Genomic DNA, 48052 nt, shown 5'->3' with positions numbered 1-48052 from the left:
GACATACGAAAACAACGATCCCGTCCGTTCGTCCCCACCGCGCATCCAAATCAATCCTGTGGCCGCAACCCCACGGAATCATCACACCAACCAAAAAGCCAGCGCGTTTTTCAGCAGCCTGTTAGATCATCGGACCGGTCCGATGATCTAACCTTCTGTGTTTGCATCGGCTTTCCCGAAAACCGCAATCCACTTTCGGGCCGATGCTTTAGCCCGGGTCTCCGCTAATTCACCTGGCGCCGGCTCGCCTCATAGAGCGCGAGGCGCCTGCGCCGGCTGGGCGATTCCTCCCTGGCCGCGGCAGCGTGGCTGAAGATCGGCACCGACTCTGCAAAATGGCAGGCTGCGCTGTGTCCCGCGCCGACCGAACGCAGGTTCGGCACCTCCATGCGGCACCGCTCCTGCGCGAGGGGGCAGCGCGTATGGAACCGGCAGCCTGCGGGCGGATTGAGCGGGCTCGGGACATCGCCCCCCAGCACATTCCACCCCTCGCGCCTCGTCGGGTCCGGCTCCGGCGCCGCTGACAGCAGGGCCTGCGTGTAGGGATGGCGCGGATTGCCGTAGAGATCCTGCTTGCTCGCCAGTTCGACGACCTGCCCGAGATACATCACCGCCACGCGATCAGCCACGTGCTTCACGACGGCAAGGCCGTGGGAGATGAACAGATAGGCCAGGCCGAGTTCCTGCTGAAGATCCTTCAGCAGGTTGACGACCTGCGCCTGGATCGACACGTCGAGAGCCGAGACGGGTTCGTCGCAGACGATGAGCTTGGGAGACAGGGCCAGAGCCCGGGCAATGCCGATACGCTGGCGCTGGCCACCCGAGAACTCGTGCGGATAGCGCGCTGCATGATAGGGGGCGAGATCGACTCTGCGGAGCAGTTCCAGCACACGCGCCCGCCGCGAGGCCGCGGTGCCCTCGTTATGGACCAGCATGGGTTCGGCGATCAGCTCCTCCACCGTCATGCGCGGATTCAGGCTGGCATAGGGATCCTGGAAGACGATCTGCATGTTGCGACGCATGCTGCGCAGCGCCGCCCGATCGAGATGGGTGATGTCGCGCCCCTCAAACCGCACGCTTCCCGCCGTGGGTTCGATGAGGCGCATGGCAAGGCGCGCGGTGGTCGACTTGCCGCAACCACTTTCACCGACGATGGCCAGGGTTTCGCCAGGGTTGATCTGCAGGCTCACCCCGTCGACGGCGCGCACCGCACCCACCTGCTTCTTCCGGATCAGGCCCTTGTAGACGGGGTAGTGCTTGGTCACATCCTCGAGTTCGAGCAACGGCGCTGTCATACGAACTCCTCCAGCGGGGCCTTCCGACAGGCGACGAGATGGGTCGGGCCGATTTCCCCGAGCACCGGCATCTCCGCGCGGCAGCCATCATCCGCAAACGGACAGCGTGGATTGAAACGGCACCCTTGCGGCAACCGGAAGGGCGGGGGCACGACCCCGTCAATCGCGATGAGTCGCGCCACGTCCTGGTCCATGCGCGGCATCGAGCCCATCAGGCCGATCGTGTAAGGGTGCTGTGGATCGTGGAACACGTCCTTGACCGAGGCCCGCTCGACCACTTTGCCGGCATACATGACGGCCACGTCGTCGGCGACCTGGGCGACGACACCGAGGTCGTGGGTGATCAGGATCATCGACATGCCCGTCTCCTCCTGCAGCTCGCGCAGGAGCCTGAGAATCTGGGCCTGGATGGTGACGTCCAGCGCCGTGGTCGGCTCGTCCGCGATCAGCAGGGCCGGCTTGCAGGTCAGGGCCATGGCGATCATGACCCGCTGGCGCATGCCGCCCGACAGCTGATGCGGATACTCGTCGAAGCGTCGCTCGGGCGATGGAATGCGCACCCTGCGCAGCGCCTCGATCGCCTCGTCGCGCAGGTCGCGAGCAGAGGCCTTGCGATGCGCGCGCAGGGACTCGACCACCTGATACCCCACCGTGTGCACGGGGTTGAGGCTGGTCATCGGCTCCTGGAAGATCATGGCAATGCGGTTGCCACGAATGTCGCGCATCTCGCTCGGCGACAGCTTCAGGAGGTCGCGCCCTTCGAACAGGATCTCGCCGCCGGCATTGCGCCCCGGTGGCGGCACGAGGCCCATGATCGACAGAGACAGCATGCTCTTGCCGCAGCCGCTCTCACCCACGATACCGAGCGTCTTGCCCCGCTCGAGCGAGAGCGAAATGCCGTCGACCGCCCGCACCGTCCCGTTGAGCGTCTGAAAGGCCGTCGTCAGGTTGCGCAGCTCGATGATCGGCGTGGCCTTGGTCTGGCTCATGAGCGGGCCCCGGAAGCCCGTTGTCCGCCTTCGGGAAAGGTCAGCGGCGAGTAATCCGTCACCGGGCGGCCGGCCCAGTCATTCCTCGGAGCGGCCGCTTCGGTCCGCTTCTGGGCTTCGTGCAGGCGCCTGGCAGCCGCCGGATAGTCGAGCGTGAGACCCTCACCGCCGCTGACGACGAGCCGGCCATCGACATAGACGCGATCGACCGCGCGCTCGGCCGCCGCATAGATCAGGCTGCGAACGGGGTCGCGCCGCGGCTGCATCATGGGATGAGCGAGATCGACGAGCACGAGATCCGCCTTGCAGTCCACCTCGAGCCGTCCGATATCGCTGCGCCCCAGCGCACGAGCACCAGTGACCGTCGCAGCGTCGAACAGGTCTGTCGTGCTGAGCGTGCGCGGGCTCTCCGCCATCAGCCGCGCGACATAGGCCGCGTTGCGCATTTCCTCGAGCATGTTGTGCGGATAGGTGTCCGTCCCCAGGCCGATATTCACGCCCGCACGCCGATAGCGCCCGAAATCACGCAAGGCGATGCCCCGCCGCATGAACACGGTCGGGCAATGGGCCACCGTCGTGCCGGTCTGGGCCAGGAGATCGAGATCGCGCCGGCTGTGCCAGGCATTGCGCGGGTAGTCGTCGAGGAAGATGGCGTGACCGACGATGCTCGTCGAGCCGAGCACGTCGAGTTTCTCGAGCCACTGGATCGGCGAGACGCCGTGCCGCCGCGTGATCTCATGGAACTCGACCGTCGACTGCGCCGCATGGATCTGCCAGCGCAGCCCGCGTCGACCGGCCTCAGCGTAGCTTTCCTTGATCAGCCCCTCGCTGCAGGTGTCGATCTGAGCCGGGCATACCATGCCGAACAGCCGGCCCGAGGAGTGGGCCTCGGCCTTGGCGATGACGTCGAAGGCCTGCGCCATGGCATCGGCGCCGGCCTTCTCGTCCCATTCGTATTCGACGACATAGCCATTGCGCGTATGCCAGCGGGCCGAACGGAACATCGGAGCGAGGCAGACGCGCATGCCGCTCTGCGCCGCGAGGTCGAGCCAGTCGGGATGCGGCACCGACAGATCGGCGACCGTGGTCACGCCGGAGAGCAGCAGCTCGGAATAGGCGACGCGCACGCAATCCGGCACCGCCTCGGCATCCGGGCGCAGGATCGGCATGAACTCGTAAAGCGAGGAATTGTAGAGCGCCGGCGAACCGAGCTCATCCAGGAAGCCCTTGTTGAGGGGCTCGCTCGATGGATGCGAGTGAATATTGACGAGGCCGGGCATGACCATCCGCCCCTGCCCGTCGACAATCTCGTCCGCAGGGCCGTCATAGCGCTCGCCGACGAAAAGGATCTTGCCATCCTCGAAGGCGACGTCTGCGCCGTAGAGATAGACGTGACCGGCAGCCTGGGCATCCCAGGCCACGACGACATCCGCATTCCTGATGACAGTGATCGTCATGGCATCATCCGTAGAGAGAACAGAGAAGCCCCGGAGCGAGAATCCCGCGCAGGGGGCGCGCAATTCGATCGGAGCAGGAGATGCGGCGCGGGGTGTTCCCCGCGCCGCATCGAAGCCCTCAGCGCTTCAGCTTGATGTCGAGGCCCTTGTAGAGACCCGCGCCATAGACGCCGTGGGCGCGCACGCCTTCGACGCGATCGCCCGAGACAACCCAGAGCGGCTGCGAGACGAGTGGCACCCAGACATTGGCTTCGGTCAGCTGGGTCTGCACGGCGCCGATTGCCTGCTTGCGCTTGTCGGCATCGACGGCGGTCGCAGCGGCCTTCAGCATCTCGTCGGTCTTCGGATCCTTCCAGTTCATCCGGTTCGGCGTCGGCGCCTGGCGGCTGTTGAAGTAGAGGCTCAGGGCCTCGGTGGCCGTCACATAGGGATAGGCCATCACGAAGGCATCGAACTCCTGCGTGGCGAGCTTGCCCCAGGCCACCGTCGCATCCCAAAGCTGGATCTTCATGTCGACGCCGACCTTGCGCAAGTCGGCCTGCATGGCCTCGGTGATCCGCGGATTGACGTCGTTGCGGATGCCGTAGACCGTGAAGCTGGCCTTCTTGCCGTCCTTCTCGCGGATGCCGTCGGCACCGGCCTTCCAGCCGGCCGCGTCGAGGAGCTTGGCCGCCGCCGCCGGATCATATTTCGGCATCTTGGCGGCTGCGTCCTTGTCGAAGTCGAGGACGCTGGCATTGAGCAGGGCCGGCAGGGTCTGGCCCTTGCCGAAGAAGATCGCCTTCGCGATGGCGTCCTTGTTGACGGCCATGTTGACCGCCTCGCGGATCACGCCCTCGCTGGAGATGGGCTTGTCGACCTTGAAGCCCATGAAGATGTCGTAAATATAGTTGTTCTGCCGCTGCACCTGCATGCCGGGCATACGCTGCATCGTGTCGAGCGCGATATAGGGCATATAGTACGTGACGTCGGCCTGCTTGGCCTGGATCGCCGCCATCAGCGTATTCGACTCAGGGATGATCTTCCAGACGATCTCGTCGATCTGCGGCTTCGGATCCTTGTAGATCGGCGGCCCCCAGGTGTAGTGGGGGTTCTTCTTCATGACGAGTTCCTGCCGCGGGGTCCATTTCACCCAGCAATAGGGGCCCGTCGCGTTGAAGCCCTGAACACCGAAATTGGCGCCGAGCTTCTCGACCGCATTCTTGTCGACCACCGAAGCGAAGGACAGGCCGATCTGGAAGAGCAGGTCGCTATAGGGCTCCTTCAACTCGTAGACGACGGTCGCATCGCCCTCCGCGCGGATGTCCTTGACCAGACCACCGCGGAACGCGACCGGCGACTTGTTGGTCGGATCGGTCCAGCGCTTCAGGGAGTAGACGACATCCTCGGCCGTCATCGGGCGACCGTCGCAGAATTTCACATCCGTGCGCAGCTTGAACGTGTAGGTCGTGCCGTCCGCAGAGACGGTCCAGGATTCGGCGAGACCGGGCTTGATGGTCTTCATGTCGAAATCGACGCTGACCAGCGTGTCGGCCAGCATGTAGAGCGCCTCGGCCGCGGCAGTCGATGTCGAGCGGATCGGATCGTAATTGTCCGCGTCGATGACGCGCAGGATCGACAAGGGTGCCTTCTGCTGCGCCGAGACCGGCGCGGCGGTGGCCGCAATTGCAGCGGCGCTGCCGAGAAGCAGTGCGGTAAGCCTGTTCATATGAGGGAACCTCCGGAAATTCTGCGTCTATTTGCGCAGCTTGGGATCGAGTGCATCGCGCAGCGCGTCGCCGAGCACGTTGAAGGCCAGCACGACCACGAAGATGACCAGGCTTGGCAGGACGGAGACATGCGGCGCGAAGAACAGGAAGTTGCGGCCGTCCGCCGCCATCGCGCCGAGCTCTGCGGTCGGCGGCTGCGCACCAAGGCCGAGGAACGACAGGGCGGCGCCGAGCAGGATGACCTGGCCGAACCGCAGGGTGACGAAGACGAAGATCGCCGACAGGCAGTTCGGCAGCAGATATTTGAAGATGATGCGTGCGTCGCTCATGCCGAGCGACCGGGCGCTCTCGATATAGTCCTGCTGCAGCACGACGATGGCCGAGCCGCGCACGACACGCGCCATCAGCGGCACGGTCGCGATTGAAAGCGCGATGATCACTGCCGTGAGCCCGGGCCCGAAAATGGCTGCGATGGCCAGTCCGAACAGGATTGCCGGAAAGGACAGGAGCACGTCCATCAGGCGCATCAGCAGGCCCGACACCCGCGTGTAATAGGCCGCAACGAAGCCAACGAGACCACCGACGGCACAGCCGAAGACGACGGATGCGAACCCCATCAGCAATGTGGTGCGCAGGCCGAACAGCAGTCGCGTGATCATGTCACGCCCCTGCCCGTCCGTGCCGAGCAGGCCCACCTCGCCAGGCGCCTTCAGGGTATTGGCGAGGTCGCCGCCATAGGGATCCGACGGCGCAAGCCAGGGCGCGAGGATCGCCCCTGCAATCACCAGCACCACGAGCACCAGCGAGATGCAGGCTCCGACATCGCTGACGAGCATTCTCAGCACCGATGGTCGGCGGACGATGAAGTCCTCATTCGCCGGGCCTGGCAGCGGTTCCGCCTGCCCCTTCGCGAGCGTCTGTGTGATGGCGCTCATCAGACGCTCCTCACTCTCGGGTCGAGCACGGCATAGAGCACGTCCACGGCAAGGTTGATCAGGATGAAGCCGAGCGACAGCACGATGATGGTGCCCTGAGCCATCGGCAGATCGCTCGACAGGATCGCGCCGACGGCCAGCCGGCCGATCCCTGGCCAGCTGAAGACGGTTTCGGTGACGACGGCACCGCCGAGCAGGAACCCGATCTGCAGCCCGATCAGCGTCACCACCGGAACCAGCGCATTGCGCAGGGCATGCCGCATGACCACGGCCCGTTCGGTCAGCCCCTTGGCACGGGCCGTCCTGACATGGTCGGCCCCCAGCACGTCGAGCACCGAGCTGCGGGTCATGCGCGCGACGGGGCCGACGAAGACGCCGCCGAGCGTGACGGCGGGCAGGATGATCGCGAGAAACCCGTCCCAGGTCCAGAAGGGTCCCATCCGCCCGGTGAACGGCAGCAGCGGGTACTTGAAACCGAGCAGCCAGATCAGCGCCAACCCAAGGAAGAACACGGGCAGGGAGACGCCTGCGACCGACACCGCCATGATCGCACGATCGAGGATCGAGCCCCGGAAATAGGCCCCCACCGTGCCCATGGCGATGCCCAGCGGAATGGCCCAGATCAAGGACGCGACCATCAGCTCGAGCGTCGGCCCGATCGTGTTGCCGAGCTCCTGGACGACCGGCACATTGTTGATGATCGACACGCCGAGATCGCCCTGCAGCAACCGCCCGACATAGATCAGGAACTGCTTCCAGAGCGGCTGGTCGAGCCCGAGATCGCGGCGGATGGCCTCGACGATGTCCTGTGTGGCGGTTGGCCCCGCTCGCACCTGCGCCGGATCGGTCGGGACCACCTGCATGAGCAGGAAGCCCAGCAGAAGAACCCCCAACAAGACCGGCAGCGCGAGCAGCAGCCGTTGCAGCGTGTGCCGCAGCATTCCGGCGTCTCCCTACTGCGCTGCGGCCGCGAACTGGCCGAGCCGGTCATAGACCACCTCCCCGCCCAGCAGCGTCAGATCGCAGCGCGCATCCATCTCCACGGTCTCGACCGGAGCCGCGAAGATGTCGTGCGACAGCACTGCGATATCGGCAAGCTGCCCCGGCACGAGACGTCCCATGCGCTCCTCGGCGAACTGGGTATAGGCGCCGATGGCCGTATAGGCGTGGACGGCCTCCTCCATCGTCAGGCGTTCCGCCGCACCGATCACCGTATGGCGCTTGGTCTGGCGCGTGACCATCGTGAACAGGTTCTTGAACGGGTCGGTGGCGCAGACCGGCGCATCCGAGCTCGCAGCGGGATGCACACCGGCATCGAACCATTTGCGCATCGGATAGGAGGCGTCCGCCCGCTCCTGCCCGAGATTATGCACGTAGAGATCGCCGAACTCGTAGATGAACACCGGCTGCGGCACGGGATCGATCCCCGCTGCCGCCATCCGGGCGAGCTGGCCGTCCGTGAGGAAGCCACAATGCTCGATACGGTGACGGCGCCCGAGGATGGGCTGCTCGGCACTGTCCGCCTGCTCGATTCCCGACAGCACCTGCTCGATCGCGGCATCGCCGATCGCATGAATCGCGAGCTGATAGCCGAGCTTGTGATAATGCGCGAGGTAACCGTGCATGTCCTTGTCGGAATAGATGAAGATGCCACGGTTGTCGGGGTCGCCGACGCGATAGGGCTGGCTCATCGCCGCCGTCAGACCGCCGGCGCTGCCGTCACCGAACACTTTCATGGCGCCATAGCGCAGGAGACCGACCTCCCGCCCGAAACGGTATCCGGCGGCGTGCGCGGCATCGCCGATCCCGTCGGCATTGCCATAGATGCAGACCCAGGTCCGCACCGGCAGGCGGTTGCTGCGAGCCATCTCCTCATAGGCATCGATTTCCGCCATGCCGGCGAGCATGCCGACGCCGGCGTCCATCACGCTGGTGAAGCCCTGCGACAGCATGTAATGGCCCGCCTGTTCGATGGCCGTCGTCAATTCCGCGTGGCTGGGTTTTGGCATCGCCTCGACGATCAGGCGCATGGCGCTTTCGGCCAGGAGGCCGGTGAGCTTGTTGTCGCGCCGCTCGATCAGGCCACCGTCGGGGCTCGGCGTATTGTGGCCGATGCCGGCCTTGCGCATGGCCTGGCTGTTGACGACGCCGACATGGCCGCAGGTGCGCTTGATATAGACCGGATTGTCGGGCGCTACCGCGTCGAGTTCATCGGCGGTGGGGTGACGGCCCTCAGCCAGTTCATTGTGATCATAGCCGCGCCCGAGCACCCACTCGCCGGGCCTCTTCGTCCTGGCGACAGTCGCGACGCGGCGCAGGACCTCGTCGATGCTGCGCACGCCCTCTTCCGGCCGCAGATTGATCTCGTTCATGCTGACGCCGAGCGGCAGCAGATGCATATGCGCATCATTGAGGCCGGGGATCGCAACGCGCCCGGCGAGATCGATGACGCGCGTGCCCGCCCCCCTCAGGCTCGAGATCTCCTCAGCCGAACCGGCCGCGAGGACCTTGCCGTCCTTGACCGCCAAAGCCTCGACGAAACCTTCGGCCAGACCGCAGAAGATGCGGCCGTTCAACAAGACGGTGTCCGCTTGAATCATAACCTTACGCTCACAGCTGCATTGTAATGATTGATGCCACTGCGCGCGCAACTTGCCAAACGCAAGAAAACGCGCAGCGTAACGCAGATTTAGCGCACTAAATCCACGACGTTCAGCCCGGTCTGATAATGAATTATGCTCTAGGCAACGGTAGGGGGACGCAGAAACTCTTCCATCCTTGATATTTCCTCGGAGTCATTTTCTTATTGGATTGAGGCCAGCATTGCTCAGAATATTCAACAGCGCAAGGGGCGCTGAGCAGGCAGGCGCTGCATGCTGCGCTGATCAGGTCGCGGGCATTGCGTGATGAAACGAAGACGGGCGGAGACCGGTCATGAGTTTTGACGTGGGTGGAAGATTGAAGGAAATCAGGGCGTCTGCCGGGCTTTCACAGCGCGAACTGGCAGCCCGTTCGGGCGTGACGCACAGCCTGATCTCGCTCATCGAGCAGAATCGGAACAGTCCGTCGGTCGCGTCCTTGCGCAAGATCCTCGACGGCATCCCGATGTCGATGGTGAATTTCTTTGACGAGGAGCGCGTGCCGCGCGGCAAGGTGTTCTTCGATTCGGGCGACCTTCTGGACCTGACATCCCGCCTGCATCAGGTCAGTGGCGGCACTGGCGAGGGCCGCATGTCGTTCCGGCAGGTCGGCGACGCCAAGGCGCATAACCTGCAGATCCTGCACGAATCCTACGAGCCCGGCGCCGATACCGGCGTCACCATGCTGAAGCACGATTCGCATGAGGGCGGCGTGGTCCTGTCGGGAGAGCTCGAGATCACCGTCGGCGACCAGATCAAGATCCTCGCCGCCGGCGATGCCTATCTCTTCGACAGCCGCATCCCCCATCGCTTCCGCAATGTCGGCACCGCGCGCTGCGAGGTCGTGAGCGCCTGCACGCCGCCTTATCTTTGAGGCCTGGGCGCGATCGACCGCGCCTCGCCAGAGCAGGATCCAGGCTCAAGGTCGTGCTCAAACGCCTCTGCATGCCAAATCGGAATATCCCAGTCGCCGGGCAGCCGTAACGCCGATCGACCGAACAAGCGGAAGGCGGCTTGGCAATCTCGCTACTGCTTGAAGCAGGTCTCGCGGTGCCAATTGAGGAAGTGAGGATGCGGACGCTCAGCCAGCCGGGCGGGAGCAAACGCGCGGCCGGTTCTATTCACGAAGGCCCGGATGCCTTCAACATCGTTCGCATGTCGTGAGATCAGAATGTCCAGATTATCGGACAGGCTGATCAACCCGCGATCGAACATCCAATGCGCCGTTCCCGACAGCGCAAGCCCATTACTGACGATATCGGGACCGTTCGCCTCCACTGGGCGAATATGGGCGGCAGCGACCTCGGCACGACCGCCACCATTGATCAGCCTGAGCCCGGTGATGGCGCAGCGCTCACCATAGGCCCGCAGCACGGTTCGGCGAAATGCTCGATCGCGCACGATCCGCGTGAGCGCGATCGTCAACCTCTCGCGGGCTTGATCGAAAACAAACGGAGCCTGCTCTTCCGCAAATTCGGCGGCGGCGTTCGGGGCATCGCTTCGCGGCAGAAGCGGTTCCGTATCGTCGAGGCCCAGGGCGAGAACACGGTTGAAATCGGCTGACGAGATCGGCCGCACCGCGGCTTGTGCCCGCCCCGATAACCGGCCCTCGTCGTTCAGGACACCACGCTCGATCACGCCGCTCTCGTCAGCGAAGGGGACGGGATTGGCGAAGTCGAGATAGCTGCCAGGCTCGATCACCGCGATGAACATGGCTTGTGCAGTCGGATCGGGGATGACCTGCTGAACTTTGGCAATGGCAAAGTACCCGCGCGTATTCACCACCTTGCGCGGCTCGTAGTAGACGATCCAATCGCCAACGCAGGATTGAACACGACCGAGATACTGCCGCGGGAACTGATATCTCTCAGCCGGGCTGTCGTCGTAGATCGAATCGTGACGGTGGATGAAAACGCCGAACCCCATGACGCGTTGATAACGCGGTGTGACGCCCCGACGCCAGCCTCCTATCGGAAGCAGCGCGCGAAGAGCAGTGTTGCCGCCGGGCCTAAGCCCCGCAGCGCGTGTAAGCCACGAGCTTCGAGAGCTGACGCGGCCCCTCCGAAATGGGTGCGAGCACTCGTTTGTAGTCAGCCAAGCCCGTTATTCGCGACAAGACCTCGAACAGCTGTTCCGCCTCGCCCCGAAGCGTTCGTGCGCGGGCGGATCGCAACCGCAATTGCCTGCGACACACTCCCCGTTCACGTTCGCGGCGGCTGTTGCTCACTCCCACACACCGCCTTAGTTCCCCAGGACGCCAACTGGCCGGCTCATGCTCAACGTGCTCGGGAGCGTGGCACAGTCCGAGCGCGAGATCATGCTCGAGCGTCAGCGTGAGGGCATCGCCAAGGCTAAGCCGCAGGGAAAGTATAAGGGTCGAGCCCTGACCGCGCGGGCGAAGGAGACTCGGGTCGCAGAGTTGTCAGCGCAGGGCACCAGCCTGTCGGAGATCGCGAGGCGGCTGAGGATCGGGAAGGCAAGCGTCCATCGCATCCTGAAGGCGAGACGACCTGAAGCTCCCGCCGTGGTTTCCAGCGCAAGAGCGCAGTGACTGCACCAGTCCGGTAAGCGGGTGACCGTTCCCGGAGTGGCGGACTTGGCCCGTCTCCGGCAGAACCATGAACCCATCACCTCGCTTCAAGCCGCACGGCGCAACTGGAAACTCTTCCCGTCGCGAGACGAGGCAAAGCCCATGCGCACCAGAGAAGTGAGGGTCGCCCGGACATGCGGCTCGATGCGCTTGCCCTGCCGGAACCCGGACGCAACGGCGCTCGCATCCACTGTGCCTTGCGTGTTCGCGAGAACCGCCATGATGGTCGCTGTGCGGGCCACTTCGTCGCTCGGGAAGCTGGGCTTCTGCTCTGCTCCAGCCTGCGCCACCAACAGCATCTCGCGCTGCTCCTCCGCAGCCTTCGGCGCGGCTTCCTCGGTGATGCCGGCGCGGACCTTCTGGTAAGCCGGGCGGAGCCAACGGACAACGCCGCGTGGCTCCTCCGTCGCCCGTTCCTTGTTAAGCACGACGAGACGGCCGATCACCTCCTCATCCGGCAAATTCGCAGGCCAGCCATAGGCTTGGAAGACGAGGGCATCGAGTTGGTCGTGCAGCTCTTTCAGGATCAGCACCAGCCCTTCGCCCTTGATCTGCTCCTCATCGGCATTGAGCGCCGTCCCGGCCCGGAGCTTTTCGAGGACGTTGTACATCTGCGTTAGCGTCAGGTGCGGATGCTCTGCCTGCCGGGCCTTGCGATGCGCGTCGAGTTCCTCCGCCACGTGGCGGATTTCTTCTTGGAGCGCGTCGGTGGCATCGGGAAAGGGGAAGGGGTCAAAGACCTTGGACTTCACATATACAGGGTCGTTGCCCATCCCGAGCCAGCCACCAGCCCGCAATGCCCAAGGACAATGCGCTCGCGACGAGAGCACGCCAAGATGGAACGCGTCATCCAGGCCCATGCAGACGATCTTGTTGTCCGGAAGGATCGAAGCATCGAGGAACTGGAAGACCCGATGCTTCGCAGTCTCCACGGTGGCGATATAACGAGGGAGGCCCATCAGAACTGGGCGCAGGTCCGCACGAGGCTCCCCGAATACCCACCAGTTCAAGCGGTAGGTGTCGCGATTGTTGCGGTCTCGTTCGGGTTTCACCCGCGCGAGAAGGTGCTGATAGACCTCAGGGAAGCGAGCCCGGACCTCCTCTGCGGAAAGGCCGAACAGGTCGATGACCATGACGCCGCGAGGCCGGTTCGTCAGATCGCGGCCGTTGCGATAGTGTCGGATGTGCTGCTCCAGCCCCGGACGCTTGTCGAGCCCCAGGGCCTCCGCTTCAGCAGGCGTCACGATGAAACCCGAGCCGTGGAGCTTCACGCCCGGCGAGCAAAGGTAATCGTTGGCCCGTAACGGGGGGGGTGCCTGTCACATCCGCGCCCACTGTCAGGTCAGGATTGATCGTGCCTGCGCGTTCGGCCAACTCGACCACTGGCGTGTCGCTGCCGAGCTCAGCCTCCCGCGTCACCTCGCGCAAAGCGCCCTCATGCGTTCCGGCTGCGGCGACCGTCATGGCGATGCGCACTGCCGCCGCATCCTTTGTCGCCTTGGTCCATGGGTGGTCGGGGATGGCCATGAGGAGCGAGATGGGCTTCTTCGCCTTCAGCCGCGCCGCCATGACGCGGCGGGAAAATTCCTGTGTGATCGAGTTGGTGGTGACGAAGCCGAAGCGCCTGAGCCGTGAGCCCTTGCGGGTCAGCAGCTCCGCCGCCCGGTCCCACCAATACATGACGAAATCGGCGCTCTCGTTGATGTGCGGGTGAGCGTCCCACAAGGCGCGGGCGTAGCCTTCACCCATGCGGCCACGGATGTCCTTGCCGCCGACAAATGGAGGATTGCCAACGATGTAGTCCGCCTCCGGCCAAGCCGGACGGCGTGGGTTCCGGTAGCTGTAGACCTCCACGCGGTTACCGTCCGCGTCGGTGCGCGTTTCCGGCTTGCCGCTCCCATCGAGCACGAGGTCCCTGCCGTCATGGGCCACCACGGCGTCCATCGCCTTGATGGTACGGAAATCCTTTAGGATGGGCTCGGCCGGTGCCCCGCCCTTTGTCCGGAAATGCCATTGCAGGAAGCCGATCCAGACCACGAGTTCGGCGATGGCTGACGCCCTCGGGTTCACCTCCAGACCCAAAAACTGATGCGGGTCGATGGTGTGGCCTTCAAGCGTCAGGGCTTCCTGACCGCCGAGGTCCGCGACCGCCTCCAGCACGTCGCCTTCGAGCCGCTTCATCATCTCCATGGCGACATAGAGGAAGTTGCCGGTGCCGCAGGCCGGGTCCATCACGCGCATCTCACAAAGCCGGGCGTGGAACTTCTGCACCTCGGCAAGCGCCCCCTTGCCGTTCCCGGCCGCGTTCAGGCGCTCGGCCGTCGCGCGGACGTGATCCCATTCCTCGCGCAGCGGTTCCATGATCGTCGCGACCACAAGCCGCTCGACATAGACGCGTGGCGTGTAATGCGCCCCGAGCTTGCGGCGTTCGGCCGGATCGAGCGCCTGTTCCAGCAGGGTGCCGAAGATGGCGGGCTCGACTTCACGCCAGTTCGCCTTCGCCGCTTCCAGCAGCTCGCCGATCTCCTCCTTGGGCAAAGGAAGCACCATCCTGTCCTTGAACAGGTACCCGTTGAAGCGCCTCACGGTGGCTTCGATGGCATAAGCGAAACCGCCCGTGTCCATGGCTTCCCAGAGCTGTCCGACGAGGCGCGGGAAGAGATCAGGGTTGTCCTTGCAGCGTGCCAAGATGGTCTTGAAGCTGTCCCTCGGGATGAGTTCCACGTCCTCCGCGAACATGGTGAACAGGCAGCGCATGAGGAAGAGCGCAATCTGTTCCGGCGCGTGAATGGCACGGCCATCGACGGCGCGGCGCTCTTCGAGAAACTTCGAGACGGCTGCGAGGCGGGCCGCGATGTCGCGTGTGACCTTGGCGGAGCGTTTGGTTGGATCGAGGCTGTGCGGGTCCGTCCAGATCAGCTTCAGGCGGTCGCGGACATTCGGGCTACGCAAGTCCGCGACGGCAACCCGGAAGCCCTGCCGATCCGGGAATTGAGCATAGTTCTTCCCCTGCCCCGAGAAGTCCGCGTAGAACTCCAGAAAGTTGCCAACGTCGCAGACGATCAGGAAGGGCGGCCAACCTTCTGATGGAGGCAGCGCCTTGGCGTAGTCCTCCGCCTGCCGCCGGGCGTTCTGCATCATGATATCCCATGAGCGGCCGGTTCCACCGCGCCCGCGCGGGCTGGCGGCGACAGGGGCATCCGGGAGGAGCACGCCCTGCGCCGGGATGAGTTCCTTGCGGCCGCCTTTCAGCCGGCTCTGCTTGGCCTCCAGAACGAAGCAGCCGCGCTTGTAGAGGTCGATGCGTCCCCGCGCCGTGGAGCCATCCGGCTCGCGAAACGTCACCGCTCGCTCAAAGACATAGGCGTTGAGTTCGGTTTCATGATCGGCGGGTTCAGGAGAGGGGACGCCGATGACGCTGCAAAGCTCAGAAAGGAAGAGCGCATAGTTCGCCCTTTCCTGCCCTCCCGCACCAGCGGTCCAGCGGGCAATGAAATGCTCAATGTCCATGATCGTGGTGCAGCGCCCCTATTCGGCGTGGACGGTAGCGATGGGTTCCGAGGCAGGCAAGTGATGCTGGACATCGCACTCCCCCTAGCGGCGTTGTGGGCGTGGTCTTGGGCGTCCCGATCTCGTTCGCATCTCGTTCACCGATCCATGCGATGCGCGAGCGGGCGTGGAACGCCTTCCGCGATCCGCGTTTCAAGCCCCGCATCAGCATCCGGGCGGCAACCCAGCGCCTCGCCTGACGCCCAGGGCGATTTACGACATGAGGCCCGCTGGCGCAGATCGGCGGGCCTTTTTGTGTGGCGGCATTGTGCTAGTGAATCAGTTCGTCAAAGCGAGCCTGAAGAAGCCGATTGATCGCCGATCTCCGGTTCTGTTCCACAAGGCCAAGCATCTCAACGATATCGCGGTCTTCCAAGACGATAATGTAGCCGCGACCATCGTTCGCGGTGTCGCGGCACCTTTGGATCATTCGAGCCCTGTCATCGATTGAACGGCACAACAAGAAACCCAAAAACCCTCGTTGGTGGCCGAACCTTCCACTCAGTTGATCCAACTCGGGATTGGCGACTTCTTTGGTATAATTTTTGCACTCGACAGCAACACTAATCGCGCGAGCTTGGTTCGATTTGATCATCGAATCAAAGAAGCTGCTCTCTCCTGAATTGGTGAACTTTATGTCGATGCGCTTGCGACCCTGATGGATCTCTTGTTCCTTAACTGGATATATCAGTCCGGGATGAAATAGAAATGTCGTTATTCCGAGTATCACAGAATGATACTCGGACGCTGATGCATTTCCGGGTTGAATAGCGGATAATCGATCGCGCAAAACCTGAGCAAAGGCACGTTCGTCAAAAAATTTCTCGATATCGGTAACGGCCAAGGAGCCTTGAGCTCCCTTTAATGCTTTGTAACTTTCTAGGACTTCAGGGTGCTCTCGAACAAATGTGGCGAGATCATCCTTAATAAAGGGGTGAATCGCCTTCACTGCACTCTTGTATACAGTCCTGCTTCCATCTTTGAATGTATGAACAAGCCCGCTTCCTGATCGCAAATTCTCGGCGCGCAGATACTCAATCATATGGTGATTATAGAATTCTTGACTATCGATCGACATTCCAAATCTGACGCTGAATTTAGGAACCAAAAGTATTGGCCTGTTCCGATATAGCGGAAGCATGAACTGGCGAGCTTCCCATCGGGATGCTTGAATATTCCAAGCAGGTCCGATGCTGTTCACGCGGTGAGTTTCAATGGAATGCAGGTTACATTGGTTAGCTGTGTATTCGGCTAGAAGGCCGCGAAGAACGTTAGTGGTAAGATCTGAAATTGTGTCGGGCCCCACGCCGAATATAAATAGCTCAGCTTCTGAAATGTCGGATAGAATTCCTGTTACAAAAGCACGGCTATTTACTAAGGCGTCTGCAAACTGCCGCGCTTTGTGGTCTCCCACACCCCGACCCTGCGGACGCCCGCTGGACTGCCCAAGGAATGTTTCGTTCGGCTCATGAAGATTTCCGAGCAAATGCATTGCTCGTGGGTGATTGTGCGCCCGCAGCGCTGACATGACTTCATTGAAGAACGATCGGATATGATCTCCACATTTTGACGACCACTCATCGTCGCGAATCTCAATTGCATAAGGATCGAGATAGAGGGGAGTGTCGGTTGTTAGGTCGATATCGACAAAATCCAGCGACGCTTGCTGGTTTGATAGACCGAAAACCGTGCTGAACCGCGCCATAGCTCCCCCAAGCCATATTTCTCTGCGGCAGCAATTGACCTCTGTGCAATCTAATCGTCAAGGATCACGGTTCCTAAACTTTAGATACGCACAAAACCTCTCTTACACTAACCTCACCAAGCTAGAGCCAACATGCCGCAGGTCATAGTGGAACCCGGTCCAGCCGGCGCGCCGCGCGGTCTCTGATAATGGCTTGCGCGGCAGGAACATGCCGGGCTGCTGCAAGTCTGCTGCAAGATAGTAAATCGCGTAGCTAGCCAGATCCTTGGTCGCTAGCACTAGGAATAGAGGAAAATAAATGCCGGCTTGCATCCGTTCGCTCTGCGGGCCCCACGCTGCGCCCATGACGGTTTTTGGAGGGCGCTCGATATTGACTGACGAAGCGGCCTTCACCTGACCTAAGTAGCCGCAGAAATCGCAGATTACGTCCGCGCACTTAAAATTGTTGGGAAGCCGGACAAGCGTCTTCGGTGGACGCTTACACCGGGGGCAGGAGCATTCTCGAACGACTCGCTCTTCTCCGAAACTGCCTAGCAGCTGCCGTGTGGTCGCCAAATCCGCCTCTGCGAGCCAATAGCGAATCTCGCGGCAGTCTGACAATCAATTCGCCGATGAACAAGTCGCGACCTATGTCACGCCAAACTGTTACGGGTGACTGTTACTGCGCTTTTGATTTTCGCTTTTAAATCAACCACTTAGGCAAGTGGCTGGGGGACTAGGATTCGAACCTAGACAACCAGAGTCAGAGTCTGGGGTCCTACCGTTAGACGATCCCCCAACGGCGCTAACGCCCTCGTTGGTGAGGCGCGGTCTAAACAACCTCCGCCCGCATGGCAAGCCCATTGTGAGCAATCTTGTGCATGAAGGCGACAGGGCCGCCTGTCAGCCTGCGCTCAGGGTTCTCTGCACGCTGTCGCGCCAGCCCGCGACCAGCTTTTCGCGCTGGCTTTTCGCCATTCCGGGGGTGAAGCGCCGTTCCAGCCGCCAGAGATCGGCGAAACGATCCGGCTCCGGCAGCAGCCCCGCATCGAGCCCGGCGAGATAGGCGGCTCCCAAGGCCGTCGTTTCCAGCACCTCCGGCCGGTCCACAGGCAAGGCGAGGATGTCGGCCAGCCGCTGCATCGTCCAGTCGGACGCGACCATGCCGCCATCGACGCGCAGCACCGCAGCGCCCTGCCCGGCCTCCGGCCAGTCGGCGCGCATCGCGTCGAGCAGATCGAGCGTCTGGTAACAGACGCTTTCCAGCGTCGCCCGCGCCAGTTCGCGCGGGCCGCTGTTGCGGGTCAGCCCGAAAATGGCGCCGCGCGCCTCGGCGTCCCAATGCGGCGCGCCCAGCCCGACGAAGGCCGGCACCAGATAGACCGCCTGGGCCGGATCGGCGGCTTCGGCGAGCGGCCCGGTCTCGCTTGCGCTTTCGATGATCCCGAGCCCGTCGCGGAGCCATTGCACCGCTGCGCCCGCGACGAAAATCGAGCCTTCCAGCGCATAGGTACGCTCGCCGCCGAGCTGATAGGCGATGGTGCTGAGCAGCCGGTTCCTGGATGCCACCGGCGTCGAACCGGTGTTCAGCAGGGCAAAGCAGCCGGTGCCATAGGTCGACTTCACCATGCCGGGCGTAAAACAGGCCTGGCCGATCGTCGCCGCCTGCTGGTCGCCGGCCATGCCGCGCACCGGGATCGCCGCGCCAAAATGCTCGGGCAGCGTGTCGCCGAACAGGCAAGCGCAATCGCGAACCTCCGGCAGCAATGAGCGGGGAATGTTAAACAGCGCGAGCAGGTCCTCGTCCCAGACGCCGCGCCCGATATCGAACAGCATGGTGCGGGCCGCATTGGTCGCGTCGGTTGCGTGGACGGCTCCCCCCGTGAGCCGCCACAGCAGGAAGCAATCGACCGTGCCGAAGGCGAGTTCGCCGGCTTCGGCCCGCCGGCGCGCTCCGGGTACGTTGTCAAGCAGCCAGGCGATCTTGGTCGCCGAGAAATAGGGATCGATTCGCAGGCCTGTCCGGCTGGAAACCAGCGAATCATGGCCGCCCTCGCTGAGCTCGGCGCAGCGCGCCGCTGTCCGCCGGTCCTGCCAGACGATGGCGCGGTGGATCGCCTGTCCGGTCCGGCGGTCCCAGATCAGCGTCGTCTCGCGCTGGTTGGTGATGCCGATCGCGGCGATATCCGAGGCTGCGAGCCCGCCTTTGCTGACGGCCTCGCGGCAAGTCGTCAGCACGCTCTCCCAAAGATCCTCGGGCTCGTGCTCGACCCAACCCGAGGCCGGAAAATGCTGGGGAAACTCACGCTGCGCCACCGCGACCGCCCGGAGCGCAGCATCAAAAAGGATCGCGCGCGACGAGGTCGTCCCCTGATCGATCGCGAGGATATAGCGTGCTCCGGCCATGGCAGCGACGGTCCTTCCCAGTGGCAGCCCGTCTGATCCGGGCTTTCCCCGAGCTTGGCCGAAGCGTGTCGCCGCAGGCAAGCACTCCACCGACAAATGAACAGCGCACAGGTTCCGCTTGGCATCTTCCTCAGGCTCTTGTTACGCTTCACACGAAGCAAGCGGCCGGAGCGTGCAAACGGCGGCCGACGAGGGGTCAAAACACGGTGACGGTCGAGGACCGCCAGGATCGGGAAATCGCGCTCGCGGTATCCCCAGAGGTGAGTGGCGCCGATCTGCGCCCGATCGGCTCGTCTCCCCTCGGCCCTGCACCCGGCGCGCAAACCTACTACGCGCCCTCGCGCCATCCGGTCACGACCTATGCCGCGCTCGATCTCGGCACCAATAACTGCCGGCTGCTGATCGCCCGTCCGGCGCAGCATGGCTTTCGCGTTGTCGATGCCTTTTCCCGCATCGTGCGCCTGGGCGAAGGCCTGACGGCGAGCGGGCGGCTTGCCGATGCCGCGATGGATCGGGCGGTCGAAGCCCTGAAGATCTGCAAGAGCAAGATGACCCATCGCGGCGTCAGCCGCGCCCGGCTGGTCACGACCGAGGCCTGCCGGGCCGCGGCCAATGGGCTCGACTTCGTCCGCCGGGTCGCGACTGAGGCCGATCTCGAGCTCGAGATCGTCGACCAGCGGACCGAGGCCTCGCTGGCCGTCACGGGTTGCGCGGCGCTGGCCCATCCGACGGCGGAGGGCGTCATCGTCTTCGATATCGGCGGCGGCTCGACCGAGATCGTCTGGATGGGTGGGCGTTCGCAGGCGCGCGACCCGGCCGGGCGCATCCGCGAATGGGCCTCGCTGCCGATGGGCGTCGTCTCGGTCGCCGAGCGCTATGGCGGCGTCGATGTCGGTCGCGAAAAATTCGAGCACATGGTCGCTGATTGCAGCGCTGCCTTGAAGCCATTCGCGACCCGCGCCGCAGCGGCAAAGGATGCCGCCGGCTTCCATCTGCTCGGCACGTCGGGCACCGTCACCACCGTCGCCGGCATCCATCTCGGCCTGCCGCGCTATGACCGGCGCCTGGTCGACGGGCTGTGGATGGACGAGACGGATATCCTCGCCGTCATCGACCGACTGGTCGACATGGACTATGCCGCGCGCTCGGCCAATGCCTGCATCGGCCACGAACGGGCCGATCTCGTGCTTGCCGGCTGTGCGATCTTCGAGGCGATCAGGCGCGCCTTCCCGAGCCGAAAGGTGCGCATCGCCGATCGCGGCCTGCGCGAGGGCATCCTGCTCCGGATGATGCATGAGGATCGTGCCTGGTGGCGCCGCAGGCAGGCATGACGTAAGTCCACGGGAATGATCCCCGTAGCCAAGACCACCACCAAGAGATGAGCACCACCAGGCAATGAGCACCACCAAAGGCGGCACCGGCGCCCGCGATATGCGGGTCAAGGTGAAGAAGGCCGGCAAGCTCAAGCATTCCTCGCAGCTCTGGCTCGAACGCCAGCTCAACGACCCCTATGTCAAGCGGGCGAAGGAGCGCGGCTTTCGGTCGCGCGCGGCGTTCAAGCTCGAGGAGATGGACGACCGCTACAAGTTCCTGAAGACCGGCCAGAAGCTGATCGATCTCGGCTGCGCGCCGGGCGGCTGGTGCCAGGTCGCGGCGCAGCGCATCGGGCTCGAGCGCGGCAAGGGCGCGATCGTCGGCATCGACCTGCTGCATGTCGATCCGATCCCCGGCGTCGATCTCATCGAGATGGATTTCATGGCCGACGAGGCCCCTGCCCTGCTGACCGAGCGGCTCGGCGGCCGGGCCGATGGCGTGATGTCCGACATGGCGGCCAACACCACCGGCCACAAGAAGACCGACCACCTCAAGATCATCGCGCTGGCCGAGGCGGCGCTGGAATTCGCCAACTCGATCCTGGCTCCCGGCGGCTTCTTCCTGGCAAAATTGTTCCAGGGCGGCGAGAGCGCCGAGCTGCTCGCCATGCTCAAGCGCGACTTCACCACCGTGCGCAACGTCAAGCCGGCGGCGAGCCGGGCGGATTCCTCGGAGCTCTACGTGCTGGCCACGGGCTACCGTCGCAAGGAACAGCCGGCAGCGGACGCCGAGGGCTGATCTGTCTCCGCATGCGCCAGGGGGCAAGTCCAGATGACGCCCCCCTGCTCGCCCGGAGTTGCCAGCCGGACGCTCAGTCCAGCGGCTTCTGATCCTCGATCGCCTGGGCCGTCGCCTTGCGCGCGCTGAGCGGCGCGTGACCGGAAACCTCGGCGCCGGCATCGGGGGCAAGCCGCGTCATCCAGAGCGCCGACGAGGCCGAAATCAGCCCGACCAGCACGAAGGCCGGCCAGAAATCATGCGCGCCCAGGGCCTTGCCGCCGTTCAGCATGTTCGCCGCCTCCAGGGCGAAGGCGCCGATCGTGATCCCGAGGCTCAGTGACAATTGCTGCGCCACGCTGGAGAGGCTGGTCGCGCTCGACATGTCCCGGTTCGAGACATCGGCATAGCTCAACGCATTGATGCCGGTGAACTGCAGCGAGCGGAAGCAGCCGCCGATCAGCAGTACGCAGAGCATCAGCCACTGCGGCGTCGTCGGCGTGAACAGCCCGGATGCTGCCAGGAAGGCCGATCCGATCAGCGCATTGAAGATCAGGACGTGGCGGAAGCCGAACCGCGCCAGGATCGTCTTGGCCAGCGTCTTCATGATCATGGCACCGGCGGCCGAAGCGAAGGTGATCAGGCCCGAATGCAGCGCGTCATAGCCAAAGCCGAGCTGAAGCATCAGCGGCAGCAGAAAGGGGATCGCCCCGATGCCGACCCGGAAGATCGAGCCGCCGAGCACGCCGATCCGGTATGTCGGGATCTTGAAGAGCGAGAGGTTCAGGACCGGATGGGCCGTGCGCCGTGCGTGCCAGAGATAGGCCATCAGCGAGGCTATACCCGCCACGACCAAGCCGATCGAAGCCTCGAACGGCACGAGATGGCGCCCGCCGGTCGCAAGCCCGAGCATCAGCGCCGCGAAGCCGAAGGACGACAGCAGGAAGCCACGGACATCGAGGGGGGCCACATCCTCCTCGCGCACATCCTCGAAGAAACGGCTCGCCAGGACGATGCCGATCAGCCCGATCGGGATGTTGATGAAGAAGATCCAGCGCCAGTCGAAATAGGTGGTGATGAAGCCGCCGAGCGGCGGCCCGACCACCGGCCCGACCAGGGCCGGTACCGTGAGATAGGCGAGCGCGCTGACGAGCTGCGATTTCTCGACGCTGCGCAGGATGACCAGCCGACCGACGGGCACCATCATGGCCCCGCCCAGGCCCTGAACGAAGCGTGCGCCGACGAAAGCACCGAGCGAATTCGAGATCGCACACAGGATCGAGCCCAGCATGAAGACACCGAGCGCGGTCCGGAAGATCGTGCGGGCCCCGTAGCGATCGGCCATCCAGCCCGAGATCGGGATGAAAACCGCGAGGCTGACGAGATAGGAGGTCAGCGCCAGCTTGAGCGCGATCGGGTCCTCGCCCAGCGATTGCGCGATCACCGGCAGCGAAGTCGCAATCACCGTGGAATCGGTGTTCTCCATGAACAACGCGCAGGCGACGATCAGGGGCAGGAGCTTGGCGCGTTGCACGGGAAAGAACCTTGCGGCCCGGAGCCGGAATCGGAAAGTTTCGTTCTTTGCCACGCCCGATGTGGCGTGAACACGGCCGTTTCGCCCCGCTTGGGAAGAGACGCCCTGCGCCTGTCGCATGAGTCGCTTTATCGCAGCGCAGCATAAACCGCCTCAATTTCGACGGAGGCCACTAGCGGCAATGCCACACGCATGATATCGGGCCTCGTCAACTCGGTAGCGGGCGCATGTTGTCGCCCACCCTGAAATGCCCCGCATGGGCTTGGAGTTGGCGATGGCAAGCATCAGTGACACCCTCATCCGCGACGGCCTGACCTTCGACGACGTCCTGCTCGAGCCGGGGCCGTCCGACGTGCTGCCGGCCGATGTCAATATCTCGACCAAGCTCACCAAGACGATCTCGCTCAACCTGCCGATCATCGCCTCGGCGATGGACACGGTGACCGAGGCCAAGATGGCGATTGCGATGGCGCAGGCCGGCGGCCTCGGCGTCGTCCACCGCAACCTGGAGGCCGACCAGCAAGCCGCGCAGGTGCGGCTCGTCAAGAAGTTCGAATCGGGCATGGTCGCCAACCCGATCACGATCTTCCCGGACGAGACGCTCGGCGACGCACTCGCCCTGATGCGGCACCATTCGATCTCGGGCATCCCCGTGGTCGAGCGCGGCCCGCAGGGGCACAAGGGCAAGCTCGTCGGCATCCTGACCAATCGCGATGTCCGCTTCGCCGACCGCCCCGAGCAACCCGTTGCCGAGATCATGACCAAGGATCGCCTGATCACGGTGCGCGAAGGCGTCACCCAGGAGGAGGCGCGCCGCCTGCTCCACCAGTTCCGCATCGAGAAGCTGCTGGTCGTCGACGATCATTTTCGCTGCATCGGCCTGATCACCGTCAAGGACATGGAGAAGCAGGTCACCCATCCGCATGCCGCCAAGGACGCGCAGGGTCGTCTCCTGGTTGCTGCCGCGACCACGACAGGAGACCTCGGCTTCGAGCGCTCCGAGCTCCTGATCGACGCCGGTGTCGACATCATCGTGGTCGACACCGCCCATGGCCATTCCGCCAAGGTGCTGGAAGCGGTCACCCGGGTGAAGAAACTCTCCAACACCGTTCAGATCATTGCCGGAAACGTCGCCACTGCGTCCGGTGCGCAGGCCCTCATCGATGCCGGCGCCGACGCGATCAAGGTCGGCATCGGGCCGGGTTCGATCTGCACGACCCGCATCGTCGCCGGCGTCGGCGTGCCGCAGCTCACAGCGGTGATGGATGCAGCTTCGGCGGCAAGCAAGGCGGGCATTCCGGTCATCGCCGATGGCGGCATCAAGTATTCCGGCGATCTCGCCAAGGCGCTCGCTGCCGGAGCCTCCTGCGCCATGGTCGGCTCGCTGCTCGCTGGCACCGACGAAACCCCGGGCGAGACCTTTCTCTATCAGGGGCGTTCCTACAAATCCTATCGCGGCATGGGTTCGGTCGGCGCGATGGCGCGCGGCTCGGCCGACCGCTACTTCCAGCAGGACATCAAGGATGCTCTGAAATTGGTGCCGGAAGGCATCGAGGGCCAGGTCGCCTACAAGGGGCCGGTCTCCGGCGTGCTGCATCAGCTCGCAGGCGGCCTGCGGGCCGCCATGGGCTATGTCGGCGGGCGCGATCTTGCCGACTACCAGTCGAAGGCCCGGTTCATCCGCATCACCAGTGCCGGCCTGCGCGAAAGCCATGTCCACGATGTCACCATCGTGCGCGAGAGCCCGAACTACCCGACGAGGTCTTGAGGCCAAGGCCTCGTCGATGCAATCGTGACGCCTGTCAGCCCTCATCCCGCGAATGTGCCCCAGGCGGCAGCATTCCGGAGTGAGGGCTTTTTTGAATGAACAGCGACAGGCAAGCCGCCCATGACGATCAAACTGGTCTACCCTGCCCTGGCTCAGATCCTCTGGACCTTCGTCGTGCTCGGCATTCTGTTCCAGCGCCGTCGCGTCGCCTTCCGGAACAAGGAGGTCGCGATCGCAGATGTAGCGGTCTCGACCGAGCGCTATCCGGAGAATGCCCGCCTCGCTGCCGCGAACTATGCCAACCAGTTCGAGACGCCGCTCATTTTCTTCGCACTGATCATGCTCGCGATGGAGGTCGGCGCGACCGGTACGGTGATCGTCGCGCTTGCCTGGGGCTTCGTGCTGACGCGCATCGTGCACACCGTGATCCACACTGGCTCCAACCGGGTCCCGCTGCGCGCGGCGGTCTTTGCTCTCGGTGTCGCCTGCCTGTTCTGCATGGCTGTCGGAATTGTCGTCACGCTACTTTGACATGCTCGTGCGGCGTGCAATGTTCGCGGCCGCACGTCCGTAAGATATACTCTGTCACATCCTCGCTACATCGTTAGGCAAACGGCGTTTCGCGCTTGCGCCTGAAACCACCTGTCGGCATGCTAAATGCTTGCGGCTAGGACGGTTTAGGGACGACCGTTCCAAATGGTACAGAGGCTGTCCCCCCTCTGGCGCAAGGTTTCGCATGGCAGTCTTGTCTTTCGGGCGCGTTGTTGTCGTGGCCGCCATTGGCGCGGTCGCGGTTGGCGCAGGTCTGCATTATTCCGGCAGGCCGGTCCCTCCGCCGCTCGATCGCATTCCCTATGGAAAGATCATCCCGCCCTACGCCCAGCCGGCGCAACAGGCCGCAGCCCCGTCATCACGCGCGTCAGGGCAGCAGCGCCCGCCCGTCACCATCGTCACGGCCAAGGCGGAACGCCGCCCGATGCCGGTCAGGCTCGATGCGATCGGCACAGTGCAGACACTCTCGAGCGTCGCGGTGCGCTCGCGCGTCGATACGCAGATCATCGAGGTCGGCTTCCCCGATGGCGGCTATGTGAAGAAGGGCGACGTGCTCTTCCGCCTCGACTCCCGCTTGATGGAAGCGCTGCTGAAGCAGGCCGAAGCCGGCGTCGCCCGCGACAAGGCCTCGCTCGCCTCCGCCGAAGCGGATCTGCGCCGGGCAGAGGAACTCGCCAAGCGGGATTTCGCCACCGACCAGCGCCTCGACACCGCCCGCACCCAGGTCGCGACACTCAGGGCCAGCGTCCGTGGCGGTGAGGCAGCCGTCGATGCCCTCAAGGTCCAGCTGACCTATTACACCATCACCGCCCCGGTTTCGGGCCGGATTGGCGTGGCCGGCCTCAAGGAGGGCAATATCGCCAAGACCGGCGACAACTCGACCACCCTGGTGACAATCAACCAGGTCGATCCGATCTATGTCAGCTTCGCCCTGCCGCAGCGCCACCTGTCCAGCATCCGCGAAGCGATGAATGCCGGCACGGCCGTGGCGGTTGCCACGCAGCACGGCGCGAGCCGCGGCGTCGAAGGCAAGATCGCGGTCATCGACAACCTCGTCGACGCCACGACGGGCACCATCCAGATGCGCGCCATCTTCGACAATCCCGACGAGGCGCTGTGGCCCGGCGCGCTCTGCCAGGTCCGCCTGATCCTGCGGGTCGAGCCCGATGCGCTGACCGTGCCACGCGAGGCCGTCCAGAACGGCCAGAACGGCACCTTCGTCTTCGTGATCGAGGACGGCGTCGCCCGCGCCCGGCCTGTCACCGTCGACCGCACCATCGATGAGCGCGTCGTGCTCGCCTCCGGCCTGAAGGGCGACGAGACGGTCGTCATCGATGGCCAGCTGCTGCTGACCGATGGCGCCCGCGCGGTCGAGCGCAACCGCGGCGGCCAGAAGCCGCCGCCCCACCTGACCTCGCAGCGGGGGAGTGCTGGCTGATGAACCTCCCGGAGGCCTGCATTCGTCGTCCGGTGATGACGACACTCCTGATGGCAACCTTCCTGATCTTCGGGTTGTTCGCCTTCAAACAGCTTCCGGTCGCGGCACTGCCGCGGGTCGACTTCCCGACCATCAATGTCAGTGCCCGCCTGCCGGGCGCGAGCCCCGAATCGATGGCCTCCTCGGTCGCCGCACCGCTGGAGCGCGAATTCGCCTCGATCTCGGGCATCACCTCGATGTCCTCGGTCTCGCAGCTCGGCGCGACCTCGATCACGCTGCAATTCGACCTCAACCGCAATATCGACGGCGCAGCGCTCGACGTGCAGGCAGCGCTGAGCGCCACGGCCCGGCGCCTGCCGCCGGAGCTGCCTTCGCCGCCGAGCTTCAGGAAGGTCAATCCGGCCGACCAGCCGGTGCTGTTCATGGTGCTGACTTCGGCGACGAAGCCGCTCTACGAAGTCCATGAATTCGGCGAGAACATCCTGCAGCAGCAGATCTCGCAATTGCCTGGCGTCGCGCAGGTCAACATCTTCGGTGCGCAGAAATATGCCGTGCGTGTACTGGTCAATCCCGATGCCGTCTCGGCGCGCGGGCTGGCACTCAGCGATGTCCGCAATGCGATCGCCGCCGCCAACTCCAATTCCCCGGTCGGCACGCTCAATGGCGAGAACCAGCGCCTGACGCTCGGCGCCACAGGCCAGATGGAGCGCGCCGCCGAGTACGGCAACCTCATCATCTCGCAGAAGAACGGCGTGCCGATCCGCCTCGAAGACGTGGCGCAGGTTTACGACTCCGTCGAGAACAACCAGACCGGCAGCTGGTTCAACGGGCAACGCTCGATCATGCTGGCGGTCTATCGTCAGTCCGACGCCAACACCGTCGAGGTCGTCGACAGCATCAAGTCCAGGCTCGAGGCCTATCGCGAGCAGCTTCCGGCGGCGATGGAACTCACTGTGCTGAATGACCGCTCGATCCCGATCCGCGAGGCGGTGGAGGATGTCGAGGTCTCGCTGATGATCGCGATCGCGCTCGTGATCATGGTGATCTTCCTGTTCCTGAAGAGCCTTGCCGCGACGCTGATCCCGACGCTCGCCCTGCCGATTTCACTGGTCGGCACCTTCGCGATCATGCACACGCTCGGCTATTCGCTCGACAACATCTCGCTGCTTGCGCTGACGCTCGCGGTCGGCTTCGTCGTCGATGACGCCATCGTCATGCTGGAAAACATCATCCGGCATATCGAGATGGGCAAGAAACCGTTCCAGGCGGCGCTCGACGGCTCGCGGGAAATCGGCTTCACCATTCTCTCGATCACCATCTCGCTCGTCGCCGTCTTCATCCCCGTCTTCTTCATGGGCGGCGTCGTCGGCAAGGTTTTCGTCGAGTTTGCCGGCACGATCTCCGCCGCGATCATCGTCTCGGGCTTCGTCTCCCTGACCCTGACCCCGATGCTCTGCGCCCGCTTCCTCAAGGCACATGACCACCACAAGAAGCCGAACCTGATCGAGCGCGTCTTCGAGGCCGGCTTCCAGGGGATGCTCGGCGCCTATCGCTGGACGCTGGATTACGTGCTGAAGGCACGCATCCTGATGCTGATCTTCACGCTGGCGACGGTCTACATCTCGGCGCAGATGTATATCGACATCCCGAAGGGCTTCTTCCCGACCGAAGACACCGGCCTCCTGCGCGGATCGACCGAGGGCCCGCCCGACACGTCGTTCGAAGCCATGGCGGCGCGCCAGATCCGCATCGCCGAAATCGTCAAGGCCGATCCGGCGGTCGACTATCTGACGTCGAATATCGGCGGCTTCAACGCCACCAATAACGGCTTCATGTTCATCGCGCTCAAGCCCAAGGACCAGCGCGAGAAGGCCGAGGTGGTGATCTCGCGGCTGAGGCGCGCGACCGGCGACGTGCCGGGTATCACCGCGGTGTTCCAGCAGGTCCAGAACATCAACCTCAACGCCGGCCGCTCGTCGCGCGCGCAGTACCTTTATTCACTGCAGGGACCGGACCTGAATGCGCTCTTCACCTATGCTCCGCTGATGCAGCAGCGGCTCGCCCGGCTTCCCCAGCTGCGCGATGCCAATATCGATCTGCAACTGCGCAACCCGCAGCTCTCGATCGACATCGACCGCGAACGCGCCGCAAGCCTCGGCATTTCCAGCGACCAGATCCGGCAGGCGCTCGGCAACGCCTTCGGTTCGCGCCAGATCGCGACGATCTTCACCCCCTCGACCGATTATCAGGTCATCATGGAGGCCAATCGCGCCTATCAGCAGGACCCCGCCGTGCTCTCGCGGCTGCTGCTCAAGGCTGCGAACGGCCTGAACGTGCCGCTGGAAACGGTGGCGACGATCAAGCCCAGCGTCGGCCCGCTCGCGGTGAACCGCATCTCCCAGCAGCCGGCGGTGACGATCTCGTTCAACACGGCGCCGGGCATCTCGCTTGGCGACGCGGTCAACGCCATTCGCGCAGCCGAGCGCGACGTCAATCTGCCGGCCTCGATCGTGACGAGCTTCGCCGGCTCCGCCCAGCTCTTCCAGGATGCGCTGAAGGGCCAGGGCCTGCTGATCTTCGCCGCGATCCTGGTGATCTACATCATCCTCGGCATTCTCTACGAAAGCTTCATCCACCCGATCACGATCCTCTCGGGCCTGCCCTCCGCCGGCCTCGGGGCGCTGCTCGCCCTGCAGTATTTCAACATGGACCTGTCGGTGATCGCGATCATCGGCATCCTCATGTTGGTCGGCATCGTCAAGAAGAATGCGATCATGATGGTCGATTTCGCGATCGAGCGCCGCAAACAGGGCGACGATGCGCTGACCGCCATCCGCGAGGCAGCGCTTGTCCGCTTCCGTCCGATCATGATGACGAGCTTTGCCGCGATCTTTGGCGTGCTTCCCATCGCGCTCGGTGCAGGCGCCGGTGCCGAGCTGCGCCAGCCGCTCGGCATTGCCGTGGTCGGCGGATTGATCGTCTCGCAGTTGCTGACGCTCTACATCACGCCGGTGATCTACTTCTACCTCGACAAGGTCGACACCTGGCTCTCGGGGCGCAGTCGCGGCGAACGCGAGACCGTGCCCACCTCCGCGGTGCCCGTGGCCGTCCCGCAGGCGGTGCGCGGCCCGGACCTCTGAGGGCGGCTCAGAGGCTCCCTCTTATTCATCCCTGCGCCACGAACCTCGGATCTCCCGTGGTTCGTGGTGCATTTCTGCAGAATGCATCAAAGGCAAGCTTGTGCCTTAAAGCGGAGAGAACGGCGGCTTGCATAACGCTGGGGTGAGTGATCCTACCCATAGGCAAAGTCGTCGATGTTCCGCCCAAGAATTGCCATGCCGCTGCCGGGCCATGCCCCGCCCGGAATCCATCCGTCCCGTTCCCGTCGGACCGCTCTGGCACGGTATGGCGCGATGCTGCTGCTCGGATTGGTTATCGGGGCGGGCGGTACAGCCCTGACCGTCTCGCTCGTTCAGGCTGGCGATGACGCCGGCGTTGGTACCGCCGTCGCGGCAGACGGGGAGCGCCGCGTCTCTCTCCTGCGGGATTTCACCCTGCGCCCGGGGGACTCGGTGGTGCTCGATGGCAAGGTGACAACCTTCGAAGGCTCTTCAGCCTGGCCCTACAACCCGAGCATTTCCAGCCGCGAAGGTCAGATGCTGGCTCTGCGCCGCGACATGACGGGGCGGGAAGCGAAGACCGATGACGTAACCGCTATCGAGTTGCGCGGCCGCTTCGAGAGCGGTTCGGGTGATACGGCAACCGTCTCGAACATGCAGCGCATCGTCATCTCGCCCGAAACCTGAGCACCCCCCGCCAAGCATTTTTGGCCGGGCGCGCTGCGTTAAGCATCGTGCCCGCTTTGCATGGGTAAATCCCCGCGCGCCGTTGATGATTAACGAAAAGTAAACTACACCCGAAATGCGGCGGACGAAGAACAAGCGTGAGTGGAGTTGACGCGATGTTTCGTGTCCGTGAGATACCGGGCGGGGAAGACCCGTCCTTGAGCTGCCCTGTCCACGCCGTTTCGCCAAGGCGCAGTATTCTCGGGTCGAGGCCTGCAAGTCGTTTGGCAGCAATGACTGCGCTCGGCATCGTGCTCGGAGCGGGCGGCGCGATCGGTACGATCTCGCTCGTCCAGGCCGGCGACGATGCTGGCGTCCGCGACTTTCAGCTTCAGGAGGCGGCGAACCGTCGCGCCATGCGCGCCCCGCAAGTCGGCACCCATAGTGCCCCCATCGCCTATGCGCCTGCGCGTAGCATCTGGACCCTGCCCCTGGCGCGCAGCGTACCGAACGGGCGCATCGCGCATCCGCCCGTGGTCTTGAACCCCTTCAGATCGGTCGAGCCTCCGCGTCAGGCCCGGCGTCCGGCGACGCAGCACAGCGTTGCACGCCGTGATACCGTCTCCGGCAGTGGAAATGGCGCGCGCACCATCTGCGTGCGTCTCTGCGACGGCTTCCATGCGCCGATCGGCAACTTGAATGCCCAGTCCGACCTGACGGCGCACGACGCGCTTTGCCGCGCCATGAACCCCGGCATCCCGGTCAAGGTCTTCCGCGTTCCGGCCGGTGCCAGCACGATCGACGGCGCCGTTTCCGCAGATGGCAGGACCTATGGATCGCTCCCCGTTGCCTATGGCCACGAGAAATCCTCCGATCCGGCCTGCCGGCCGCCGATCGTCGCCAGCGGCGAGCGCCGCGTCTCGCTGCTGCGCGACATCACGCTTCGCCCCGGCGACAGCGTCGTGCTGGATGGCAAGGTCACGACCTTCATCGGTTCGTCACAGTGGCCCTATGGCCGGCGCGATTTCGTCGATTTCAGGTCGGCGCGGGAGCTCAGCGCCGGCGATCGGCGCGGCATCGACGAGCGGGTGGGCATTTCACGCGTCGAAGCGCAGATGCAGGCGCTGCGCCGCAAGCTGCGCACGCGCGAGGCGTCGCTTCGCGACGAGAGCGTGATGAGCGACGCAATCGAGCTGCGCGGCTCGATCGACCCGCCATCGCGTGGACCCGTCCGCGTGATCGCCGGACCGGCGTTCCGGCTTTTGCCTTAGCTCCACGAACTGGCTGCGCCGAGCCGCGGCCAGTCTCAGGCTTGGGTGCAGAGCTGCCTAATCTTTGAATTAATCTAAAGAGACGGCAATTTAGAATTCATACAAGCAATTGATCTATAACGCTTTCTCGTTGACCGGCATAGTGTCAGGCACTACCGCTCCAGAACCGAATTTGCAGAGCGCGTGCGCGCCCGAAGGAGCGAACCATGATCGACAAAACCCGCCTGTCCCTCATCGCCCTGGCCTCCTGCCTGCTCGCCACCCCGGTCCTGGCCCAGAGCGTCAATCTCTACACGACGCGCGAGCCCGCTCTGCTCAACCCGGCACTCGAGGCCTTCACCAAGGACACCGGCATCAAGGTCAATGCGGTCTTCCTCAAGGACGGCCTGCAGGAGCGCATCAAGGCCGAGGGCGCCAACAGCCCGGCCGACGTGATGTTGGTGGTCGATGTCGGTGAGATCAACGCGGCGGTGGATGCCGGCATCACCCAGCCGGTGAAGTCCGCCCTCGTCGACAAGACCGTGCCGGCGCAGCTGCGCGGCGCGCAGGACAATTGGGTCACGTTGACCAAGCGCGGTCGCGTCGTCGTCGTTTCGAAGGAGCGGGTGAAGCAGGATGCGATCACCTATGAGGACCTCGCCGACCCGAAATGGAAGGGCAAGTTCTGCATCCGCGCCGGTCAGCACCCCTATAACAACGCCTTCTTCGCAGCCTATCTGACCCATCACGGCGCCGAGAAGACCGAGGCCTATCTCAAGGCATTGAAGGCCAACACCGCTCGCAAGCCCGGCGGCGGCGACCGTGACGTTGCGCGCGACATCCTCTCCGGCCAGTGCGACATCGCCCTGATCAACACCTATTATATCGGCCTGATGAGCACGGCGACCAACGAGCAGAAGGGCTGGTTCGAGGCCATCAAGCCGCTGAAGACCACGTTCGCCAATGGCGGCACGCATGTGAATGTCTCGGCTGCCGCGATCGCCAAGCACGCGCCCAACAAGGACAATGCCGTCAAGCTGATCGAGTACATGCTCAGCGAGAAGGCGCAGGTCCTTTACGGCGACGGCAATTTCGAGTTCCCAGTCAATGCCGATGTCAAGGAGAGCGCCATCGTCAAGCTGATCGGCACCGTGACGCCGGACAAGGTCGCCCTGACCGACATTGCCAAGAACCGCAAGGCCGCCGCCGACCTCGTCGACAAGGCCGGCTTCGACAATTGAGCCACCCTGCCAGCGCCGAAACCATGCGACGGCCGCCACGCCTGTGGCGGCCGTCGAGCCGTTTTGTCTGGGCCTCGATCGCAGGCTCCGGACTTGTCGCGCTGCCGGTTCTCGCGCTCGGCCTGACCGCGCTCTCGCCGGCGGCAACGTCGATCTGGCCGCATCTCGTCGCGAATGTCATTCCTGATGCGCTGGCGAACACCGCCATGCTTCTCGTCGGCGTCGGCCTGCTCTGCAGCCTGATCGGCGTCGGCACGGCCTGGCTCGTCACGCAGTACGAGTTTCCCGGCCGCCGCGCCTTCGAATGGCTGCTCGTGCTGCCATTGGCGATCCCGACTTATCTGACCGCCTATATCTACGTCGAGTTCCTAGGCTTCCAGGGCCCGCTGCAAACGGCCCTCCGTGCGCTGACGGGTTATCGCAGCCTGCGTGACTACTGGTTCCCCGACCCGCGCAATCTGGCCGGCGCGATCTTCGTCATGGGGATCGTGCTCTACCCTTACGTCTATCTCAGTGTCCGGGCCCTGTTCGGCCTGCAGAGCGCGACGATCGTCGAGTCGGCACGCACGCTCGGGGCTGCGCGCGGCGCCTTGTTCTGGCGGATTGGCCTGCCCATGGCGCGCCCGGCGCTCGTCGCAGGATTGACCCTGGCGCTGCTGGAAACGCTCAACGACATCGGCGCGACCGAATATCTCGGCGTCCGCTCCCTGACGCTGTCGATCTATACGACCTGGCTCAATCGCGGCTCTCTGGCGGGCGCGGCCCAGATCTCCTGCGTGATGCTTGTGCTGGTCGTCGTCCTGATCGCGACCGAAGCGCGGCTGCGCGGCGAACGCCGCTTCACCCTCTCGGTGCGCCAGCCGCGCGCCGTCGGCCGCCGGCGCCTGTCCGGACGCGCAGCGCTCGCCACCAGCGCTATTTGCGCCTTGCCCCTGCTGTTCGGCGCCCTGCTGCCGATGGGCTTCCTTCTGCAAGAGGTCCTGACGCGCGGCCTGCTGCAACAGTTCGACATGGCCCTGCTGCGCAATCTCTGGAACGCCCTGCTGCTTTCGGCAGGCGCCGCGCTGATCGTGGTGGCGCTCGGCCTTGGCATCGTGGCCGCAGGCCGGCTCGGCCGCGAAACCTGGCTGCCGGCGCTCGCACGCATCGCCTCGCTTGGCTATGCGCTGCCCGGCACGGTCCTCGCGCTTGGACTGCTCGTCCCGCTTGCCGCCTTTGACAATCTTGTCGCCGACACCGTCTCCGCATTGTTCGGCGTCAATCCGGGCCTCATCCTGATCGGCTCGGGTGCGGCTCTCGTGATTGCCTATGTCGTACGCTTCCTGTCGATCGCGATTTCCGGCATCCAGAGCGGTCTCGCCCGGATCTCGCCGAGGATCGACGATGCCGCACGCGCCCTCGGCTCGAGCTCGGGCGAGGTGTTGCGGCAGGTGCACTGGCCGCTCGCTCGTCCTGCGATCGCGGCGGCCGCCTTGCTCGTATTCGTCGACTGCCTGAAGGAGCTGCCCGCGACGCTGCTCCTGCGACCGTTGAACGTCGATACGCTCGCAACGATCGTCTACGGACATGCTTCGCGTGGCATGTTCGAGGACGGGGCGCTGGCGGCGTTGCTGATCGTGATCGCCGGCCTTTATCCTGCCATCATTCTGGCACGAGCGGGTGGCACGAAGCGGTGACACCGTAAGGCGTTGCGGCTCTCGTAGCCGATCCACAGCTTGTATGCCGGAAATAGGCCCCTCAACTCGACAAGCCCCCCGGCATCGTCATAAACAATTTTAGCTTGACCTCCGGTTCGATTCCGGTTGCAGCCCGGCCGAAGGCCCATGACACGACGCGTTTCCATCCTCGTCTATTCGCTCGCCATCGGCCTGGTGCTGCTTGGCCTGCAATCCTGGGGCGTTGCCATCGGCCTGGTCGAGCGCCATGTCGTTTCCCGCATCGAGGATCGCACCGGGCTGAAGGTGACCGGCCTCGAGCGCGCGAATATCGTCCTGCTGCCTTTGCCACGGATCGAACTCTCGCAGGTCAGCTTCAGGCAGCATGACGGACTGCTCTCCGGCAAGGCGTCACAGCTCAAGGCGCGCGCGCGCCTGCTGCCGCTCCTGATAGGACGCCTCTCCTTCGACCGGATCGATCTGGTCTCCCCCGAAATCGATGCCACTGTCGCTGGCCGGAACGACGAGCTTTCGGAGTGGCTCGCAACACCCCTCGCCTATCTCAGCGGCCTCACGAACCAGAGCCGGATCGTGATCATTTCGGGCTCGGTCTTTGCACGAGCCGAAGGCGCGATCCGCACCATTCTGCGCGATGTCAATCTGGTCATCGAGGACCGCGACCCCGAAGAGCCGATCATCGCCTCGGGGTCCGTGACCTGGCGCGGTGTCGCGACCAATCTCAGCGTTGTCTGGCCGGTCGCCGGCGAGCGGGCCAGGCTTTCCTTGTCCGCGACCTCGGAACGGATGAATCTGCGCCTGGACGGAATTCGCTCCGGGCTGCGCGAGCCGGTCTTCAACGGGCAACTGAGCCTCGCGACACGGTCGCTGCCGGACCTGTTCGGCTGGTTCGGTGAGACGCCCCGTCTCGCGGCGGCCATCGGACAGCTCAGCCTTGCCGCTGAAGCCCAGATCAAGGCCAACGAGATCTCGCTCAGCAGCGCAAGCGCCATCTTCGACGGGGACCGCCTCGACGGCGCAATCATGCTCGGCGAAGCCGGCCAACGCTGGTTCCTCTCCGGAACGCTCGCCGGCGCGACGCTCGATCTTGGCCGGATGACGAGCCGGCTCGGTCTGCCAAAACCCGGCGCCGGGCTCGCCAACCCAACGCCGCTCGAATTCGAGGCCTGGACGGCCCATGATATCGACCTGCGTGTCTCGGTGGATGCTGCCCGCCTTGGCGGTGCGCGTCTCAGTGACGTTGCGACCCAGTTACTCGTCAAGAAGGGGCGCTTCGAAGCCGGCTTGCTTCGCGCGACGGCCTATGACGGCAGCGTCAAGGGCCGCCTGCTTGCGAGTGCTGTCCCGAATGCCATCGACGTGAAGCTGCAAGGCAATCTCGACCGTATCAATCTCGGACAGAGCGCGGCCGACCTGCCCGACCTGCCCAAGCTGAGCGGGCAAGGCAATCTGCAGTTCGCGCTGGATGGCACCGGCACCACGGCCGAGGCTGTTCTCGCTTCCTTGAACGGAAGGGCGAGCCTCAGTCTGCGTCAGGGCGAGCTTGGCGGCTTTGCCTTCAGCGACCTGCTGCGCCGGGCCGAGCGCAATCCCGTTGCAGCCCTGCGGGAATGGCGGCAAGGCAAGACAGCATTCGACAATGCGAGCGCAACGGCGAATGTCGCGGATGGCATCGCAACAATCGCCGACGCCCAGATGACCGGCCCGACCTATCGTCTCACGCTCGCGGGCCAAGCGTTCCTGCAGCAAAGCTGGATCGAGATGGCCGGCCAGTTGGCGCAGCAGAGCGGCTCCCTGACGGTGCCGCTCGTCCTGCAGGGCCCGCTCGAGGGTCCATCGCTCGCGCTCGACTCGGAAGCCACTTTGCGCCCTGCCGGCAGCAGCCTGCCAAATCTCCTGACACGCTGACGCTGGAGCATGCTGCGAAAAAGTGGCAACGTTTTTTCGCATAGAGCATGCTCTAAACTATGAGATTCGATCACGTTTTCTGCATTTTGACGATTTCGTCCAAACGCAGAAAACGTGATTGAGGCTGGCTCAATCAGCATCCGAGCAGATTGAGCTTGAGCCTGCGCTTGCAGCCTCGCGATTGACCTGCCTGTGGGCCAGTGTTTCCTCATCGCAACCAGTGCGGAACCCAGGCCACGCGTGCACCCATGGAGCCGGTCCCATGGCGGCGGCTCGATATCGTCGTCGTCACCCTGGCCTTTGCCGGCTTTGCCGCACTGGACTCCGTCACCTGGATTGCAGCCACGCCCGCTGCATCAGACGGTGACAAGAAGGTCGTGCCCCGCCCGGCGGGCATTCGCCCTGGGCGTGCTTGCGATCGGGCTGTCGGTTCTTGTCGCGGTCCTGGCCTGAGGCATGATGCCGAGAGTGTTCGGCATCATGCTCTGGTTGTTCCTCTGAGCGGACAGCCCAGGCTCCAGGTCATTTCAAACCTGCAATGAGCCGCTCTCAGGCTTCCTGCGCGGGCTCGTCGGCCGGCGCAGGACCTTCGTCCTCTGCCTCGTCATCACCTGCATCACCGATGCACTCGACCGAGACAACCTTCTCCCCGGCAGCGGTGTTGAACACCGTGACACCCTGGGTCGAGCGGCCGGCAATGCGGATGCGGTTATCAGGCCCCTTGTCGACCGGCACCCGGATCACTTGCCCGCCATCGGTCACGAGCATGATCTGGTCCGTATCGACAGCCGGGAAGGAGGCGATCAGCTTGCCGTTGCGCTCGTTCACCACCATGGCGACGATGCCCTTGCCGCCGCGTCCGGTGACCCGGTACTCGAAGGACGAGGTGCGCTTGCCATAGCCCTTCTCGGACACAGTCAGGATGAACTGCTCCGCAGCGCCCATCTCGGCATATTTCTCCTGACCGAGTTCGATGTCGCTGGCGGCCTCCTCGCCCTCGCTTGCCTGAACCGGCTCGGCGGTGTCGTCGCCTTCGCCGTTCAGTGCCTTGCGGGCAGCGGCGGCGCGCCTGAGATAGGCCGCGCGCTCATCCGGCGTCGCATCGAGATGGTGCAGGATGGCGAGCGAGATCACCTCGTCGCCATCGGCGAGGTTGATACCGCGCACGCCGGTCGAGTCGCGGCCCTTGAAGACGCGCACCTCGGGCACGGCGAAGCGGATGCACTGGCCGGCCGCCGTGGTCAGCAGCACGTCGTCATGCTCCGAGCAGATCTGCACGTCGACGATGGAGTCACCTTCGTCGAGCTTCATCGCGATCTTGCCGTTGCGATTGACCTGCACGAAGTCGGAGAGTTTGTTGCGGCGGACATTGCCCGTCCGGGTCGCGAACATCACGTCGAGCCGCGCCCAGCTCTCCTCGTCCTCCGGCAGCGGCATCACCGTGGTGATGCGCTCGTCCTTCTCCAGCGGCAGCATGTTGTTGAGGAACTTGCCACGTGCATTCGGCGCCGCCAGCGGCAACCGCCAGACCTTCTCCTTGTAGGCCTGGCCGCGCGAGGAGAAGAAGATGATCGGCGTATGCGTGTCGGCAACGAAGAGCCGGGTGACGAAATCCTCGTCCCTGGTCGACATGCCCGAACGGCCCTTGCCGCCACGCTTTTGCGCCCGATAGGTCGAGAGCGGCACGCGTTTGATGTAACCGGCATGGGACACGGTCACCACCATGTCCTCGCGCGCGATCAGGTCCTCGTCGTCAAGATCGGAACCCCAGTCCTGGATCACCGTGCGGCGCGGCGTGGCGAAGGCAGCCTTCACCTCGGCGAGTTCCGTCTTGATGATCGACTGGATGCGGGCGCGCGAACGCAGGATGTCGAGATAATCCGCGATCTCGGTTGCGAGCTTGGCGAGTTCATCGCCGATCTCGTCGCGGCCGAGGGCGGTCAGACGGGCGAGGCGCAATTCGAGGATCGCCTTGGCCTGGGCATCGGACAGGCGATAGGTGCCGTCGGCGTTCATCGGATGCCGCGGATCGTCGACCAGCGCGATCAGCGGCGCGATGTCCTCGGCCGGCCAGTTGCGCTCCATCAGCGAGGCGTGCGCGGCGGCCGGGGTCGGCGCGGTGCGGATCAGGCGGATGACCTCGTCGATATTGGCGACGGCGGTGGCAAGGCCGCAGAGCACATGGGCGCGCTCGCGCGCCTTGTTGAGCAGATAGCGCGTGCGCCGAGAGACGACTTCCTCGCGGAACTCGACGAAGGCCGAGAGGAAGTCCTTGAGGTTCAACACCTCCGGCCGGCCGCCGGTCAGCGCGACCATGTTGGCACCGAAGGAGGTCTGCAGCGGCGTATAGCGGTAGAGCTGGTTCAGCACGACATCCGCCATGGCGTCGCGCTTGACCTCGATGACGACACGCACGCCCTCGCGGCTGGATTCGTCACGCAGGTCGGCAATGCCTTCGATCCGCTTTTCGCGGACCAGATCGGCGATCTTCTCGACCATCGAAGCCTTGTTCACCTGATAGGGAACCTCGGTGACGATGATCGCCTCGCGCTCCTTGCGCAGCTCCTCGATATGCGTCTTGGACCGCATCACGATCGAACCGCGCCCGGTGTGATAGGCGGAGTGGATGCCGCTCTTGCCCATGATCGAGGCGCCGGTCGGGAAGTCCGGACCGGGCACGATCTCGATCAGGTCGTCGATCGAGAGTTCGGGATCGTCGATCAGCGCGATGCAGGCATCGATCACCTCGCCGAGATTGTGCGGCGGAATATTGGTCGCCATGCCGACCGCGATGCCGCCGGCACCGTTGACGAGCAGGTTCGGATAACGCGCCGGCAGAACCCGCGGCTCATGTTCCTTGCCGTCATAGTTCGGCTGGAAATCGACCGTGTCGAGGTCGAGATCCTCGAGCAACGGCATCGCCGCCTTGTCGAGCCTGGCCTCTGTATAACGATCGGCCGCCGCGGAATCGCCATCCATCGAGCCGAAATTGCCCTGGCCGTCGATCAAGGGCAGGCGCAGCGAGAAATCCTGCGCCATGCGGACCAGCGCGTCATAGACCGCCATATTGCCGTGCGGATGGTACTTACCCATCGTATCGCCGACAATGCGGGCGCATTTGGTATAGGGCCGGTCCGGCAGGTTCTTGTTCTCGTGCATCGAGAACAGGATGCGCCGGTGCACCGGCTTCAAGCCGTCGCGGACATCGGGAAGAGCGCGGCTGACGATCACGCTCATCGCGTAATCGAGATAGCTCTTCTTCATCTCGTCAGTGATGGCGATCGGCTTGATGTCGCCGCCGAAATGCGCGTCTTCCGGCGGGCCGCCGCGCGTGTCGTTGTCGTCTTCGCTCAAGGGATGAGGTCCCGTTTTCTACGATTTTTCAAGCTTCTGGCTATCCGATTCCGCCCCGCGAAGCCAGTAAAAGACGAATCTCTCCAGAGAAATTAAAACTGTTTGTTTTCAAATAATTGCGAGCCGTTTTTGACTCACTTTCCGAGGCCTCCCACATTGCCGCCACGTTTCATGGGAAATCGCGCGCCGAGATCATCAGGACCGTCGCCTGGCAGGCATCGAGCTAGATCCTGCGAACCTTCGGAGCAAAGCGCCGAAAGGCCGCTTCAATCTCCTCTTCACGGCACGCCACGTCATGGAGCGGGAGGCGAAGGCCGCTCCAGGTGACCGGCCACGTCTTCAAGGGTTCGGTGACCTTCGGCTCATAGAGTGCGGGCTCCGTCAGGCCGACGAGGAGAACAATCCCATTCTCCCTGTCAGGATCGATGAAGTAGGTCTGGACTGCGGGCCACGGCACCTTTCGCGCGAACACATTCGGCACCCAAAGCCCCTCTTCATCAAATGCCAGATGGACCGAGCGGTCAGGTTCACCCAGCGCTTTCCCGACGGCGAGAAGCAGAAAAAGGGAGCCAAAGAGAGCGACACCAATCACGGCCGTCCACCCACCTTTGGATGCCAATTCGTAGACAATCCATCCGCCGAAGCCGACATAAAAGAGCGCTTCCCAGCGGCTCTCGTTCCCGCGGAACTCAATGCTGACTGGCGCTTCAGTGTTGGTCGGCAAGTCGAAGGAGCCCATACTATTTGGTTTACTCCATCAATCCATCATAGCTTGATTGTATGAATATCGACTACCTCACTTCCGCCCTCGTCACACTGCTGGTGACACTCGATCCGCCGGGCCTCGCACCGATCTTCCTGTCCCTAACGCGCGGCATGTCGGCCGACGAGCGCAGGCAGGTCGCGGTGCGCGCCTGCATCATCGCTTTCGGCATCATGGCCTTCTTCGGACTTGCCGGGGATGTCGTGCTGAAGGCGCTCGGCGTCTCGCTGCCGGCCTTCCGCATCGCGGGCGGGTTGCTGCTGTTCTGGATCTCGTTCGAGATGGTGTTCGAGCGCCGCAACGAACGCAAGCAGGCGACCGCCGAGACCGCGATCACACAGGATCACATCCGCAACGTTGCCGCCTTCCCGCTCGCCATCCCGCTGATGGCAGGCCCCGGCTCGCTGACCGCGATGATGCTGCTCGCCGGCCGCGCCAACGGCGATCTGGCCATGCTCGGCTCGCTGGCGGTGATCTGCGGGCTGGTGATCCTCTCCTGCCTCGTGACCTTCTTCATGGCGACGCCGATTGCGCGCCTCCTCGGGGTCACCGGCAATGTCGTGCTGACCCGCCTGCTCGGCGTGATCCTCGCCGCCCTCGCCGTGCAATTCGTTATTGACGGTGTGCGCGCCGTGATCGGGGGCGGCTAGATCATCGGACCGGATATTGTATCCGGCCAGATGATCTAACCTCCTGTTTTTGCATCGGCTTTCTCGAAAACCGCAATCCACTTTTCGGGGCCGATGCTTTAGAACGCTGCCGCCTCGAAGAGGGCATCACCGACCTGGCCGGGCTTGCTCCGGCCATTGGCGCATGTGCTGCCCGTCATCGTTTCAAAGCCTCATGCTCGGCACAAGGCCGAGCATGAGGCTTTGCTGCGCTTCACTTCTCCAGGAAGGCCCGGATCGCCCCCTCGGCCTGCTTCATCGAGATGACGCCGTCGAGGTGCCCGCGCGAGCCTTGAATGGTGACGTGGGAGATCTCGACGCCCCCCTGTTTCATGCCATCGACCGTCCTGCCGATCGTATCCGCGGTGAAGACCAGATCCTTCGGCTGCGTGATCAGCAACACCGGCGCCTTGATCTTCGACGCACCATTGGCGAGCGAGGTACCGCCGGCGGCAAAAAGCTGGTTGGCTTTCACGAGATAGAGGAAATGGTTCGCGTCGGACACCTTGGCGCGCGCCTCGCCGGCATTGTCGAGAATGCTCTGGACCTGGAACCTGTTTCCGAGGGCCTTGGCGGGGTCCTCGCCTTCCTTGGCCGGCCGGCGTCCGAAGGTGCCATTGGTCCAGTCGCCGTGGTTCGCCTGCAGCGTCACCACCGCCAGCGCCTTGGCGAGGCCGGCATTGGGCGGCGTCCCGCCGTAATAATCGCCCTTGTTCCAGTTGGGATCGACCAGGATCGGCGCCGCCCAGACATCGAGCCAGGCGATGAGCTGCGCATCGGCTTCGGCAGCACCGATCACCGGCATCGCCTTGGCCACCATCTCGGGATGGCTTGCTGCCCATTCCCAGGTCTGAAGCGCGCCCATGGATGGGCCGGCGACCAGCGCCAGCTTCCTGATGCCCAGGCTCTCAACCAGCGCCTTCTGGACATTGACGAAGTCGCCGACGGTGACGATCGGGAAATCGAGCGCATAGGGCTTTCCGGTATCGGGATTGACCGAAGCCGGGCCGGTGGTCGTTGTCTTCGGGTCGCCGGTGTTGAGGTTCACCAGCGTGTCGGAAGAGAGGACGAAGTACTTGTTCGTGTCGATCGCCTTGCCCGGGCCGACGATGGCATCCCAGTAGCCTGGGGCGGCATCCTTGGCGTCATACTTGCCGGCGGCATGTGAATTGCCGGAGAAGAAATGGCAGATCAGGATCGCATTCGACTTGTCGGCATTGAGCGTGCCGTAGCTCTCCCAGCCGACCTTGACGTTCTTGAGTGTGCGCCCGCCTTGCGTCGTGAAGCTCGGCAGCTCGAACACCTTCTTCTCGACCATCAGGTCTTGTGCCGCCGCCATTCCCGCCACCATCATGCAAGCCGCGCCGAGGGCGCCCGCGATCCAGTTCCTCATGCCCGCTTCCCTTCCCAAGGTCAGCCGTCTTGCGGCCTTGGGAAGCATCAGAGCGGATTTCGGGCAGAAGCGGAAGCGGGAAGCTCGGCGTTCAGACCGTCTCGAGCAGCCCCTTGATCAGGGCTCGACGCGGTGTGATCGAGGAGATCAGCGCGTATTCCTCGAGCGTATGGGCGCCATTGCCGTCGATGCCGAGACCGTCCAGCGTCGGCACGCCGAGCGCTGCCGTGAAGTTGCCGTCCGAGCCACCACCGGTCATCGGGCAGTCCTGCAAGTCGAAGCCGACCGTCGCCGCAACGCCACGTGCCGTCTCGAACAACTGCGCAACCGTGCTCGACTTCTCATAGGGAGGCCGATTCATGCCGCCCGTCACCGTGATCTTCACATCGGGATCGCGGGGAGTGAGCCCAAGGATGCGGTTCTCCATCATCGAGCCGTCGGCAAGCGTGGTGACGCGCACATCGACGCTGAACCAGGCATGCTGCGGAATCACGTTCGCCGCCGTGCCGCCGCCGATCAAGGCGACCGACGTCGTGATGCCGCGCGCGTAGTCCGTCATGCCCTCGATGGCGAGGATCTGATGCGCCGCCTCGCGGATGGCGCTGCGCCCGTCGGCATGGCGCGAGCCTGAATGAGCCGGGCGGCCCTCGAGCCTGACATCGAAGCGGCCGACACCCTTGCGGGCCGTGACGATGCGGCCGCCTTCACGCGCCGGCTCGGTCACCAGCACCGCTGCCGACTGGCGCCCGATGCCCTCGATCACCGAACGGGTGGTCGGCGAGCCGATCTCCTCGTCCGGAGTGAACAGGAAAATCATCGGCCGCTTCGCCGAGCCCGCCTTCGCCACATCCTTGAAGGCCTGCAGGGCGAGCCAGGCACCGCCCTTCATATCGTAGACACCTGGACCATAGAGCCTGTCGCCCTCGATCCGGACCGGCAAATCCCGAGCACTCGTCCCAACCGGGTGGACGGTGTCGAGATGCGACATGACCGAAACAGCCTTCTCGCCGTTATCGAGCCCGGCCCTCAGGATCACGCTGTCGCCGAGCCCGTCGCGCCCCGGCAGGCGCTCGACCGCGATCGGCAGGCCTTCGACCTCCTTGGCGACGAGGTCCATCATGCCATTCACGCCAGGAGCGTGATGGGTGGGGCTTTCCAGCGCGATCCAGACGGACAGGGCTGAGGCGGCGGGATCTGTGTTGCTCATAAGCGCTGCACATACGCCCGTTGCCCTGCCGCACACAAGGATTTCACGCGCCGGGTCCGCGATGCCTGATCCGCATGACGGACCTGTCGGAAGGCCCCGCCCCTCAACCTTGACAAGGGCGGCGCTCCGGTAAATAACAACATCGTTATATAACCTATTGGTAATTAAATGACACCATCCGGCCGACTCGACACCACCTTCGCTGCCCTCGCCGATCCAACCCGGCGGGCGATCCTGGCACGCCTCACCCTGGGCGAGGCTTCGGTGACCGAGCTGGCCCAGCCTTTCGCGATGAGCCAGCCGGCCATCTCCAAGCATCTCAAGATGCTGGAACGCGCTGGACTGATTTCGCGCGGACGGGACGCGCAACGCCGCCCCTGCCGGCTCGAGCCCCAAGCGCTTGCCGACGCAAATGGCTGGCTCGAAGGCTACCGCCAGTTCTGGGAGACGACCTTCCAGCGCCTCGACCTCCTTCTCGACGAGATGAAGGCCGAGACCGGACAACCCGCCATGAACCCCAAAGCCAAGAATCCCAAAGGCATGAGCCCCAAAGGAGAGTGACGATGATGACGACCGCCGACCTGTCCGTCTCGACGCCCAGCGACCGCGAAATCCTGATGACCCGCCTCTTCAACGCACCGCGCGAGCTGGTCTTCGAGACAATGTGCAAGCCAGAGCTGCTGAAACGGTGGCTGAGCGGCCCGCCGGGTTGGTCCCTGGAGCATTGCGAGGTCGATCTGAGGGTTGGCGGCAGCTTCCGCCATGTCTGGCACGGGCCGGACGGCGCCGTGATGGGTATGGGCGGCACGTATCGCGCGATCACGCCCCCGGAACGTATCGTCCGGACCGAGCTGTTCGACCAGGATTGGACCGGAGGCGAGGCCGTTGCGACGCTGGTCCTGACGGAGCAGGCGGGCAAGACCGAACTGGCCCTGACCGTGCTCTATTCCTCGCGCGAGGCCCGCGACGGCGCGCTCAGGAGCGGCATGAAGGAAGGTGTCGCGGCGAGCTACGGGAAGCTCGACGCCCTGTTTGCTGAAAGGCAGCCGGCCGCCTGAGCCATTCCGCCGATCATCTCTGGAAGCCCCGCGCTCGCCGCATTCGGGCGCCCGCCCGCTTTACCCCCCACAAGCAAGAGGAGGAGACGACCATGCAGAAGATCACCCCGTTCCTGTGGTTCGATGGCCAGGCTGAGGAGGCGGCAAAGTTCTACACCTCCGTCTTCAAGAATTCGAAGCTCGGCGGCGTATCGCCCATGGCCGCCTCCTTCGAGCTAGAAGGCCTGCAATTCACGGCGCTCAATGGCGGGGCGCGCTTCAAGTTCACGGAAGCGATCTCGCTCTATGTGAACTGCGAAACCCAGGACGAGGTCGACTACTACTGGGACAGGCTCGGCGATGGTGGACAGATCCAGCAATGCGGTTGGCTGAAGGACAGGTTCGGCGTCTCCTGGCAGGTCATCCCGTCAGTACTGCCCAAGCTGTTGAGCAGCCCTGAACAAGAGAAGGCCGGCCGTGCCATGCAGGCGATGCTTCAGATGCAGAAGATCGACATTGCCGCGCTTCAAAGAGCCTATGACGGCTGAGTGGACAGGAGGCGAGTCATCCCCACGTCCTGAACGTCTCGGCCCAGCAAGCGCGAGGAGATGATGCGGCGCGACTTCGATGCGGCCGCTCGCACAGACCGCGCGCTATTCGCGGGGGCCGTCCTCAGGACCGGCATGGCGGATGGGCATGAGGCAGAGCTACGAGTGGCTCGACGAGATGCCCCCCCGACAAGCCGAGAGGAACCCAGCCGCCTCATTTGCCTGAGACCGGACACGCCATAGTCAGAGACGGTAAGACTGTGATATCGTTATACAAAGCGTATCCCCCCGCCGCAGCCTGACAACGGCGCAAGTGCTTAGTGTACGGCCGAAGCCAAAGCCTGGTCGCGGGCCTCGGCTCATTGAACAAGTAGCCGCAAGTCCTGGAACTTGTCGTCTCATGGAACTTGTCGTCGCCCTTGGCCTGATTGTCTTCAAGGTCGCGCTGCTGATTGCGATCCTGCTGCTGCTGCCCTTGCCGCTGACCTGGCTGGAACGCAAGATCGGCGGGCACATCCAGCAGCGGATGGGGCCGATGCGCGTGGGGTGGCACGGGCTGCTGCAGCCGCTGGCGGACGGAATCAAGCTCCTGACCAAGGAGGACCATATCCCGGCCGAGGCCGACCATTTCCTGTTCAAGCTCGCGCCAATCCTGGCGCTCGCCCCACCCTTTGTGGTGTTCGTCGCGATCCCCTTCGGCGAAACCGTCTCGGTCCGCAATGCCGAGATCACGCTCTACGTCTCCAACATGAATGTGGCGCTGCTTTTCGTCTTCGCGGTGATCGGGGTCGAGGTCTATGGCGTCATCTTCGGCGGCTGGGCCTCGAACAGCAAATATGCGGTGCTGGGCAGCCTCAGGACCTGCGCGCAGATGATCAGCTACGAGATCCCGATGGGGTTTGCGGTCATCGGCGTGGTCATGCTGGCCCAATCCATGAGCCTGCTGGAGATCGTGCGAGCGCAGGCCGATGTCTGGAACATCATTTACCAGCCGGTCGGGTTCTTCGTGTTCTTCGTCGCCGGGCTGGCCGAAGCGCAGCGCATTCCCTTCGATCTGGCGGAAGCGGAAGGCGATCTGGGAGCCGGGTTCCACACCGAATACAGCGGCATCCGCTTTGCGTTCTTCATGGTCAGCGAATACGCCATCGTGCTGCTGGTATCGGTGCTGGCGGTGATCCTGTTCTTCGGCGGCTGGAACGGCGTGCTGATCCCGTTGCCGCCGCTCCTCTGGTTCCTGCTCAAGGTCGCGTTCTTCATCTACGTGTTCATGTGGTTCCGCTTCACTTTCCCGCGCTACCGCTACGACCAGCTGATGGCGATCGGTTGGAAAGTCTTGCTTCCACTGTCTCTGGCGAACATAATCATAACCGGACTCGTGTTCCTTTAGCAGGAACGACGACTCCGCAGCGAGGCGGCAATGTCGCGCGCAGTGGCCAAGTATGGAGCATGGATCGGCTGGGCGTTCTTCGCCGATCTCGTGAACGCTCTGGCGCTCACGTTCGGCTACATGTTCTCCAAATCCGTGACGATGCAGTATCCGGACAAGGAAAAATGGCTGCCCTATCCGCGCTATCGCGGGCATCACTTCCTGAAGCGCGACGAAGAGGGGGAGATCAAATGCGTGGCCTGCGAGCTCTGCGCGCGGATCTGCCCCTGCTACTGCATTGAGGTCGTCCCCTACGAGGACGAGAAGGGCAACCGGCGCCCCGCCAAGTTCGAGATCGACACGGCCCGGTGCCTGTTCTGCGGGCTGTGCGAGGACGCCTGCCCGGCGGACGCGATCGCGCTTGGCCAACAATACGAATTCTCGAGTTTTTCCTCGCGTGACCTGGTGATCGGGCGTGACGATTTGCTCGGCAAGCCGGGCAAGGCGGCGACCGGCGGCGGTGTGGTCGCCGCGCGCCTGGACACGGAAGGGGACGTTCTGGTCGAGACGAGCGAGGCGCAGGGATACAATTGGTGGCGGAATATCCGACGAAGGTGAGCGCGCGTCGACTGTGAAGCTTGAGCCCGCAGAAGGGGAGGCTCAGATGATTGTCTGCGATATCTTGAAGGGCAAGGCTCCCGAGATCATCTCGGTCACTCCGGATCAGACTATGGTGGAGGCCCTGCGGCTGTTTCGCGACAGCAACATTGGCTTCGTCGTCGTCAGTCGTTCGCCTGGGGACTATCAGGGCACGGTGTCGGAGCGGGACTGCTGCAATGCGATCGCTGACTACGGCAGCGAGGCGCCCATGATGCGGGTTGCCGACATCATGAACCGCGACGTGGCGACCTGTTCGATACGCGATGGGCTGCCCCTGGTGATGGCGATCATGACGATGCGGCGCACGCGCCATGTGCTGATCATGGATGGCGAGATCCTCGTCGGCGTGATCAGCATCGGCGATGTGGTCAAGCACCGGCTCGAGGAATCGCTGCACACAGAGCAGGTGCTGCATGATTACATTGCCGGGACTGGCTATCACTAGCAGGCTGCTGAAATTCCTGCTGCGTTTCCGCGAGTTTGGGTTGTGGGCGCGATTTTTTGACGGATATCGGCCGGTTTTGGGCTGTCCGGCGCAGGGGTTCTGGTCATATTGGCCTATT

37 protein-coding genes, 1 tRNA gene and 1 pseudogene are annotated in these 48052 nt (G+C 63.9%); 20 read left to right on the top strand and 19 right to left on the bottom strand.

Annotation, left to right across the window (positions count from 1 at the left end; genetic code table 11):
• Nucleotides 1-224: 224 nt before the first annotated feature.
• The 7 genes from FG93_RS19845 to FG93_RS19815 all read right to left on the bottom strand — a co-directional run bounded on the left by FG93_RS19845 (nucleotide 225) and on the right by FG93_RS19815 (nucleotide 8961).
• A complete protein-coding gene (locus FG93_RS19845; protein ID WP_043237416.1) occupies nucleotides 225-1295 on the bottom strand; it encodes an ABC transporter ATP-binding protein in 1071 nt (356 codons plus the stop codon).
• The gene (locus FG93_RS19840) at nucleotides 1292-2284 is read right to left on the bottom strand and encodes an ABC transporter ATP-binding protein (RefSeq protein WP_043237413.1); all 993 of its coding nucleotides are present in this window, start codon (nucleotides 2282-2284) and stop codon (nucleotides 1292-1294) included. The genes FG93_RS19845 and FG93_RS19840 overlap by 4 nt, the downstream gene beginning before the upstream one ends.
• Nucleotides 2281-3741: an amidohydrolase family protein gene (locus tag FG93_RS19835; protein WP_043237412.1), complete on the bottom strand. Its 1461-nt coding sequence runs from the start codon at nucleotides 3739-3741 to the stop codon at nucleotides 2281-2283. The genes FG93_RS19840 and FG93_RS19835 overlap by 4 nt, the downstream gene beginning before the upstream one ends.
• Before the next feature lie 118 nt (nucleotides 3742-3859).
• Entirely contained in the window at nucleotides 3860-5449 is a 1590-nt protein-coding gene (locus tag FG93_RS19830; protein WP_043237410.1) for an ABC transporter substrate-binding protein, read from the bottom strand.
• A gap of 27 nt (nucleotides 5450-5476) precedes the next feature.
• A complete protein-coding gene (locus FG93_RS19825) occupies nucleotides 5477-6385 on the bottom strand; it encodes an ABC transporter permease (protein ID WP_043237408.1) in 909 nt (302 codons plus the stop codon).
• Entirely contained in the window at nucleotides 6385-7326 is a 942-nt protein-coding gene (locus FG93_RS19820; RefSeq protein ID WP_043237405.1) for an ABC transporter permease, read from the bottom strand. The genes FG93_RS19825 and FG93_RS19820 overlap by 1 nt, the downstream gene beginning before the upstream one ends.
• Nucleotides 7327-7338: 12 nt before the next feature.
• Nucleotides 7339-8961, bottom strand: a complete 1623-nt coding sequence (locus FG93_RS19815) for an amidohydrolase (RefSeq protein WP_244448666.1) — start codon at nucleotides 8959-8961, stop codon at nucleotides 7339-7341.
• Nucleotides 8962-9319: 358 nt separating this feature from the next.
• Between FG93_RS19815 and FG93_RS19810 the strand changes: the two genes are divergently transcribed.
• Complete coding sequence (locus FG93_RS19810) at nucleotides 9320-9898, top strand: cupin domain-containing protein (protein WP_043237399.1); 579 nt, start codon at nucleotides 9320-9322, stop codon at nucleotides 9896-9898.
• A gap of 152 nt (nucleotides 9899-10050) precedes the next feature.
• Here the strand turns inward: FG93_RS19810 and FG93_RS19805 are convergent, their stop codons facing one another.
• Nucleotides 10051-10950: an HNH endonuclease gene (locus tag FG93_RS19805; RefSeq protein WP_043237397.1), complete on the bottom strand. Its 900-nt coding sequence runs from the start codon at nucleotides 10948-10950 to the stop codon at nucleotides 10051-10053.
• Nucleotides 10951-11287: 337 nt separating this feature from the next.
• Here FG93_RS19805 and FG93_RS19800 point away from each other — a divergent pair.
• Nucleotides 11288-11575: pseudogene (locus FG93_RS19800) on the top strand (recombinase family protein); the annotation flags it as partial.
• Between the two features lie 86 nt (nucleotides 11576-11661).
• Here FG93_RS19800 and FG93_RS33970 read toward each other — a convergent pair.
• The 6 genes from FG93_RS33970 to glpK all read right to left on the bottom strand — a co-directional run bounded on the left by FG93_RS33970 (nucleotide 11662) and on the right by glpK (nucleotide 19253).
• The gene (locus FG93_RS33970; RefSeq protein WP_348270486.1) at nucleotides 11662-12747 is read right to left on the bottom strand and encodes a hypothetical protein; all 1086 of its coding nucleotides are present in this window, start codon (nucleotides 12745-12747) and stop codon (nucleotides 11662-11664) included.
• Between the two features lie 97 nt (nucleotides 12748-12844).
• Nucleotides 12845-15124 (bottom strand): DNA methyltransferase, encoded by a 2280-nt coding sequence (locus tag FG93_RS19795; protein ID WP_348270485.1) that lies wholly within the window; start codon nucleotides 15122-15124, stop codon nucleotides 12845-12847.
• A 310-nt stretch (nucleotides 15125-15434) separates the two neighbouring features.
• Nucleotides 15435-16868: a hypothetical protein gene (locus FG93_RS32520; RefSeq protein ID WP_152579523.1), complete on the bottom strand. Its 1434-nt coding sequence runs from the start codon at nucleotides 16866-16868 to the stop codon at nucleotides 15435-15437.
• Between the two features lie 102 nt (nucleotides 16869-16970).
• Entirely contained in the window at nucleotides 16971-17423 is a 453-nt protein-coding gene (locus tag FG93_RS19790; RefSeq protein ID WP_043237396.1) for a DpnI domain-containing protein, read from the bottom strand.
• A 149-nt stretch (nucleotides 17424-17572) separates the two neighbouring features.
• Nucleotides 17573-17646: transfer RNA gene (locus FG93_RS19785), tRNA-Gln, on the bottom strand.
• A gap of 104 nt (nucleotides 17647-17750) precedes the next feature.
• Nucleotides 17751-19253, bottom strand: a complete 1503-nt coding sequence (glpK, locus tag FG93_RS19780) for a glycerol kinase GlpK (RefSeq protein WP_043237394.1) — start codon at nucleotides 19251-19253, stop codon at nucleotides 17751-17753.
• Nucleotides 19254-19459: 206 nt separating this feature from the next.
• Between glpK and FG93_RS19775 the strand changes: the two genes are divergently transcribed.
• Together FG93_RS19775 and FG93_RS19770 are read left to right on the top strand one after the other, a co-directional pair.
• On the top strand, nucleotides 19460-20584 hold the full coding sequence (locus FG93_RS19775; RefSeq protein ID WP_244448665.1) for a Ppx/GppA phosphatase family protein: 1125 nt from the start codon (nucleotides 19460-19462) through the stop codon (nucleotides 20582-20584).
• A 64-nt stretch (nucleotides 20585-20648) separates the two neighbouring features.
• Entirely contained in the window at nucleotides 20649-21365 is a 717-nt protein-coding gene (locus FG93_RS19770; RefSeq protein ID WP_043237391.1) for an RlmE family RNA methyltransferase, read from the top strand.
• A gap of 73 nt (nucleotides 21366-21438) precedes the next feature.
• Here FG93_RS19770 and FG93_RS19765 read toward each other — a convergent pair whose 3' ends face one another.
• Nucleotides 21439-22878, bottom strand: a complete 1440-nt coding sequence (locus FG93_RS19765) for a DHA2 family efflux MFS transporter permease subunit (protein ID WP_043237389.1) — start codon at nucleotides 22876-22878, stop codon at nucleotides 21439-21441.
• 274 nt (nucleotides 22879-23152) lie between these two features.
• Here FG93_RS19765 and guaB point away from each other — a divergent pair, with 274 nt between their 5' ends.
• The 9 genes from guaB to FG93_RS19720 all read left to right on the top strand — a co-directional run bounded on the left by guaB (nucleotide 23153) and on the right by FG93_RS19720 (nucleotide 36493).
• Nucleotides 23153-24646: an IMP dehydrogenase gene (guaB, locus tag FG93_RS19760; protein ID WP_043237431.1), complete on the top strand. Its 1494-nt coding sequence runs from the start codon at nucleotides 23153-23155 to the stop codon at nucleotides 24644-24646.
• A gap of 120 nt (nucleotides 24647-24766) precedes the next feature.
• Nucleotides 24767-25177, top strand: coding sequence for an MAPEG family protein (locus FG93_RS19755; RefSeq protein WP_043237388.1), 411 nt, complete (start codon nucleotides 24767-24769; stop codon nucleotides 25175-25177).
• 205 nt (nucleotides 25178-25382) lie between these two features.
• Complete coding sequence (locus FG93_RS19750) at nucleotides 25383-26636, top strand: efflux RND transporter periplasmic adaptor subunit (RefSeq protein WP_052513958.1); 1254 nt, start codon at nucleotides 25383-25385, stop codon at nucleotides 26634-26636.
• Nucleotides 26636-29776 carry an efflux RND transporter permease subunit gene (locus FG93_RS19745; protein ID WP_052513957.1) on the top strand — a complete coding sequence of 1047 codons (3141 nt, stop codon included), beginning with the start codon at nucleotides 26636-26638 and terminating at the stop codon, nucleotides 29774-29776. Before FG93_RS19750 ends, FG93_RS19745 begins: the two co-directional genes overlap by 1 nt.
• A gap of 174 nt (nucleotides 29777-29950) precedes the next feature.
• On the top strand, nucleotides 29951-30442 hold the full coding sequence (locus tag FG93_RS19740; RefSeq protein ID WP_152579522.1) for a hypothetical protein: 492 nt from the start codon (nucleotides 29951-29953) through the stop codon (nucleotides 30440-30442).
• A gap of 272 nt (nucleotides 30443-30714) precedes the next feature.
• Nucleotides 30715-31692, top strand: coding sequence for a DUF2865 domain-containing protein (locus FG93_RS19735; RefSeq protein ID WP_043237385.1), 978 nt, complete (start codon nucleotides 30715-30717; stop codon nucleotides 31690-31692).
• A 206-nt stretch (nucleotides 31693-31898) separates the two neighbouring features.
• A complete protein-coding gene (locus tag FG93_RS19730) occupies nucleotides 31899-32912 on the top strand; it encodes an extracellular solute-binding protein (RefSeq protein WP_043237383.1) in 1014 nt (337 codons plus the stop codon).
• A complete protein-coding gene (locus FG93_RS19725) occupies nucleotides 32909-34588 on the top strand; it encodes an iron ABC transporter permease (protein ID WP_244448664.1) in 1680 nt (559 codons plus the stop codon). Before FG93_RS19730 ends, FG93_RS19725 begins: the two co-directional genes overlap by 4 nt.
• Nucleotides 34589-34735: 147 nt before the next feature.
• Nucleotides 34736-36493: an AsmA-like C-terminal region-containing protein gene (locus tag FG93_RS19720; RefSeq protein ID WP_043237381.1), complete on the top strand. Its 1758-nt coding sequence runs from the start codon at nucleotides 34736-34738 to the stop codon at nucleotides 36491-36493.
• A 549-nt stretch (nucleotides 36494-37042) separates the two neighbouring features.
• Here FG93_RS19720 and gyrA read toward each other — a convergent pair.
• Both gyrA and FG93_RS19710 read right to left on the bottom strand, forming a co-directional pair.
• Entirely contained in the window at nucleotides 37043-39847 is a 2805-nt protein-coding gene (gene gyrA, locus FG93_RS19715) for a DNA gyrase subunit A (RefSeq protein ID WP_043237380.1), read from the bottom strand.
• Between the two features lie 223 nt (nucleotides 39848-40070).
• Nucleotides 40071-40586, bottom strand: coding sequence for a hypothetical protein (locus tag FG93_RS19710; protein ID WP_043237376.1), 516 nt, complete (start codon nucleotides 40584-40586; stop codon nucleotides 40071-40073).
• A gap of 41 nt (nucleotides 40587-40627) precedes the next feature.
• Between FG93_RS19710 and FG93_RS19705 the strand changes: the two genes are divergently transcribed.
• Nucleotides 40628-41260, top strand: coding sequence for a MarC family protein (locus FG93_RS19705; protein ID WP_043237373.1), 633 nt, complete (start codon nucleotides 40628-40630; stop codon nucleotides 41258-41260).
• Between the two features lie 232 nt (nucleotides 41261-41492).
• Here FG93_RS19705 and FG93_RS19700 read toward each other — a convergent pair whose 3' ends face one another.
• On the bottom strand, nucleotides 41493-42671 hold the full coding sequence (locus FG93_RS19700; RefSeq protein ID WP_043237422.1) for a homoserine O-acetyltransferase: 1179 nt from the start codon (nucleotides 42669-42671) through the stop codon (nucleotides 41493-41495).
• 91 nt (nucleotides 42672-42762) lie between these two features.
• A complete protein-coding gene (locus FG93_RS19695) occupies nucleotides 42763-43878 on the bottom strand; it encodes a M20 family metallopeptidase (RefSeq protein ID WP_043237371.1) in 1116 nt (371 codons plus the stop codon).
• Between the two features lie 168 nt (nucleotides 43879-44046).
• Here FG93_RS19695 and FG93_RS19690 point away from each other — a divergent pair, with 168 nt between their 5' ends.
• From FG93_RS19690 to FG93_RS19665, 6 genes are all read left to right on the top strand, one after another.
• Nucleotides 44047-44439, top strand: coding sequence for a metalloregulator ArsR/SmtB family transcription factor (locus FG93_RS19690; RefSeq protein WP_052513955.1), 393 nt, complete (start codon nucleotides 44047-44049; stop codon nucleotides 44437-44439).
• Between the two features lie 2 nt (nucleotides 44440-44441).
• Nucleotides 44442-44936, top strand: coding sequence for an SRPBCC family protein (locus FG93_RS19685; RefSeq protein ID WP_200878132.1), 495 nt, complete (start codon nucleotides 44442-44444; stop codon nucleotides 44934-44936).
• A gap of 92 nt (nucleotides 44937-45028) precedes the next feature.
• Nucleotides 45029-45463, top strand: a complete 435-nt coding sequence (locus tag FG93_RS19680; protein WP_043237369.1) for a VOC family protein — start codon at nucleotides 45029-45031, stop codon at nucleotides 45461-45463.
• 400 nt (nucleotides 45464-45863) lie between these two features.
• Nucleotides 45864-46850 (top strand): NADH-quinone oxidoreductase subunit NuoH, encoded by a 987-nt coding sequence (gene nuoH / locus FG93_RS19675; protein WP_043237367.1) that lies wholly within the window; start codon nucleotides 45864-45866, stop codon nucleotides 46848-46850.
• Nucleotides 46851-46880: 30 nt separating this feature from the next.
• Nucleotides 46881-47447, top strand: a complete 567-nt coding sequence (locus FG93_RS19670) for an NADH-quinone oxidoreductase subunit I (protein ID WP_043237364.1) — start codon at nucleotides 46881-46883, stop codon at nucleotides 47445-47447.
• 46 nt (nucleotides 47448-47493) lie between these two features.
• A complete protein-coding gene (locus tag FG93_RS19665) occupies nucleotides 47494-47934 on the top strand; it encodes a CBS domain-containing protein (protein ID WP_043237361.1) in 441 nt (146 codons plus the stop codon).
• Nucleotides 47935-48052 lie beyond the last annotated feature (118 nt).

The organism is Allobosea sp. LC85 (assembly GCF_000735605.1).
Taxonomy (GTDB): domain Bacteria; phylum Pseudomonadota; class Alphaproteobacteria; order Rhizobiales; family Beijerinckiaceae; genus Allobosea.
The sequence above is the reverse complement of the archived record's forward strand: the minus strand, read 5'-3'. Positions and strand labels throughout refer to the sequence as shown.

Excerpts from the sequence above, each read along its gene's own strand:
- FG93_RS19845 (WP_043237416.1), bottom strand. The coding sequence starts at position 1,295 with ATGACAGCGCCGTTGCTCGAACTCGAGGATGTGACCAAGCACTACCCC.
- FG93_RS19840 (WP_043237413.1), bottom strand. The coding sequence starts at position 2,284 with ATGAGCCAGACCAAGGCCACGCCGATCATCGAGCTGCGCAACCTGACG.
- FG93_RS19835 (WP_043237412.1), bottom strand. The coding sequence starts at position 3,741 with ATGACGATCACTGTCATCAGGAATGCGGATGTCGTCGTGGCCTGGGAT.
- FG93_RS19830 (WP_043237410.1), bottom strand. The coding sequence starts at position 5,449 with ATGAACAGGCTTACCGCACTGCTTCTCGGCAGCGCCGCTGCAATTGCG.
- FG93_RS19825 (WP_043237408.1), bottom strand. The coding sequence starts at position 6,385 with ATGAGCGCCATCACACAGACGCTCGCGAAGGGGCAGGCGGAACCGCTG.
- FG93_RS19820 (WP_043237405.1), bottom strand. The coding sequence starts at position 7,326 with ATGCTGCGGCACACGCTGCAACGGCTGCTGCTCGCGCTGCCGGTCTTG.
- FG93_RS19810 (WP_043237399.1), top strand. The coding sequence starts at position 9,320 with ATGAGTTTTGACGTGGGTGGAAGATTGAAGGAAATCAGGGCGTCTGCC.
- FG93_RS19805 (WP_043237397.1), bottom strand. The coding sequence starts at position 10,950 with ATGGGGTTCGGCGTTTTCATCCACCGTCACGATTCGATCTACGACGAC.
- FG93_RS33970 (WP_348270486.1), bottom strand. The coding sequence starts at position 12,747 with ATGGTCATCGACCTGTTCGGCCTTTCCGCAGAGGAGGTCCGGGCTCGC.
- FG93_RS19795 (WP_348270485.1), bottom strand. The coding sequence starts at position 15,124 with ATGGACATTGAGCATTTCATTGCCCGCTGGACCGCTGGTGCGGGAGGG.
- FG93_RS32520 (WP_152579523.1), bottom strand. The coding sequence starts at position 16,868 with ATGGCGCGGTTCAGCACGGTTTTCGGTCTATCAAACCAGCAAGCGTCG.
- glpK (WP_043237394.1), bottom strand. The coding sequence starts at position 19,253 with ATGGCCGGAGCACGCTATATCCTCGCGATCGATCAGGGGACGACCTCG.
- FG93_RS19770 (WP_043237391.1), top strand. The coding sequence starts at position 20,649 with ATGAGCACCACCAAAGGCGGCACCGGCGCCCGCGATATGCGGGTCAAG.
- guaB (WP_043237431.1), top strand. The coding sequence starts at position 23,153 with ATGGCAAGCATCAGTGACACCCTCATCCGCGACGGCCTGACCTTCGAC.
- FG93_RS19755 (WP_043237388.1), top strand. The coding sequence starts at position 24,767 with ATGACGATCAAACTGGTCTACCCTGCCCTGGCTCAGATCCTCTGGACC.
- FG93_RS19750 (WP_052513958.1), top strand. The coding sequence starts at position 25,383 with ATGGCAGTCTTGTCTTTCGGGCGCGTTGTTGTCGTGGCCGCCATTGGC.
- FG93_RS19745 (WP_052513957.1), top strand. The coding sequence starts at position 26,636 with ATGAACCTCCCGGAGGCCTGCATTCGTCGTCCGGTGATGACGACACTC.
- FG93_RS19740 (WP_152579522.1), top strand. The coding sequence starts at position 29,951 with ATGTTCCGCCCAAGAATTGCCATGCCGCTGCCGGGCCATGCCCCGCCC.
- FG93_RS19735 (WP_043237385.1), top strand. The coding sequence starts at position 30,715 with ATGACTGCGCTCGGCATCGTGCTCGGAGCGGGCGGCGCGATCGGTACG.
- FG93_RS19730 (WP_043237383.1), top strand. The coding sequence starts at position 31,899 with ATGATCGACAAAACCCGCCTGTCCCTCATCGCCCTGGCCTCCTGCCTG.
- FG93_RS19720 (WP_043237381.1), top strand. The coding sequence starts at position 34,736 with ATGACACGACGCGTTTCCATCCTCGTCTATTCGCTCGCCATCGGCCTG.
- FG93_RS19710 (WP_043237376.1), bottom strand. The coding sequence starts at position 40,586 with ATGGGCTCCTTCGACTTGCCGACCAACACTGAAGCGCCAGTCAGCATT.
- FG93_RS19705 (WP_043237373.1), top strand. The coding sequence starts at position 40,628 with ATGAATATCGACTACCTCACTTCCGCCCTCGTCACACTGCTGGTGACA.
- FG93_RS19700 (WP_043237422.1), bottom strand. The coding sequence starts at position 42,671 with ATGAGGAACTGGATCGCGGGCGCCCTCGGCGCGGCTTGCATGATGGTG.
- FG93_RS19695 (WP_043237371.1), bottom strand. The coding sequence starts at position 43,878 with ATGAGCAACACAGATCCCGCCGCCTCAGCCCTGTCCGTCTGGATCGCG.
- FG93_RS19690 (WP_052513955.1), top strand. The coding sequence starts at position 44,047 with ATGACACCATCCGGCCGACTCGACACCACCTTCGCTGCCCTCGCCGAT.
- FG93_RS19685 (WP_200878132.1), top strand. The coding sequence starts at position 44,442 with ATGATGACGACCGCCGACCTGTCCGTCTCGACGCCCAGCGACCGCGAA.
- FG93_RS19680 (WP_043237369.1), top strand. The coding sequence starts at position 45,029 with ATGCAGAAGATCACCCCGTTCCTGTGGTTCGATGGCCAGGCTGAGGAG.
- nuoH (WP_043237367.1), top strand. The coding sequence starts at position 45,864 with ATGGAACTTGTCGTCGCCCTTGGCCTGATTGTCTTCAAGGTCGCGCTG.
- FG93_RS19670 (WP_043237364.1), top strand. The coding sequence starts at position 46,881 with ATGTCGCGCGCAGTGGCCAAGTATGGAGCATGGATCGGCTGGGCGTTC.
- FG93_RS19665 (WP_043237361.1), top strand. The coding sequence starts at position 47,494 with ATGATTGTCTGCGATATCTTGAAGGGCAAGGCTCCCGAGATCATCTCG.